The following is a 55,799-nucleotide window of genomic DNA, read 5'->3' as shown; positions in this document are numbered from 1 at the left end:
GCGGCTTCGGGGCGGCCGTGACGGCCTCGTCCGCGTCCATACGGTGGGGCGCGACAGTGGTCCAGCCCGAGTAGTGCAGTCCGCGGCCGCCGGGCCGCGCGCACCACGGCGCCCGCCATCCTTGGTCGAGGACATGGCGGGCGCCGTGCCGGGTTTCCGTACGCCGTTGTACGGGCCGTATGAGGGGTCCTCCGCACCGGGAGGGGTGTGCGCGGTGCCGCGCGGTGGTGCGCTCCCGGCCCGGAGCGTGCCCCGGGCCGGGCTGCGGGGTCAGACCGCCAGGGCGCGGTCGGTCGGCTTGACCGGGTACGGGAGGGTGCTGCTGCCGGTCAGGTAGCGGTCGACGCCGCGGGCGGCCGAGCGGCCCTCCGCGATGGCCCACACGATCAGGGACTGGCCGCGGCCGGCGTCGCCGGCGACGAAGACGCCGTCGACGTTGGTGGCGTAGGAGGCGTCGCGGGCGATGTTGCCGCGCTCGTCCAGGTCCAGGCCGAACTGCTCGACCAGGCCGTTGGCCCGGTCGGTGCCGGTGAAGCCCATCGCGAGGGTGACCAGCTGGGCCGGGATGGACCGCTCGGTTCCGGGCTTCTGGACCAGCTTGCCGCCCGTGAACTCGACCTCGACGAGGTGGAGCGCCTTGACGTTGCCGTCCTCATCGCCCTCGAAGCGGGTGGTGGAGACGGAGTAGACCCGCTCGCCGCCCTCCTCGTGGGCGGAGGTGACCTTGTACAGCATGGGGAAGGTCGGCCAGGGCTGGTTGGCGTTCCGCTCCTCGCCGGGCCGCGGCATGATCTCCAGCTGGGTGACGGACAGCGCGCCCTGGCGGTGGGCGGTGCCCACGCAGTCCGCGCCGGTGTCGCCGCCGCCGATCACGACGACGTGCTTGCCCTCGGCGGTGATGGGCGGGGCGACGAAGTCGCCCTCCTGCACCTTGTTCGCGAGCGGCAGGTACTCCATCGCGAAGTGGATGCCGCCCAGCTCGCGGCCGGGGACCGGCAGGTCGCGGGAGACGGTCGCGCCGGCGGCGATGACGACGGCGTCGAACCGCTTGCGCAGGTCGCCGGCGGTGATGTCGCGGCCGACCTCGACGCCGGTGCGGAACTTGGTGCCTTCCGCGCGCATCTGCTCGATGCGGCGGTTGATGTGCACCTTCTCCATCTTGAACTCGGGGATGCCGTAGCGCAGGAGGCCGCCGATGCGGTCGGCGCGCTCGTAGACGACGACGGTGTGGCCGGCCCGGGTCAGCTGCTGGGCGGCGGCCAGGCCGGCGGGCCCGGAGCCGATGACGGCTGCGGTCTTGCCGGAGAGGCGCTCGGGGACCTGCGGGGAGACGCTGCCGTTGTCCCACGCCTTGTCGATGATCGAGACCTCGACGTTCTTGATGGTGACGGCCGGCTGGTTGATGCCGAGGACGCACGCCGACTCGCAGGGGGCCGGGCAGAGGCGGCCGGTGAACTCCGGGAAGTTGTTCGTGGCGTGCAGCCGCTCCGACGCCGCCGACCAGTCCTCGCGGTAGGCGTAGTCGTTCCACTCGGGGATCAGGTTCCCGAGCGGGCAGCCGTTGTGGCAGAACGGGATGCCGCAGTCCATGCAGCGGCCGGCCTGCTTGCTGATGATCGGCAGGAGCGAGCCGGGGACGTAGACCTCGTTCCAGTCCTTGACGCGCTCGGCGACGGGACGGGAGCAGGCGGTCTTGCGCTCGGTGGTGAGGAAGCCCTTCGGGTCAGCCATGGGTCGCCGCCTCCATCATCTTCTCGGTGGTCTCGGACTCGGAGAGTCCGGCCCGCTCAGCGGCGTCCTTGGCGGCGAGCACTGCCTTGTACGTGGTCGGGATGATCTTGCTGAAGCGGTCCGCGGCGGCGGACCAGTCGGCGAGGAGCTTTGCGGCCACCGTCGAGCCGGTCTCCTCCTGGTGGCGGCGCACCACATCGTGCAGCCACTGCCGGTCCTCGTCCGAGAGTGCCTCGACGGCGCCCAGGTTGCCGGCGTTGACGTTGTCCCGGTCGAGGTCGACGACGTAGGCGACGCCGCCGGACATGCCCGCCGCGAAGTTGCGGCCGGTCTCGCCGAGGACGACCGCCGTGCCGCCGGTCATGTACTCGCAGCCGTGGTCGCCCACGCCCTCGGAGACGACGAGGGCGCCGGAGTTGCGGACGCAGAACCGCTCGCCGGTGCGGCCGCGCAGGAACATCTCGCCGCCGGTGGCGCCGTAGCCGATGGTGTTGCCGGCGATGGTCGAGTACTCGGCGAGGTGGTCGGCGCCGCGGTCGGGGCGGACCACGATGCGGCCGCCGGAGAGGCCCTTGCCGACGTAGTCGTTGGCGTCGCCCTCCAGGCGGAGCGTGACGCCCTTGGGGAGGAACGCGCCGAAGGACTGGCCGGCGGAGCCGGTGAAGGTCAGGTCGATGGTGTCGTCGGGCAGGCCCGCACCGCCGAACTTCTTCGTGACCTCGTGGCCGAGCATGGTGCCGACGGTCCGGTTGATGTTGCGGATGGCGACCTGGGCGCGGACCGGCTGGGCCTCCTCGGCCGTCGCCGCGTTCAGGGCGTCGGCGGCGAGCTCGATCAGCTCGTTGTCGAGGGCCTTCTCCAGGCCGTGGTCCTGCGCGATGAGGGCGTGGCGGACCGCGCCGTCGGGCAGGTCGGGCACGTGGAAGAGCGGGGCGAGGTCGAGGCCCTGCGCCTTCCAGTGGGTGACGGCCTGGTCGGTGTCGAGGAGCTCGGCGTGGCCGACGGCCTCCTCGATCGAGCGGAAGCCCAGCTCGGCGAGGAGCTCGCGGACTTCTTCGGCGATGAACTCGAAGAAGTTGACGACGAACTCGGCCTTGCCGGAGAAGCGGTCGCGCAGCACCGGGTTCTGGGTGGCGATGCCGACGGGGCAGGTGTCCAGGTGGCAGACGCGCATCATGACGCAGCCGGAGACGACGAGCGGCGCGGTCGCGAAGCCGAACTCCTCGGCGCCGAGCAGCGCGGCGATGACGACGTCGCGGCCGGTCTTGAGCTGGCCGTCGGTCTGGACGACGATCCGGTCGCGCAGCCCGTTGAGCAGCAGCGTCTGCTGGGTCTCGGCGAGGCCGAGCTCCCAGGGGCCGCCCGCGTGCTTGAGGGAGGTCAGCGGCGAGGCGCCGGTGCCGCCGTCGTGTCCGGAGATGAGGACGACGTCCGCGTGGGCCTTGGAGACGCCCGCGGCGACCGTGCCGACGCCGACCTCGGAGACCAGCTTCACGTGGATGCGGGCAGCCGGGTTGGCGTTCTTCAGGTCGTGGATGAGCTGGGCGAGGTCCTCGATGGAGTAGATGTCGTGGTGCGGCGGCGGGGAGATCAGGCCGACGCCCGGGGTGGAGTGGCGGGTCTTGGCGACCCACGGGTACACCTTGTGGCCGGGCAGCTGGCCACCCTCGCCGGGCTTGGCGCCCTGCGCCATCTTGATCTGGATGTCGTCGGCGTTGACGAGGTACTCGGAGGTGACGCCGAAGCGGCCGGAGGCGACCTGCTTGATCGCCGAGCGGCGCGCCGGGTCGTACAGGCGCTCGGGGTCCTCGCCGCCCTCGCCGGTGTTGGACTTGCCGCCGAGCTGGTTCATGGCGATGGCGAGGGTCTCGTGCGCCTCCTTGGAGATGGAGCCGTACGACATGGCGCCGGTGGAGAACCGCTTGACGATCTCGGAGACCGGCTCGACCTCGTCCAGCGGGACGGAGGGGCGGTCGCTCTTGAAGCCGAAGAGGCCGCGGAGCGTCATGAGGCGCTCGGACTGCTCGTTCACCCGGTCCGTGTACTGCTTGAAGATGTCGTACCGGCGGTTGCGGGTGGCGTGCTGGAGCCGGAAGACGGTCTCCGGGTCGAACAGGTGCGGCTCGCCCTCGCGGCGCCACTGGTACTCGCCGCCGATGTCCAGCGCGCGGTGCGCGGGCGCGGTGCCGGAGGCCGGGTAGGCCTTGGCGTGGCGGGCGGCGACCTCCTTGGCGATGACGTCGAGGCCGGCCCCGCCGATCTTGGTGGCGGTGCCCTGGAAGTACGTCGCGACGAACTCCTCGTCGAGGCCGACGGCCTCGAAGACCTGGGCGCCGCGGTAGGAGGCGACGGTGGAGATGCCCATCTTGGACATGACCTTCAGGACGCCCTTGCCGAGGGCGTAGATCAGGTTGCGGATGGCCTGCTCGGGCTCGATGCCGTCGATGAACGTGCCGGCGCGCAGCAGGTCCTCGACGGACTCCATGGCGAGGTACGGGTTGACGGCGGCGGCGCCGTAGCCGATGAGCAGGGCGACGTGGTGGACCTCGCGGACGTCGCCGGCCTCGACGAGCAGGCCGACCTGGGTGCGCTGCTTGGTGGCGATCAGGTGGTGGTGGACGGCGGCGGTCAGCAGCAGCGACGGGATCGGCGCGTGCTCGGCGTCCGAGTGGCGGTCCGACAGGACGATCAGGCGGGCGCCGTTCGCGATGGCCGCGTCGGCCTCGGAGCGGATCTCGGCGATGCGGGCGGCGAGCGCGTCGGCGCCGCCGGAGACCCGGTAGAGGCCGGAGAGGGTGGCCGCCTTCATGCCGGGCATGTCGCCGTCGGCGTTGATGTGGATGAGCTTGGCCAGCTCGTCGTTGTCGATGACCGGGAAGGGCAGGGTGACGCTGCGGCAGGACGCGGCGGTCGGCTCCAGCAGGTTGCCCTGCGGGCCCAGCGAGGACAGCAGCGAGGTGACGAGCTCCTCGCGGATGGCGTCCAGCGGCGGGTTGGTGACCTGGGCGAACAGCTGGGTGAAGTAGTCGAAGAGCAGCCGGGGCCGCTCGGAGAGCGCGGCGATCGGCGAGTCGGTGCCCATGGAGCCGATCGGCTCGGCGCCGGTGCGGGCCATCGGGGCGAGGATGACGCGCAGCTCTTCCTCGGTGTAGCCGAAGGTCTGCTGGCGGCGGGTGACCGAGGCGTGGGTGTGGACGATGTGCTCGCGCTCGGGGAGGTCGGTGAGCTCGATCTCGCCGGACTCCAGCCACTCCGCGTAGGGGGCGGCGGCGGCCAGGCCGGCCTTGATCTCGTCGTCCTCGATGATCCGGTTCTGGGCGGTGTCGACGAGGAACATCCTGCCCGGCTGGAGGCGGCCCTTGCGGACGACCTTCGCGGGGTCGATGTCGAGGACGCCGACCTCGGAGGAGAGCACGACGAGGCCGTCGTCGGTGACCCAGTAGCGGCCGGGGCGCAGGCCGTTGCGGTCGAGGACGGCGCCGACCTGGGTGCCGTCGGTGAAGGTGACGCAGGCCGGGCCGTCCCAGGGCTCCATCATCGTGGAGTGGTACTGGTAGAAGGCGCGGCGGGCCGGGTCCATGGAGGCGTGGTTCTCCCATGCCTCCGGGATCATCATCAGGACCGCGTGGGGCAGGGAGCGGCCGCCGAGGTGGAGGAGTTCCAGGACCTCGTCGAAGGACGCCGAGTCGGAGGCGTCCGGGGTGCAGATCGGGAAGATCCGGTCGAGGGCGCCCTGGCCGAAGGCGTCGGTGGCGAGCTGGGACTCGCGGGCGCGCATCCAGTTCCGGTTGCCCTTGACGGTGTTGATCTCGCCGTTGTGGGCGACGAACCGGTACGGGTGGGCCAGCGGCCACGACGGGAAGGTGTTGGTGGAGAACCGGGAGTGGACCAGGGCGAGCGCCGAGGCGAAGCGGCGGTCGGAGAGGTCCGGGAAGAACGGCTCCAGCTGGCCCGTGGTGAGCATGCCCTTGTAGACGATGGTCCGGGCGGACAGCGACGGGAAGTAGGTGCCCGCCTCGCGCTCGGCGCGCTTGCGCAGCACGAAGGCCTTGCGGTCCAGGGCGATGCCGGTGCTGCTGCCGTCGGCGACGAAGAGCTGGGAGAAGGCCGGCATGGTGGCGCGGGCGCCGTTGCCGAGGAGGTCGGGGGTGACGGGGACCTCGCGCCATCCGAGGACGGTCAGGCCCTCCTCGGCGGCGATGGCCTCGATCTGCTCCGCGGCGGCGGCCTGTGCGGTGCCGTCGGCGGGGAGGAAGGCGATGCCGACGGCGTACGCGCCGGCCTCGGGGAGCCGGAAGCCGGCCACCTCGCGCAGGAACGCGTCGGGGACCTGGCTGAGGATGCCGGCGCCGTCGCCGGAGTCGGGCTCGGAGCCGGTGGCGCCGCGGTGCTCGAGGTTCCGCAGTACGGTCAGCGCCTGCTCGACCAGCGCGTGGGTGGCCTCACCGGTGAGGTTCGCCACGAAACCGACGCCGCAGGCGTCCTTCTCGTTGCGCGGGTCGTACATGCCCTGGGGGGCAGGGCGACCGTCCATGGGCGACCAGGCGGTGCTGCTGGGGCCGGTCGCGGAGTGCGTGGATGCGGAACGCATCGGCTCTCCCGTCGTCGTCGTGGCATTGTGCATGGCCGAGGGACGACGTTGGCCCTCTGCGAAATTTCGTGCAGGTTACATGATGACCGCAATCTTGCGAACCGGATACGGCGTTTCACCATGCGGACACTGCACGAGGCGGGATACGGGGCTCCCCGCGCTGCTGCGAGGCGTGTGGAAGGGTGCCGGCGGGGGCGGGGCCCCGGCGCGGAAACGGGCATCGTTGCCCGGCGCGCCCCGGTGTGATGCCCGGCGGACACGGAATCGAAACCACCGGGTAATGAACTACTTATGTGGTGCGCTGCATAGTGTCTCATCGCGAGGGCGTTCAGCCTATGGCCCCGCCGATCCAGGTTCCCAGGATGTACGTCACACCGGCGGCCGCGCCACCCAGGAGCAGCTGCCGCAGGCCGCTGTACCACCAGGAGCGGGTGGTGACCTTGGAGACGACTGCGCCGCAGGCGAAGAGCCCGGCCAGGGCCAGCAGGACGGCGGGCCACAGGGCCGTCGCGCCGAGCAGGTAGGGCAGGACCGGCAGCAGGGCGCCGAGCGCGAACGAGCCGAAGGAGGAGGCGGCGGCGACCAGCGGCGAGGGCAGGTCGTCGGGGTCGATGCCGAGCTCCTCGCGGGCGTGGATCTCCAGCGCCTGCTCGGGGTCGCGGGAGAGCTGCATCGCGACCTCGCGGGCGAGGGCCGGCTCGACTCCGCGGGAGACGTACAGCTCGGCGAGCTCCTCCATCTCGTCGACCGGGTGCTTTCGCAACTGCTGCCGCTCGACGTCGAGTTCGGCGAGGACGAGTTCGCGCTGCGAGGCGACGGAGGTGTACTCGCCGGCGGCCATGGAGAACGCGCCGGCGGCGAGCCCGGCCAGTCCGGCGATCACGATGCCGGCGGGGGCGGCGGCGCCGCCGGCCACTCCGGTCATCAGTGCGAGGTTGGAGACGAGGCCGTCCATCGCGCCGAACACGGCCGGGCGCAGCCATCCGCCGTTGACGTCCCGGTGGGTGTGGTTGTCGCGGTGCGCGGTGTGCAGCGGCGCTTCGGTGTCGATGATGGACATGCGACTCTTCTCCCCTTTTGTACCCATGGGGGCCGTGAGACGGTCCGTTCCCCCCGAACATCTCGAAACTACGCACGATTCTGCCCGCCCGCCAGCAAGGAAGGCCGTACTTACCTGGGCATTTGAGAGTCGGCGACCGGGTGACGCCCCTGCCGGCGGGGTGTTTCGCGACAACCGGCATACCTCTCTTCATGGCACAAATCCCCCTAGGGGTTCGCGACGGCCCCCTCAAGTGGAGAGGCACGCCGTGGAGCCGGCTGCTGCACGCCCGCCGCAGGTCCTCCTCGACCGCTTCGCGGACCGGCTGCACGCCCGGTACGGTCGCTGCCACCGTGACGGGACCGGCTCCGACACCCCCGCCCGGCTCACCGCACAGGAGGCAGCACGCCCATGACGGCCATCACCGTTCTCGGCAGCACGAACATGGACCTCGTCGCCTACGTCCCCAAGGCCCCCCGGCTCGGGGAGACCGTCACCGGCCGGGAGTTCCGCACCGTCCCCGGCGGCAAGGGCGCCAACCAGGCCGTCGCCGCGGCCCGCCTCGGGGCGAGCGTGGCGATGGTCGGCGCGGTCGGCGCGGACGCGTTCGGCGTACGGCTGCGCTCCGCGCTCACCGCGGCCGGTGTCGACACCTGCGGCCTGCGCACCGTGGAGGGCGCCAGCGGGACGGCGCACATCACCGTGGACGACGAGGGCAGCAACAGCATCATCGTCGTCCCCGGCGCGAACGGGCTCGTCACGGGGCTGGAGTCCGGCGACGAGGAGCGGATCGCCGCGTCCGGGACGCTGCTGCTCCAGCTGGAGGTGCCGCTGTCCGCGGTGGCGGCCGCGGCCCGCGCGGCGCGGGCGCACGGGGTGCGGACGGTGCTGACGCCGGCGCCGGTGCAGCCGCTGCCCCCGGACCTGCCGGACGGGGTCGACCTGCTGGTCCCCAACGAGCACGAGGCGGCCGCCCTGACCGGGCTGACGGACCCCCGCCAGGCGGCGGCCGCGCTGCTGGACCGGTTCCCCGAGGTGGTCGTCACCCTCGGCGCGGCGGGCGCCCTGCACGCCGCGCGCGGGCAGGAGCCGTACGCGGTGCCCGCGCCGCGCGTCAGGGCGGTGGACACCACGGCCGCCGGGGACACCTTCGCCGGGGCGCTGGCGGTGGCCCTGGGCGAGGGGCGCCCGATGCGGGAGGCGATGGCCTGGGCGGCGGCGGCCGCGGCGCTGTCCGTGCAGCGGCCGGGCGCGCAGGACGCCATGCCGGACCGCGCCGAGGCCGACGCCGCCTTCTCGGCCTTCGCCGCCGGACCGCGGCCGTGAGCCCCTGACCGAACCCGGCCCGACCGAGGCCGAGAACCGCACGCTCCGGAAGGAGGCGGCCCTGTGATCCTGACCTGGCTCTACGCACCCGGCGACCACCAGGACACCGTGGCCAAGGCGCTGCACTGCGGCGCCGACGCCGTCATCGTCGACCTGGAGGACGCCGTACCGGCCTCCCGCAAGGAGTACGCCCGCGCGGCCACGGCGGAGCTGCTCGCGGAGCGGCCGCCGGTCCCGGTGTACGTACGCGTCAACGCCCCCGACTCCCCCTGGGCGGGCGCGGACCTGGCCGCCCTGGCCGGGCTGCGGGGCCTCGCCGGGGTGCGGCTGCCGAAGGTCACCGCGCCGGAGCAGGTCGTACAGGTCGCCGAGCGGACGGGCGGGGTGGCCCTGTACGCGCTGCTGGAGTCGGCGCTGGGCGTGGAGCGGGCGTACGAGATCGCCCGCGCGCACCCCGCCCTGCGCGGGCTCGCCCTGGGCGAGGCCGATCTGTGCGCCGATCTGGGGTGCGGGACCGAGGAGGGACTGGACTGGCCGCGGTCGCGGGTGGTGGTCGCCGCGCGGGCGGCCGGGCTGGCGCCGCCCGCCCAGTCGCCCTTCCCCGACATCCGGGACCTGGAGGCGCTCGCCGCCTCCTGCGCCCGCGGGCGGACGCTGGGCTTCCTCGGCCGGGCGGCGATCCACCCGCGCCAGCTCCCGGTGATCGAGCGGGCCTACCTGCCGGGCCCGGAGGAGGTCGGCGCCGCGCAGGAGGTCGTGACCGCGGCCCGCCGCAACCCGGGGGCGGCGGTCCTGCCCGACGGGCGGTTCGTGGACGCGGCGGTGCTGGCGGTCGCGGAGCGGGTCGTGGCGCTGTCGCGCCGCGAGACCCCGGTGCGCCTGCCGTCCTGAGCGGCGGCGCGGCGGGCGGCGGGAACGCCGCAGGGGCGCCGCGCGGCCTGCGCGGCGCCCCTGCGGGCGGCTCCTGCCGGTGCCGGGATCAGAGCTTGTCGGCCCCGGGCGCGTCGGCGGCGCCGCCGGCCTGGGCGGGGGCCTTCTCCGCCGCGGCCGGCTTGGCGAGGTCCGCCTTCGGCGCCGCCGCCGGCTCGGCGGCGGGAGCCGCGGCGCCCGCGTCCTCCGCCTCGCCGGGCTTCGCGCCGGCCTTCGCGTCGGCTGCCTCCGCGGCGTCCTTCGCGGCATCCTTCGCGTCTGCCGGCTTCGCGGCGGCCGCCGGGTCGGAGGCCGCGGGACCGCGGTCCGGCTCGACGACCTCCTCGCGGCCCGGCCGCAGCTTCGCGGAGACCGCGAGGTAGACGACGGCGAGGACGAACACGGTGATCGCGGTCCAGACGTTCAGCCGCAGGCCGAGGATGTGGTGGGCCTCGTCGACCCGCATGTACTCGATCCAGGCGCGGCCCGCGCAGTACGCGGCGACGTACAGGGCGAAGGCCCGGCCGTGGCCCAGCCTGAAGCGCCGGTCGGCCCAGATCACGAGTGCGGCGACGCCGAGGCACCACAGCGACTCGTACAGGAACGTCGGGTGGTAGGTGCCGCCGACCCGGTTCGGGCCGTCGCTGATCTCGACAGCCCACGGCAGGTCGGTGGCGCGCCCGTACAGCTCCTGGTTGAACCAGTTGCCCCAGCGGCCGACGGCCTGGGCGATGGCGATGCCGGGGGCGAGGGCGTCGGCCCAGGCGGGCAGCGGGATGCCCCGCAGGCGGCAGCCGATCCAGGCGCCGACCGCGCCGAACGCGATGGCGCCCCAGATGCCGAGGCCGCCCTCCCAGATCTTGAAGGCGTCGACCCAGTTGCGGCCTTCGCCGAAGTAGAGCTGGTAGTCGGTGATCACGTGGTAGAGGCGGCCGCCGACCAGGCCGAACGGAACCGCCCACACGGCGATGTCCGCGACGGTGCCCGGCTTTCCTCCGCGCGCGATCCAGCGCTTGTTGCCGAGCCAGACGGCGGCGAAGACGCCGATGATGATGCAGAACGCGTAGCCGCGCAGCGGGATCGGCCCGAGGTGGACCACACCGGTCGACGGACTGGGAATGTAGGCAAGTTCCATGGCAGGTCCGACGCTACCCTGCCGGGCGGTGCGCACGGCAACCCGCCCGGCGTTCCCGCCGCCAAATCGACACCTCGTGTCCGCCGGGCGGCGTCACTCCCGGGCAGCCCCCTGCGCGCCCGTGCCGCGGGCCGACGCCGAGGGCGACGCCGTACGCGAGGCGGACGGGGAGCCCTTCGCCTTGGAGGCCGGCGAAGCCGGCGCACCCGCCGCGGACGGCGATCCCGAGGCGGCCGGGGAGGTGCTCGCGGTGCCGCCGCCCTTCGCCGCGGCCTCGACGATCTCCTTCATCTTCTGCGGGGTGATCTGCTCGGCCAGCACGTCCTTGCCGTTCAGCAGCACCGTCGGGGTGCCGCGGAAGTCCCCGGCCCGGAAGGCCTCGAAGGACTTGCCGACCCAGCTCTCGTGCGTCCCGTCCTCCACGCACCGGCGGAACTCGGCGGTGTCGAGGCCGGGCACCTTGCCCGCCAGCTCCAGCAGCCTCGCGTTGTTGCCGTAGGCGTCGTCCGGCTCGGGCGGCTGGTTCTCGAACAGCACGTCGTGGTACTCGGTGAACTTCCCGGCGTCCTGGGCGCAGGCGGCCGCGTTGGCGCTCTTGAGCGAGCCGCTGCCGCCCATGTTCCCGTCGATCAGGGTGACCAGGTGGTAGTCGGTCTTGAGCAGGCCCTTGGCCTCCAGCTCGTGGACCGTGTCCTTGTACATGGTCTCGAAGTTCTTGCAGGCCGGGCAGCGGAAGTCCTCCCACACGACCAGCGTGGACGGGGCCTCGGCGCTGCCCGTCCGGATCGCGAGGGAGTCCTCGCCGGTGGCCCCGGAGGGCGCGATGACGGGGCCGCCGCCCGCGCTGTTCTTGCCGGTGTTGGCCGCGATCAGGCCGACGACGGCCGCCAGGCCGAGGACGCCGACGACGGCCGCCGCCACGACGAGCGTCCGCCGGCGCTTGTCCTTCTTCTTCTGCCGCTCGCGCTCGGCCTGGAGGCGCTCGCGGGCCGATCGGTTCTTCGCTTGGCGGTTCGCGCCGTCGTTCATCTCGCTCACGGTCGGGCAAACGAAGCAGGGAGGCACTCCCGCGCCCCCCTGCTCCCAGATCCACCCGATCGGGCTACAGAACCCTTTTCGGACGCGCTCCGCGTCAGCTCCTGCGTACGCCTTCCGCAAGTTCGCCCGCCAGCGCCCGCACGGCCGCGAGCCCGGCCGGCAGGTCCGGCGCGTCCAGCAGCAGCTTCACGAACGCCGAGCCGACGATCACCCCGTCGGCGAAGCCGGCGACCTCCTTCGCCTGCACGGCGTTGGAGACGCCGAGCCCGACGCAGACCGGCAGCTCCGTGGTGGCGCGGGTGCGGCGGACCAGCTCCTGCGCCTGGTTGCCGACGGACTCCCGGGTCCCGGTGACGCCCATGAGGGAGGCGGCGTAGACGAAGCCCGAGCCGGCCGCGGTGATCGTGGCGAGGCGGGCGTCCCTGCTGCTGGGGGCGACGACGAAGACGGTCGCGAGGCCGTGCTTGTCGGCGTGCTCCCGCCACAGGGCGGACTCCTGGACGGGCAGGTCGGGCAGGATGCAGCCGGCGCCGCCGGCCTCGGCCAGCTCGGCGGCGAACCGCTCCGGGCCGTAGCGGTCGATCGGGTTCCAGTACGTCATCACCAGCACCGGCGCGCCGGTCGCCTCGTGCGCCTCGCGGACCGTGCGCAGCACGTCGGCGATCCGGACGCCGCCGCGCAGCGCGATGTCGTCGGCGGTCTGGATGACGGCGCCGTCGAGGACGGGGTCGCTGTGCGGGAGGCCGACCTCGACGATGTCGGCGCCGCCGGCGATGACGGCCTTGACGGCCTCGATGCCGCCGTCGACGGTCGGGAAGCCGGCCGGGAGGTAGGCGACCAGGGCGGCGCGGTCCTCGGCCCTGGCCTTGGCGAGGGTGTCGCCCAGCAGCCGGATGTTGCCCTTGCTCACTTCGACTCCCCTTCGGCGTCGTACAGCCCGAAGTAGCGGGCGGCGGTGTCCATGTCCTTGTCGCCGCGGCCGGACAGGTTGACCACGACGAGCCCGTCGGGGCCGAGCTCGCGGCCGAGGTCGAGGGCGCCGGCGAGGGCGTGGGCCGACTCGATGGCCGGGATGATGCCCTCGGTGCGGGAGAGCAGGCGCAGGGCCTGCATGGCGGCGTCGTCGGTGACCGCGCGGTACTCGCCGCGGCCGGTGTCCTTGAGGAAGGAGTGCTCCGGGCCGATGCCGGGGTAGTCCAGGCCGGCGGAGATCGAGTACGGCTCGGTGATCTGGCCCTCGTCGTCCTGGAGGACGTAGGAGCGGGAGCCGTGCAGGATGCCGGGCTCGCCGGCGGTGAGGGTGGCGGCGTGCTCGCCGGTCTCGACGCCGTGGCCGGCGGGCTCGAACCCGACGAGGCGGACGCCGGTGTCGGGCAGGAAGGCGTGGAAGAGGCCGATGGCGTTGGAGCCGCCGCCGACGCAGGCGGCGACGGCGTCGGGCAGGCGGCCGGTGCGCTCCAGGATCTGGCGGCGGGCCTCGACGCCGATGACGCGGTGGAAGTCGCGGACCATGGCGGGGAAGGGGTGCGGGCCGGCGACGGTGCCGAAGAGGTAGTGGGTGCGGTCGACGTTGGCGACCCAGTCGCGGAACGCCTCGTTGATGGCGTCCTTGAGGGTGCGGGAGCCGGACTTGACGGCGATGACCTCGGCGCCCAGCATCCGCATGCGGGCGACGTTCAGGGCCTGCCGCTGGGTGTCGATCTCGCCCATGTAGATGGTGCAGTCGAGGCCGAAGAGGGCGCAGGCGGTGGCGGTGGCCACGCCGTGCTGGCCGGCGCCGGTCTCGGCGATGACGCGGGTCTTGCCCATGCGCTTGGTGAGGAGGGCCTGGCCCAGCACGTTGTTGATCTTGTGCGAGCCGGTGTGGTTGAGGTCCTCGCGCTTGAGGAAGATGCGGGCGCCGCCGGCGTGCCCGGCGAAGCGCGGCACCTCGGTCAGCGCGCTGGGGCGGCCGGTGTAGTTGACCATGAGGTCGTTGAGCTCGGCCGCAAAGGCGGGGTCGTTCTTGGCCTTCTCGTACTCGACGGCGACCTCGTCCACGGCGGCGACGAGGGCCTCCGGGATGAACTTGCCGCCGAAGTCGCCGAAGTAGCCCTCGGCGTCGGGGACGCGGCCTTCCGGGTCCGGGATGAAGAAGTCAGTGGCGCTGGACATGCCGGCAACTCCTGGGGTGTGCGGTGCGGCGGATGGTTGTCACCGTATGGCGCCGCCCGCCCGCGACGGGCACACCACACCCTTCGGGGGTGCGGGTGCGTGCGGTGCGGGTCCCGTGCGCGCGGAGGGCCGTCGGGGCCGCCGGGGCGCAGGGGTGTGCGGAGGGGGTCCGTGCGGCGGTTGCCGCACGGGTCGTCCCGTCCGTCCTACGGCGCTTCCCCGCGGCGCCATCGCATGCCGTTGACCTGTCCGGGCTCCGAGCCGATGACGTACCGCACCCGCCGCCCGTGGACGCGCCGGGCCGGGGCGCGGCAGCCGCGGGGGCGGCAGCCGCGCGCCAGGGGCGCGTGGGCCGTCGGCACGCCCGCGGCCGGGCGGCGGCCCGGGCGGGTGCTGACGGGGGTGCGGTCGGGGGTCACGGCTGCGGTCAGCTCCGCCCGTGGCGCAGGGCGGGGTGGGCTCCGGCGGCGACGAGGTCGGCCACGGCCGACTTCGGGTCGCGTCCGGTCACCAGGGACTCCCCCACGAGGACGGCGTCGGCGCCCTCGTTGGCGTAGGCGATGAGGTCGTGCGGTCCGCGGATGCCGGACTCGGCGACCTTGACGATGTGCGCCGGGATCTCGCCGACGACGCGCTCGAAGGTGGAGCGGTCGACGCTGAGGTCCTTGAGGTTGCGCGCGTTCACACCGATGATCTTCGCGCCGGCCGCGACCGCGCGCTCGATCTCCTCCTCGTCGTGGACCTCGACGAGCGGGGTGAGGCCGATGGACTCGGCCCGCTCGATGAGGGAGACGAGGGCCTCCTGCTCCAGGGCCGCGACGATCAGCAGGACGAGGTCGGCGCCGTAGGCGCGGGCCTCCCACAGCTGGTACGCCGTGACGATGAAGTCCTTGCGGAGGATCGGGATGTCCACGCGGGCGCGGACGGCCTCCAGGTCGGCCAGCGAGCCGCCGAAGCGGCGCTGCTCGGTGAGGACGGAGATGACCGCCGCACCGCCCGCCTCGTAGTCGGCGGCGAGTCCGGCCGGGTCGGCGATCGCGGCCAGCGCGCCCTTGGACGGGCTGGACCGCTTGACCTCGCAGATCACCTTGACGCCGTCGCCGCGCAGGGCCGCGACGCCGTCCTTCGCCTGGGGCGCCTTGGCGGCACGCTCCTTGAGCTCGTCGAGGCTCACGCGGGCCTGCCGTTCGGCAAGGTCTTCGCGGACCCCTTCGATGATCTCGTCGAGCACACTCACGCGAGCGGCCCCCTTCCGGGTCGATGACGGTCGGCCGCCGAGCAGTCACGTACGACTGCAAGGTCGGCAATCAAATGGTATCCGGCCACGGCGCACCGCTCCGCACGCGGCTGGGGGCGTCCCATTGGCTGGACATTCGGAATACGGCATTCATAAGGCCTCACGGGGCCAGTGCGGCGCCGAAGGGCAGATTCCGGACGACGGAGAAGACCAGGGCCGCCCCGCCGAGGGCCCACCAGTACGGGCCGCTGAGGGCGAAACGCGGGGTCGGAGCGCCCCGCCAGGCCCGCAGCAGCCACAGGGCGGCGAATCCGGCGAACGCGAAGTAGCCGATCACGGCCATCGCATTCGCCCCGAATGCGGCGGCGAGATCGCCGTGGGCGAACGCGTGGGCGCTGCGCAGTCCGCCGCATCCCGGACACAGGATTCCGCTCAGCCGGAAAAGCGGGCAGACCGGATAGTGGCCGGGCTCATTGGGGTCCACGGCGCCCACGTACGCAAATGCGGCGGCCGCCGCGAGCACCGTGAGGGCCGGGGCGGCGAGCCTGCGGGCCCGTGGGGCCGGCGCGGCTCCCGGGGCCCCGGGAGCGCCCGGCCCGGCCGGGGCGGGCAGGTCGGCGGGGCCGGCCGCCGCGGCGGGCGGCGGGGCCTGTCCGGCCGGGGGCCGGGGGGTGCGGGAGGCGTCCACGCGCTGATTCTCTCCGGTGACGGCAGAAGGCGCAGCCCGACCGGGCCGCGCCTTCTGCCGTCGGCGTCCGGCGGTCAGGCCTTGGCCGCGGCGATGGCCTTGGCGAGGTCATCGTGGGCGGGCTTGGGCGCGCCCATGCCGGCGGCCCTCATGCCGAGGCCCACGACGCCTCCGAGTGCGACGACGGCGAGGCCCGCCCAGAACCCGACCGGGTTCGCCAGCACCATGAAGGCGCCGGAGATGCAGAAACCGATGAAGGCGATGATGACACCGGTCCAGGCGGCCGGGGTGTGACCGTGGCTGCTGCCCGCCATGAGTTGCTCCTCGTTTTGCTCTGTCGCGCGTGCGGTGCCGCACGCTCGGTTGCCATTGTCCCGCACGGTCGGCGGGCCGTGCTCAGCGGGTGGGGTCCTCGCCGCGGTCCAGGGCCTTCCACAGGTCCTCGGGCCGGTCGGGGTCCGCGGCGGGGGGCCGGGCGGCCTGCGGGCCGCCGCCGCGCTCGTAGCGGCCGCCCATGGCCGGCCAGGCGCCGCCGAACCGCAGGGCGAGCAGCCCGGCGGCCAGGATCAGGGCGGCGCCGGCGGCCGTGGCGTACGGCCAGGCGGTCTGTGCGGCCGTCGCGACGTGCGCGGCGGAGTCCGCGGCCGTCCGCGCGGCCTGCTCGTCCAGGGCCCGGCGGCCGTCTCCGGCGAGGAGCGCGGCGAGGGCCGCGCCGAGGCCGCTGAGCGCCAGCAGCGCCGCGACCAGCTGCCGGCCCCGGCCGCGTACGGCGAAGACGGCGACGAGCGCGGCGAGGCCGACGACGGCCAGCGCGGCGGGCAGCCCGGTGACGTCGCCCCCGTCCGCGGTCAGGGGGACCGTGCCGCCGCCGACGGCCGCGGTGCCGCGGGCCCACACCCGGCCGGAGCCGAGGAGGACCACGCAGGCGCCGAGCGCGCCGAGCAGCAGGGCGGCGGCCACGCTGCGGCGGCTGCCGGTGTCGTTGGGGGAGGGGGGTGCGGCACTCACGCCCCCCACTATCCCCTACCGCCCCGCGGCGTCGGCCATGCGGTTCGCCGCGGCGACCGCGCGGAGCACCGCGGAGGCCTTGTTGCGGCACTCCAGGTCCTCCAGCTCGGGCACCGAGTCGGCGACCACGCCCGCGCCGGCCTGCACGTACGCGGTCCCGTCGCGGAGCAGGGCGGTGCGGATGGCGATGGCGGTGTCGGAGTCGCCGGCGAAGTCGAGGTAGCCGACGCAGCCGCCGTACAGGCCGCGGCGGGTGGGCTCCAGCTCCTCGATGATCTGCATGGCGCGCGGCTTGGGCGCCCCCGAGAGCGTGCCGGCGGGGAAGCAGGCGGTGAGCACGTCAAAGGCGGTCCTGCCCTCGGCGACGCGGCCGGTGACGGTGGAGACGATGTGCATGACGTGCGAGTACCGCTCGATGCTCATGAAGTCGACGACCTCGACGGAGCCGGGCTCGCACACCCGGCCCAGGTCGTTGCGGCCCAGGTCGACGAGCATCAGGTGCTCGGCGCGCTCCTTGGGGTCGGCGAGCAGCTCCTCGGCCAGCTCGTGGTCGCGCTGCGGGGTGGCGCCGCGGTGGCGGGTGCCCGCGATGGGGTGGACCATGGCCCGCCCGTCCTCGACCTTGACGAGGGCCTCGGGGCTGGAGCCGACGACGTCGAAGCCGTTCTCGAAGCGGAAGAGGTACATGTACGGAGACGGGTTGGTGGCGCGCAGCACCCGGTAGACGTCCAGGGCGGAGGCGTGGCAGGGCGTCTCGAACCGCTGCGAGGGCACGACCTGGAAGGCCTCGCCGGCCCGGATCCGCTCCTTGACGTCCTCGACGGCGGCCTGGTAGTCGGCGCCGCCCCACAGGGCGGAGAAGGCGGGCAGCTCGGCGGAGGGCAGCGGGGCGGGCGTGTAGGGGGCGGGCCGTGCGAGGTCGGCCTCCATGGCGTCGAGGCGGGCGACGGCGTCCGCGTGGGCCTCGTCGACGCCGGTGTCGAGGTCGTTGTGGTTGATGGCGTTGGCGATGAGCTGGACGCTGCCGTCCCAGTGGTCGAGGACCGCGAGGTCGGAGGTGAGCAGCATGGTCAGCTCGGGCAGCCGGAGGTCGTCGGTGCCGTGGTCGCCGATGCGTTCCAGGCGGCGGACGATGTCGTAGCCGAGGTAGCCGACCATGCCGCCGGTGAAGGGCGGCATTCCGGCGGCGAGGTCGCGGGGGGTGTGCAGGGCCTCCACGGTGGCGCGCAGGGCCTGCAGCGGGTCGCCGCCGGTGGGGACGCCGACGGGCGGGGTGCCGATCCAGTGGGCCTCGCCGTCGCGGACGGTGAGGGTGGCGTGGCTGCGGACGCCGACGAAGGAGTAGCGGGACCAGGAGCGGCCGTTCTCGGCGGACTCCAGCAGGAAGGTGCCCGGGCGCTCGGCGGCCAGCTTGCGGTAGAGGCCGACGGGCGTGTCGCCGTCGGCGAGCAGCTTGCGGCTCACCGGGATGACACGGCGGTCGGCGGCGAGCTTGCGGAACTGTTCGAGGTCCATGCGTGGGTTACCTAACCTGCCTGGTCGGCGTCGAGCGGGAGGACGTCGGCGTCGAAGCACGTGCGGGCCCCGGTGTGGCAGGCGGCGCCGACCTGGTCGACCTTGACCAGGAGGGTGTCGGCGTCGCAGTCGAGGGCGACGGACTTCACGTGCTGGACGTGCCCGGAGGTGTCCCCCTTGACCCAGTACTCCCGGCGGCTGCGGGACCAGTAGGTGCAGCGGCCGGTGGTCAGGGTGCGGTGGAGCGCCTCGTCGTCCATCCAGCCGAGCATGAGCACCTCGCCGGTGTCGTACTGCTGGGCGATGGCCGGGACGAGGCCGTCCGCGGAGCGCTTGAGCCGGGCCGCGATGGCGGGGTCGAGGGAGGAGCTGGTCATGCGGGCCATTGTGCCGCGCGGGGCGGGCGGTGGCGGATCACTGTCCGCCTGATGGGCGGGCACGCGGCGCGCAGCCGCCGTAGGCTTGCCCGCATGTCTACCCATGCGAAGCGTGAACGCCTGCTCCTGGCGGACCTGTTGGAGTCGGCGGGCCCGCACGCGCCGACGCTGTGCGAGGGCTGGCTGACCCGGGACCTCGCGGCGCACCTGGTCGTGCGGGAGCGCCGCCCGGACGCGGCGGGCGGCCTGCTGCTGAACGTGTTGAAGGACCGGCTGGACAAGGCGATGGCCGAGTACGCGGCGAAGCCGTACGAGGAGCTGCTGCAGCTGATCCGGACGGGCCCGCCGAAGCTGTCGGTGTACTCGCTGAAGCAGGTCGACGAGGCGGCGAACGCGGTGGAGTTCTACGTGCACGCGGAGGACGTGCGGCGGGCGCAGCCCGACTGGACGCCGCGGCAGCCGGACCCGGTGTTCTCCGACGCGCTGTGGTTCCGGCTGGAGAAGCTGGCGCGGCTGACGGGGCGCCGCTCGCCGGTGGGGCTGGTGCTGCGGCGGCCGGACGGCCGCACGGTGGTGGCGCACAAGGGGACGCCGGTGGTGACGGTGACGGGCGAGCCGGGCGAGCTGGTGCTGTTCTGCTTCGGGCGGCAGGCGTCGGCGTCCGTGGAGCTGGACGGCGACGAGCAGGCGGTCGCCCGCCTGACGGCGGCCCGTCTGGGCATCTGAACCGCAAGCCCCCGGCCCTGCCGGAGCGGGGCCGGGGCTTCCGGGCGCTGCCGCGGGTCAGCGGACCGGGTGGCCCGCCGCGCGAAGTGCGTCCTTGACCTGGGAGATCCGCAGGTCGCCGAAGTGGAACACCGAGGCGGCGAGGACCGCGTCGGCGCCGGCCTCGATGGCCGGCGAGAAGTGCTCCAGGCGGCCGGCGCCGCCGGAGGCGATCACCGGGACGGTGACGTGCTTGCGGACGGCGGCGATCATCTCGGTGTCGTAGCCGTCCTTGGTGCCGTCGGCGTCCATCGAGTTCAGCAGGATCTCGCCGGCGCCCAGCTCGGCGGCCCGGTGGGCCCACTCGACGGCGTCGATGCCGGTGCCGCGGCGGCCGCCGTGGGTGGTGACCTCGAAGGATCCGGTGTCGGTGCGGCGGGCGTCGACGGACAGGACGAGGACCTGCCGGCCGAACCGCTCGGCGATCTCGCGGATCAGGTCGGGCCGCTCGATGGCGGCGGTGTTGACGCCCACCTTGTCGGCGCCGGCCCGCAGCAGTCTGTCCACGTCGTCGGCGGTGCGGACGCCGCCGCCGACGGTGAGCGGGATGAAGACCTGCTCGGCGGTGCGGCGGACCACGTCGTAGGTGGTCTCGCGGTTGCCGGACGAGGCGGTGATGTCGAGGAAGGTCAGCTCGTCGGCGCCTTCGGCGTCGTACAGCCTGGCCATCTCGACGGGGTCGCCGGCGTCCCGCAGGTTCTGGAAGTTGACGCCCTTGACGACGCGGCCGCTGTCCACGTCCAGGCAGGGGATCACCCGTACGGCGAGTGACATCAGGACTCCCCTCGGTAGGCTTCGACCTCGACCTCGACGACCAGGCTCGGGTCGATGAAGCCGGAAACAATGATCATGGAGGCGGCGGGGCGGACGGAGTCGAAGAGCTCCTTGTGGGCCCGGCCCACCTCGTCGACGTCCCGCGCGTGGGTGAGGTACATGCGGGTGCGGACGACGTGCTCCACGCCCAGGCCTGCCTGGGCGAGCGCGTCGAAGGCGACGCGGAAGGCGTTGACCGTCTGCTCGTACGGCCCGCCGGCGACGACCTTGCCGTCTACGACGGAGGTGCAGCCGGAGACGAGCACGAGCCCGTTGGGCAGCTCGACGGCCCGGGAGTAGCCCACGGCCTCCTCCCAGGGGCCGCCCGAGGAGATGCGGCGGACGCCGCCGGTGGCGGTCATGCGCCGGCCACCACCCGCAGCGCCTCCTGGAGGGTGAAGGCCTTGGCGTAGAGGGCCTTGCCGACGATCGCGCCCTCGACGCCCAGCGGCACCAGCTCGGCGAGCGCCCGCAGGTCGTCCAGGCCGGCGATGCCGCCGGAGGCGACGACCGGCCGGTCGGTGGCGGCGCACACGTTCCGCAGGAGCTCCAGGTTGGGGCCGGTCAGCGTGCCGTCCTTGCCGATGTCGGTGACGACGTAGCGGGCGCAGCCCTCGGAGTCCAGGCGGGCGAGGGTCTCGTACAGGTCGCCGCCCTCGCTGGTCCAGCCGCGTCCCTTGAGGGTGGTGCCGCGGACGTCGAGGCCGACCGCGATGCGGTCGCCGTGCCCGGCGATGGCCTTGGCGGTCCACTCGGGGGCTTCGAGGGCGGCGGTGCCGAGGTTGACGCGGGTGCAGCCGGTGGCGAGCGCGGCGGCGAGGGTGGCGTCGTCGCGGATGCCGCCGGACAGCTCGACCTTGATGTCGAGGGCGCCGGTGATCTCGGCGACGAGGGCGCGGTTGTCGCCGGTGCCGAAGGCGGCGTCGAGGTCGACGAGGTGGAGCCACTCGGCGCCGGCGGCCTGCCAGGCGAGGGCCGCCTCCAGCGGGGAGCCGTAGGAGGTCTCGGTGCCGGACACGCCGTGCACCAGGCGTACGGCCTGGCCGTCGCGGACGTCGACGGCGGGGAGGAGTTCCAGCGTCGCGCGGGGCTCGGTCATCACAGGGTCTCGATCCAGTTGGTGAGGAGCTGGGCTCCGGCGTCGCCGGACTTCTCGGGGTGGAACTGGGTGGCCCACAGGGCGCCGTTCTCGACCGCCGCGACGAAGCGCTCGCCGTGGGTGGCCCAGGTGACCTTGGGGGCCCGGATCGCCGGGTTGGTGACCTCCAGGCTCCAGTCGTGGGCCGCGTAGGAGTGGACGAAGTAGAAGCGGGCGTCCGCGTCGAGCCCGGCGAAGGCCCGGCTGTCGGCGGGGGCCTCGACGGTGTTCCAGCCCATGTGGGGGACGACCGGGGCGCGGAGCGGGCCGACGGTGCCGGGCCACTCGTCGAGGCCCTCGGTCTCCACGCCGTGCTCGATGCCGCGCTCGAAGAGGATCTGCATGCCGACGCAGATGCCCATGACAGGGCGGCCGCCGGAGAGGCGGCGTCCGATGATCCAGTCGCCGCGGACGGACTTCAGGCCCTGCATGCAGGCGGAGAAGGCGCCGACGCCGGGGACGAGCAGGCCGTCGGCGTCCATGGCCTTGTCGTAGTCGCGGGTGATCTCGACGTCCGCGCCGACGCGCGCGAGGGCGCGCTCGGCGGAGCGGACGTTGCCGAAGCCGTAGTCGAGGACGGCGACCGTCTTGGTGGGTCGGGCAGCGCTCATTCCCAGATTCCTTGGATCCGCAGGACTCCGGCGGCGAGGCACATCGCGGAGCCGATGGCGAGCAGCAGGACGACCGACCTGGGCATCTGCTGCTTCTGGAAGGAGTACACGCCGCCGGCCAGGAACAGGCCGACGACGATCAGTACGGTGCTGAGGCCGGTCACGGCTAGAGGGCGCCCTTCGTCGAGGGCAGGATGCCGGCGGCGGCCGCGCGGGGGTCGAGCTCGCAGGCGTACCGCAGGGCCCGGGCGAGCGCCTTGAACTGGCACTCGACGATGTGGTGGGCGTTGCGGCCGTACGGGACGTGGACGTGCAGGGCGATCTGGGCCTGCGCGACGAAGGACTCCAGGATGTGCCGGGTCATCGTCGTGTCGTACGCGCCGATCATGGGGGCCATGTTCTCGGGCTCGGTGTGCACGAGGTAGGGGCGGCCCGACAGGTCCACGGTCACCTGTGCGAGGGACTCGTCCAGGGGGACGGTGCAGTTGCCGAAGCGGTAGATGCCGACCTTGTCGCCGAGGGCCTGCCTGAAGGCGGCGCCGAGGGCGAGGGCGGTGTCCTCGATGGTGTGGTGGCTGTCGATGTGCAGGTCGCCGTCGGTCTTGACCGTGAGGTCGAACATGCCGTGGCGGCCGAGCTGGTCGAGCATGTGGTCGTAGAAGCCGACGCCGGTGGACACGTCGACCTGGCCGGTCCCGTCGAGGTTTATCTCGACGACGACGGAGGTCTCCTTCGTGGTGCGCTCGACCCGTCCGATGCGGCTCATGCGTGCTGCTCCTTCTTCAGTGCGCGAACCGCTTCCAGGAACGCGTCGTTCTCGGCCGGGGTGCCCGCGGTGACCCGCAGCCATCCCGGTACGCCGTTGTCCCGGACCAGGACGCCCCGGTCGAGGATCTGCTGCCAGGCGGTGTGGGAGTCCTCGAACCTGCCGAACTGGATGAAGTTCGCGTCGGACTCGGTGACCTCGCAGCCGATCGCCCGCAGTTCGGCGACCAGCCGGTCCCGCTCGGCCTTGAGCTGCTCGACGTAGCCGAGCAGGGTGTCGGTGTGCTCCAGGGCCGCCAGCGCGGTGGCCTGGGTGACGGCCGACAGGTGGTACGGCAGGCGCACCAGCTGGACGGCGTCGACCACGGCCGGGTGCGCGGCGAGGTAGCCCAGGCGCAGTCCGGCGGCGCCGAACGCCTTGGACATGGTCCGGGAGACCACCAGGTGGGGGCGGCCCTCGATCAGCGGCAGCAGGGAGGGCCGGTGGCTGAACTCGACGTACGCCTCGTCGACGACGACCAGCGACGGCTTGGCGGCCTGGGCGGCGTCGTGGAGGGCGAGGACGGTCTCCGCCTCGACCGCGGTGCCGGTGGGGTTGTTGGGCGAGGTGATGAAGACGACGTCGGGGGCGTTCTCCGCGATGGCCCGGGCGGCGGCGTCCGGGTCGATGGTGAAGTCGTCCCGGCGCGGTCCGGAGATCCAGCCGGTCCCGGTGCCGCGGGCGATCAGGGCGTGCATGGAGTACGAGGGCTCGAAGCCGATCGCGGTGCGGCCGGGCCCGCCGAAGGTCTGCAGGAGCTGCTGGATGACCTCGTTGGAGCCGTTGGCGGCCCACACGTTCTCGCGGCCGACCGGGTGGCCGCCCGTACGGGTGAGGTAGGCGGCCAGGGCGGTCCGCAGCTCGACGGCGTCCCGGTCGGGGTAGCGGTTGAGGGTGCGGGCCGCGTCGGCGACGCGTTCGGCGATGCGCCGCACCAGCTCCTCGGGGAGCTCGTACGGGTTCTCGTTGGTGTTGAGCTGCACCGGGACGTCCAGCTGGGGCGCCCCGTAGGGGCTCTTGCCGCGCAGCTCGTCCCGGATGGGCAGGTCGTCGATGCCGAGGGATCTGTCGGTCACTGGCCGGGCACCTTCCATCCGAAGCGGGCCTTGAGGGCGGCGCCGTGCGCGGGCAGGTCCTCGGCCTCGGCGAGGGTGACCACGTGGTGGGCGACCTCGGCGAGGGCGTCGCGGGTGTAGTCGACGATGTGGATGCCGCGCAGGAAGGACTGCACGGACAGGCCGGAGGAGTGGCAGGCGCAGCCGCCGGTGGGCAGGACGTGGTTGGATCCGGCGCAGTAGTCGCCGAGGGAGACCGGCGCCCAGGGCCCGACGAAGATCGCGCCTGCGTTGCGGACGCGGTCCGCCCAGGCCGCGGCGTCGGCGGTCTGGATCTCCAGGTGCTCGGCGCCGTACGCGTCGACGACCTTCAGGCCGTCCTCCAGGCTGTCCACGAGGACGATCGCGGACTGCCTGCCGGCGAGGGCCGGGCGGATCCGGTCCTCGATGTGCTTGGTGGCGGCGACCTGCGGTTCGAGCTCCTTCTCGACGGCGGCCGCGAGGTCCTCGGAGTCGGTGACGAGGACGGCGGCGGCCAGCGGGTCGTGCTCGGCCTGGCTGATCAGGTCGGCGGCGACGTGCACCGGGTCGGCGGTGGCGTCGGCGAGGACGGCGATCTCCGTCGGGCCGGCCTCGGTGTCGATGCCGATCTTCCCGGTGAAGTAGCGCTTGGCGGCGGCGACCCAGATGTTGCCGGGGCCGGTGACCATGTTGACCGGCAGGCAGTCCTCGGTGCCGTACGCGAACATCGCGACGGCGACCGCGCCGCCGGCCGCGTACACCTCGTCCACGCCGAGCAGGGCGCAGGCGGCGAGGATGGTCGGGTGGGGCAGGCCGCCGAACTCCGCCTGCGGGGGCGAGGCCAGCGCGATCGAGCCGACGCCGGCCTCCTGCGCGGGGACGACGTTCATGACGACGGACGACGGGTACACCGAGCGGCCGCCCGGCGCGTACAGGCCGACGCGCTCGACGGGAACCCACTTCTCGGTCACGGTGCCGCCGGGGACGACCTGCGTGGTGTGCGCGCTGCGCCGCTGGCTGCGGTGCACGGTCCGGGCGCGGCGGATCGACTCCTCCAGCGCGGCGCGGACCTTCGGGTCGAGGCCCGCGAGCGCCTCGGTGAGCGCCTCGGCGGGGACCCTGACCTGTTCCAGCCGGACTCCGTCGAACTTCTGCGCGTACTCGATCAGCGCCGCCGTGCCGCGATGATGGACGTCCTCGCAGATGGGCCGCACCTTCTCCAGGGCGGCTTCCACGTCGAACTCGGCACGGGGCAGCAGGTCGCGCAGGGCCGCGCCCTCGGGGAGGGCGTCGCCGCGCAGGTCGATACGAGAGATCACCCCCCAATTCTCTCAGACGGCTTCACTCGACCGTCCGCCCGTATCACTGGCTGATACGTGTCCCGGCTGTCACCGGCTGCCCTTAGCGTTCGGCGGAGAGTGCACGATCAGCGGAGGGGGCCGCCATGACCGATGCGCAGTCCGCGGGCGGGGAGCCTGCGGACCTCACGGAGCCCGAGCGCCGGATGTGGCATGCCTTCCGGACGGGCGGGACGTGCGACCTGAGCGCCGACGCGGCCGGCGGGGACGACCCGCACGGGGACCTGGCGTGGGGGCCGGAGCGCAGCGTCCGCGCCGAGGTGGTGGCGCTGCTGCTGCTCCACGGGCCGCCGCCGGAGCCGGGCCGGGTGGCGTCGCTGAAGCTGCGCGGCGCGCGGGTCACGGGCCGCCTGGACCTGTCGGGCGGGACGGTCGAGCCGTACGTGGAGCTGCGCCGGTGCCGGTTCGACGGGGAGGTGCAGCTGTCGGAGACCCGGTTCGGGACGCTGCGGCTGGTGGACTGCGCGGTCCCCCGCCTGGACGCCTCCCGCCTGCACACCGAGGGCGACCTGCACCTGCCGCGCTGCCGGGTGGCGCGCGGGATCCGGCTGACCGACGCGCAGATCGGCACGGACCTGCTGGTCAGCCAGGCCGTCGTCCAGCGCGACGGCCGCGGGCGGGCCTTCGCGGCGGACGGGCTGTCGGTCGGGCAGGACTTCCAGGGCGAGCTGCTGGAGGCGTACGGGGAGGTGAGCCTGCGCGGGGCGAAGGTCGGGGTGTCGATGAACCTGCGCGGGGCGCTGCTGGCCAACCCGTACGGGCGGTGGGCGCTGAACGCGCCGCAGCTGACGGTGGAGCGGACGCTGTACCTGACCTCGATCGCGCTGGGCTGGGTGCCGGGCGGGCCGGGGTCCTCCACTCCCCCGTACGGCCTGGGGCAGACGCCGGCGCGGGGGCAGCGCTCCCGGCCCTTCGAGTGCCGGGGCGGGCTGCGCCTGGACGACGGCCGGTTCGGGGACGCGGTGGACTTCTACGGGGCGCGGTTCGCGCCGGAGGCGGGCCAGGAGGTGTCGCTGCGCCGGATCCAGACGCCGGAGCTGCGGTTCGTGGGCGAGCGGCCGGAGCGGGGGCGGGTGGTGCTGTCGGGGGCGAAGGTGGTGAAGCTGGTGGACGCCTGGACCAGCTGGCCGGGCGGGGGCGGGGTGGCGGTCGAGGGGTTCGCGTACGAGGCGCTGGCGCCGCGCGGGCACTTCCCGCTGGCGCGCCGGCTGGAGTGGCTGGCGGCGGCGACCCCGGAGTACTCGCCGGAGCCGTACGAGCGGCTGGCGGCGGTGCTGCGGGCGAGCGGCGAGGACGCGGACGCGCGGGAGGTGCTGCTGGCCAAGCAGCGCAGGCGGCGGGCGACGCTGCCGCCCGCGGTGCGGGCGTGGGGGCACCTCCAGGACTGGACGGTGGCGTACGGGTACCGGCCGGGCCGGGCGGCGCTGTGGATGGCGCTGCTGTGGGCGACGGGGACGGTGCTCTTCGCGGGGCACACCCCGCGGGCGGTCAAGGCGGACGAGCACCCGGAGTGGAACCCCGCCCTGTACGCCCTGGACCTGCTGCTGCCGGTCATCGACCTGGGCCAGGAGGGCCACTGGAGGATGGCCGGGGCCTGGCAGTGGGGGTCGGCGGCGATGGTCCTGCTGGGCTGGATCCTGGCGACGACGGTGGCGGCGGGGGCGTCGCGGCTGCTGCGGCGCGGCTGACGGCGGGCGGGCGGGGCGGGAGGCGGCCGGGCCGGGCCGCCCCGGCCCGGCCCGGCCCCGAACAACCGAGGTGACAGGCCCCGCCCCGCCCCCACTACCCTTGTCCGTCGTGACCACCGTTCGCCTCCCCCTCTTCCCCCTGAACACGGTGCTGTTCCCCGGACTGGTGCTTCCGCTGAACGTCTTCGAGGAGCGTTATCGCGCCATGATGCGGGAGCTCCTGAAGACGGGCGAGGACGAGCCGCGCCGTTTCGCCGTCGTCGCGATCCGCGACGGCCGCGAGGTCGCGCCGGCCGCTCCGGGCCTGCCGGACCCGACGTCGCTGCCCGAGCGCGGCCCGTCCGCGGGCTTCGGCCCGGACCCGCTCCAGGCGTTCCACCGGGTGGGCTGCATCGCGGACGCGGCGACGGTCCGGGAGCGGGAGGACGGCGGCTTCGAAGTCCTCGCGACCGGCACGACCCGGGTCCGCCTGCTGTCGGTGGACTCCTCCGGGCCGTTCCTGGTGGCGGAGCTGGAGGAGCTCGCGGAGGACCAGGGCGACGGCGCGGGCGCGCTGGCGGACGGGGTGCTGCGGGCGTTCCGGACCTACCAGAAGCGGCTGGCGGGGGCGCGGGAGCGGAGCCTGGCGACCGCGGCGGAGCTGCCGGACGAGCCGTCGGTGGTGTCGTACCTGGTGGCCGCGGCGGCCGTGCTGGACGTGCCGACGAAGCAGCGGCTGCTCCAGGCCCCGGACACGGCGACGCGCCTGGCGGAGGAGCTGCGGCTGCTGCGCGCGGAGTCGGCGCTCATCCGGCACCTGCCGTCGCTGCCGGCGGTGGACCTGACCCGGGCGCCGACCAGCCAGAACTGACCGCGCCGCCGCCCTGCGGCGCGACCTGACGACCGGGGGAGTCCTTCCGATGGCGAAGAAGAAGGCCGCGGCCGCGGCGACACCGGCGATCGCCGCCCTGGCGGCGGCGGGCGCGCCCTTCACCGTGCACGCCTACGAGCACGACCCGGCGCACCCCTCGTACGGGCAGGAGGCCGCCGAGGCGATGGGCGTGAGCCCGGACCGGGTGTTCAAGACGCTCGTGGCGGACGTGGACGGCGTCCTGACCGTGGCGGTGGTCCCGGTGTCCGGGAGCCTGGACCTCAAGGCGCTGGCCGCGGCGGTCGGCGGCAAGCGGGCGGCGATGGCGGACCCTGCGCTGGCGGAGCGGACGACCGGCTACGTGCTCGGCGGCATCTCGCCGCTGGGGCAGCGCAGGCGGCTGCGGACGGTGGTGGACGCCTCGGCGGACGCGCACTCCACGGTCTGCGTGTCGGCGGGCCGGCGCGGCCTGGAGGTCGAGCTGGCGCCCGGCACGCTGGCCGGGCTGACGCAGGCCGTCCTGGCGCCGATCGCCCGCGCCTGACCGGCCCGGCCGCCGGTCAGGCGTGCGGGGGCCCCGCGGCGGCGGGCCCGGCCGGCGGCTGCGGCCCGCCGTGGTCCTCGCGGGTGCGGGGCGCCTGGCCGCCCTGCGGTTCGGCGTGGGCGTACGGCGGCGGGTACACGGCCGCCCCGGCGGGCTCGGCGCCCGCCTCGTGCGGGTCCGGGTCCTGCGGCCCCCATACGGCGATGAGCCCCAGGTAGGCGGCGAGCGCGGCCATCGGCCAGGCCAGCAGCGCCCCGTGGGCGAGGAGCTGGAGCGGCGCGTCGAAGGGGACGCCCTTGCCGGCCGCCGCGGCGGAGGCGGCGATGTCGGCCGGGGGTCCCAGCCGGAGCCCCGCCCGCCAGCCGAGCAGGGAGGCGAAGCAGGAGCCGATTCCGAGGCCGATGGCCTGGGCGACGCCGCCGCGGCGCCGCCACAGGAAGACCAGGACCGCGCTCAGCACGCCGAGTCCGACGCCGAGCAGCAGGAAGGTGCCGTCGGCGCCCACGCGGGCTTCGCTCTCGGTGTTCCGCAGGAACACGGCCTCGCCGTTGGAGACGTACTGCGTCCGCGGCGCGAGCCAGGCCCACAGCACTCCGAGGAGGGCGCCGGCCGCACCGGTGGCCAGGGTGATGGCGGCCGCGTCCCGGACGTCCGCGAGGGCGGTGCCCGCAGCGGATCCGCCCGGCGTGCCGGGCGGCGACGGCGGTTCGGCGGGGGGCGGTGTGGTCACGGCTTCGGTCACCTCCACATCGTGCCAGGTGCGGCGGCCCGAGGCGGAACCGGAGTCAGCGGACGGCGGCCCGCCGGTACGCCCACGTCGCGGCGGACAGCGACAGGACGCCCACGGCCGCGCACACGCCGAGGTCGAGGCAGACGGCCGCCCAGTCCGGGTCCGGGGAGAACGTCCGGGCGAACGCCTCCACCCCGTACGTGGACGGCAGCAGGTCGCGCGCCCACACGATCACCTCGGGCATCCGTTCCGGCGGCAGCACCCCCAGCAGCAGCGCCGCCGACATGCCGAGCTGCCCGGCCAGCGTGGCGAGCTCCTGGCGCGGGGCGAGCAGGCCGAGGGCCGCGCCGAGTCCGGCGAGCGCCGCCCCGGCCAGCGGGACGACCGCGGCGAGGATCCACAGCCCGCTCATGGGCAGCCCGAACAGCAGGCAGCCGATGACGGCGGTCACGAGCGTGCCGGGGAGGGTGAAGGAGGCGTACGCGGCGGCCGCGCCCAGCACCACCGAGGCGGGCGGGACGGGCAGCGTGGCGTAGTGGTCGAGCCCGCCGCCGGCCCGCAGCTGGCCGAAGTACTGGGCCAGCAGGTTGAGCGCGACGAACGCGACGACCAGGACGGACGAGCCGGCCACGACGGCCCGCGCCTCCGAGCCGCCGTCGACGACGCCCCGCATCAGGACCATGATGCCGACTGACTGGAAGGTGGCGACGAACAGCAGCGGGATGCGCGCGACGCGGGCCCGCGACAGCTGCGCCCGGTACACGGCGGCCAGCGACGGCAGGAGCCGGGCCCGCGGGGCGGGCGTGCCGAGGGGGACGGAGGCGGCGGCGCTCACGACTTCACCAGGCCCTTCGCGGTACGCCCGCCCAGCGCGAGGTAGACGTCCTCCAGGCTCGGGGTCGCCAGCGTGAAGTCGTCGAGGGCGGCGAACGCGGGCCCGCCGGTGACGGCCGCGACCGCGGCGCGCGCCTCGTCCGGGGTGAGCCGCAGCACCCACCGGCGGCCGGACTCGGCGGCGGCGCCGGCCAGGGCGCTGATCGCGGGGATGCCGAGGGGCGGCGCGGTGCGCCACACGAGTTCGAGGCGGACCTCGTCGGAGACGCGGGCCTTCAGCGCGGCGGGCGTGTCGCAGGCGATGACCCTGCCCTGGTCGATGACGGCGACCCGGTCGAGGACGGTCTCGGCCTCGATGACGTTGTGGGTGACCAGGACGACGGTGGCGCCGTGCTCGGCGCGCCGCCGGTCCACGGCGGCCCAGACGGCGCGCCGGGCGACGGGGTCCATGCCGGTGGTGGGCTCGTCCAGGACGAGCACCGGGCGCTCGCCGACGAGGGCGGCGGCGAAGCAGGCGAGCCGCCGCTGGCCGCCGGAGAGCTTCTTCAGGGGGCGCCCGGCGATCGGGGTCAGCCCGAGCTCCTCCAGGACGGCGTCGCGGGCGGCGCGGGCGGCGCGCAGGTCGAGGCCGCGCAGCCGGGCGGTGGTCTCGGCGGCCAGGGAGACGGTGAGCTCGTCGAGGGCGGTGGACTCCTGGCCGAGGTAGGCGAGGAGGCGGGAGGCGAGTTCGGGGCGGCGGACGATGTCGTGTCCGAGCAGGGTGACGGAGCCGGAGTCCGGCCGCAGCAGCCCGGTGAGCTGGCGGACCAGGGTGGACTTGCCGGCGCCGTTGGGGCCGAGGAGCCCGAAGACCTCTCCGCGCCGCACGTCGAGGCAGATGCCGTCGGTGGCGCGGGTCTCGGGCAGGGCGGGTGCGCCGCGCCGGCCGCGGACCGCGGGGTACGTCTTGACCAGGTCACGCACCGCGCAGACCACGCCGTCGGCCGCTGCCGTGCCGCTGCCGCCCTGCGGTCTCGCTGGTGCTGTGCCCGTACTCACGAGGGAGCAGCCTACGCGGCTCCGGGCCCTACTCGGGCGCCGGGGTCGCCGGGGGGCCCGGCACGGCGGCCGGCGGGGCGGCGACGCGGTCGGCCGCGGCGCGCACGTCGATCTCCCTCCAGAAGCCCGCGCGGATGGCGTAGCGGTCGTGTTCGTCGATCTGGTCGTCCTTGTGGGCGAGCAGGCCGAAGCGGGCGGCGTAGCGCAGGAGCTCGCCGTCGATGCGGTGCGGGATCCGCGGGTACATGGTGGCGAGCCTGTGGAGGTGGGCGGCCTCGGGGAGGCGCTCCATCCAGCGCCGGGCGAAGACCTGTCCGACCTCGAAGGGGTCGCCGCCGACGGTGGTGATGTCCTCCTCCCGGTCGGCCCAGCGCTGCTCGGCGCTGGTGAGCTGGGCGAGGGTGGGCAGGGAGGCGGTCTCGGCGGGCTCGCCGAGCGGTCCGGCCCGGTCGATCCAGCCCCGGTCGGAGGACCAGCGCAGGGCGCTGGCCGGGGAGGGGGCGGCGGACGGGGAGCCCTGCTGGTGGCCGGGTGCGCGCAGGGCGCCGGCGAGGTCCTTCGGGGTGGGTACGGGCTTCCCGCCGGCGGCGGGCGCGGGTACGGGGGCGGCGGCGCCCTGGGGTTCGGCGGGGGCCTGGGCGGTGCCGGCGGGCCCGGTACCGGAGCTGCGGGCCGCCTCGGCGAGGGCGGCCTCGGGGAGCGGGGCGGAGAGGATGGCGGCGATCTCGGGCCGGGGGGCGGGCGGCGGGGAGCACAGCCCGGCGAGGTCCTTGGCGCGGACGGCCCGGGTGATCCAGGCCCGGTCGAGGACGCGGCGCTCGTCGGCCTCGGCGACGAGGTCCTCGGACTGGTTGTAGTCGCCGTCGGCGGCCTGGACGGCCCACAGGTGGACGGCGACGCCGTGCTCCTTGGCGGACATCAGGCCGGGCAGCAGGTCGCCGTCGCCGGTGACGAGGACGATGTCGGAGCAGGCCCGGTTGCGGGCGAGTTCGGTGAGCTCCGCGTGCATGGCGGCGTCGACGCCCTTCTGGGCCCAGCGGCCGTCGCTGCGGGTCAGGGCGCCCAGGCGGACGGTGACGCGGGGCATGACGCGCAGCCGCCGGTGCTCGGGCTGCGGCACCCGGTCGGGTGCGCCGTCGAACCAGTAGATGCGCAGCAGGGGCTGCCGGGTGTCGGCCTCGGCGCGTTCGCGCAGGGCCTGGATGAGGGCGGCGTGGTCGACGGTGATGCGGGAGCGGGAGGGCTCGCCCGCGAGAAGGCTGGCGGCGGCGCCCAGCAGATAGCCGGCGTCCACCAGGACGACGCAGCGGTCCACGCGTTCCACCTCTTCCGTGGGGGTCCTCGGGTTTTACCCGAGTCTGCCCGACGGCATGGGGCTTGACGGCCGGAACTCGATCATCGGCGTGGCGGATCCGGTGCGTCTGTACGGTTCTGCGACGAAAGATCCAAAATGCGCGGTCTGTGGCGCTGTGTGAGTGTGAATGCGGTCCTGGCCCCTAGACCCTCACGGAGGTTCCACCATGGCCAAGAACAAGAACCAGAAGACCCCCGCCAAGCAGCAGTCGCGATCGTCCGGTCCGGAGGCCTCGCGCAGCACGGCGGATTCGCCGGCCGAGGCGCACTCCTCCGCGCCGAGTCCGATGGACATGGCGCGCAAGGGCAAGCAGAGGCGCTTCGGCCACAACTGACGCCGCGCTGCGACGCGTACGCGCGAAGGGCGCGCCCGGACCTCCGGGCGCGCCCTTCGCGGCGTTCGGGCCCCGTGGGGTCATCCGGCGAGGCAGGAGGGTCCGAGGAGGACCTTCAGGTCGCCGAAGAGGGCCGGGTCGGGCTGGACCCGGTGCCGGTCCAGGCGCAGCACGGTGGTGCTGCGGGGGCCCTGGAGCTTGATCCGCACCTCGGTGTTGCCCTTGTGGTGCCGGAGGATCTCGCCCAGCCGGGTGACCATCGGAGGGGTGACCTTGACGGTGGGGATGGTCAGGACGACGGGGGCGTTGGTGCCGGCGGAGGACAGGTCGGGGACCATCAGCTCCATGGCGACGAGGCGGGGGACGTCCTCCCGCTTGTCGAGGCGGCCCTTGACGAAGACGACGGCGTCCTCGACGAGCTGGGTGGAGACCAGCTGGTAGGTGGCGGGGAAGAACATGCACTCGATGGAGCCGGCCAGGTCCTCGACGGTGGCGATGGCCCAGGCGTTGCCCTGCTTGGTCATCTTGCGCTGGAGGCCCGAGATGATGCCGCCGATGGTGACGACGGCGCCGTCGGCGTGCTCGCCGCCGGTCAGCTGGGAGATGCCGGCGTCCGTCTTGTCGGACAGGACGTGCTCCAGGCCGAAGAGCGGGTGGTCGGAGACGTAGAGGCCGAGCATCTCGCGCTCCTGGGCGAGCAGGTAGGACTTCTCCCACTCGACGTCGGAGAACTCGACGTCGAGGCCGAAGCCGGGCTGGCCGCTGTCCTCGTCGCCCATGCCGCCGAAGAGGTCGAACTGGCCCTCGGCCTCCTTGCGCTTGACCGCCACCACGTTGTCGATCATGGGTTCGTGCTGGGCGACGAGGCCCTTGCGGGTGTGGCCCATCTCGTCGAAGGCACCGGCCTTGATCAGCGACTCGACGGTCCGCTTGTTGCAGACGACGGCCTCGACCTTGTCGAGGAAGTCGGGGAAGGAGGAGAACTTCCCCTTCGACTTGCGGGTCTTGATGATCGAGTCGACGACGTTCTGGCCGACGTTGCGGACGGCGGTGAGGCCGAAGAGGATCACGTCGTCGCCCTGGGCGGCGAAGTTCGACTCGGACTCGTTCACGTTCGGCGGCAGCACCTTGATGCCCATGCGGCGGCACTCGTTCAGGTAGACGGCCGACTTGTCCTTGTCGTCCTTGACCGAGGTGAGCAGGCCCGCCATGTACTCGGCCGGGTGGTTGGCCTTGAGGTAGGCGGTCCAGTAGGAGACGAGGCCGTACGCGGCGGAGTGGGCCTTGTTGAAGGCGTAGCCGGCGAAGGGGACCAGGACGTCCCAGAGGGCCTGGATGGCCTCGTCGCTGTAGCCGTTCTTCCGGGCGCCGGCCTGGAAGATCGTGAAGTTCTTGGCCAGTTCCTCGGGCTTCTTCTTGCCCATGACGCGGCGGAGGATGTCGGCCTCGCCGAGCGAGTAGCCGGCGATGATCTGCGCGGCCTTCTGCACCTGCTCCTGGTAGACGATCAGGCCGTAGGTGACCGCGAGGACCTCTTCGAGCGGCTTCTCCAGCTCGGGGTGGATCGGGGTGATCTCCTGCTGGCCGTTCTTGCGCAGGGCGTAGTTGGTGTGCGAGTTCATGCCCATCGGGCCCGGGCGGTAGAGCGCGGACACGGCGGAGATGTCTTCGAAGTTGTCGGGCTTCATCAGGCGCAGCAGCGAGCGCATGGGGCCGCCGTCGAACTGGAAGACGCCGAGGGTGTCGCCGCGCTGGAGGAGCTCGAAGGTCTTGGGGTCGTCGAGCGGGAGGGCCAGGAGGTCGATGTCGATCCCCTTGTTGGCCTTCACCATCTTGACGGCGTCGTCCATGATCGTGAGGTTGCGCAGGCCGAGGAAGTCCATCTTCAGCAGGCCGAGCGCCTCGCAGCTCGGGTAGTCCCACTGGGTGATGGTGACGCCGTCCGTGTGCCGCACCCAGACGGGCACGTGGTCGGTGATCCGCTCGCTGGACATGATCACGCCGGCGGCGTGCACGCCCATCTGGCGGACCAGGCCCTCGACGCCGCGTGCGGTGTCGATGACCTTCTTCACGTCCGGCTCGTTCTCGTACATCGCGCGAACCTCGCCGGCCTCGGAGTACCGGGGGTGGGCGGGGTCGGTGATGCCGGAGAGCGGGATGCCCTTGCCGAGGACGTCGGCGGGCATGGCCTTGGTGATCCGGTCGCCCATGGCGTAGGGGTAGCCGAGGACGCGCGCGGAGTCCTTGATCGCGTTCTTGGCCTTGATGGTGCCGTAGGTGCCGATCATGGCGACCTTGTCCTGGCCGTACTTCTCGGTGACGTACCTGATCACCTCGACGCGCCTGCGCTCGTCGAAGTCGATGTCGACGTCGGGCATGGAGATGCGCTCGGGGTTGAGGAAGCGCTCGAAGATCAGGCCGTGCGGGATCGGGTCGAGGTCGGTGATGCCGAGCGCGTAGGCGACGATCGAGCCGGCCGCGGAGCCGCGGCCGGGGCCGACCGCGATGCCCTGGTTCTTGGCCCACATGATGAAGTCGGCGACCACGAGGAAGTAGCCGGGGAAGCCCATCGAGATGATCGTGTCCATCTCGTACTCGACCTGCTTCATGCGGTCCTCGGGGATGCCGCCGGGGAAGCGGCGGTGCATCCCGCGCATGGTCTCCTCGCGGAACCAGGTGACCTCGGTGTAGCCCTCCGGGATGTCGAACTTGGGCATGAGGTTCCGGAACTGGAACATGCCCTCGGTGTCGACCTGCTCGGCGACCAGCAGCGTGTTGGCGCAGCCCTCCTGCCAGGCGTCCGAGGAGTCGATGGCGTACATCTCGTCGGTGGACTTCAGGTAGTAGCCGGTGCCGTCGAACTTGAAGCGGTCGGGGTCGGAGAGGTTCTTGCCGGTCTGGATGCAGAGCAGGGCGTCGTGGGCGCCGGCCTCGTGCGCGTACGTGTAGTGGGAGTCGTTCGTCACCAGCGGCGGGATGCCGAGCTTCCGGCCGATCTCCAGCAGGCCGTCGCGGACCCGGCGCTCGATCTCGATGCCGTGGTCCATCAGCTCCAGGAAGTAGCGGCCCTCGCCGAAGATGTCCTTGTAGTCGGACGCGGCCTTGAGCGCCTCGTCGAACTGGCCGAGGCGGAGCCGGGTCTGCACCTCGCCCGAGGGGCAGCCGGTGGAGGCGATCAGGCCCTCGGACCACTGGGAGATGGTCTCCTTGTCCATGCGGGGCCACTTGGTCAGCCAGCCCTCGGCGTAGGCGTCGGAGGAGAGCCGGAAGAGGTTGTGCAGGCCGGTGCTGTTCGCCGCCCAGATCGTCTTGTGCGTGTAGCCGCCGGAGCCGGAGACGTCGTCCCGCTTCTGGTGGGGCTGGCCCCAGGTGATGCGGCGCTTGTTGCGCCGGGACTCGGGGGCGACGTACGCCTCGATGCCGATGATCGGGGTGATCCCGGCCTTCTGCGCGGAGTGGAAGAAGTCGTAGGCGCCGTGCAGGTTGCCGTGGTCGGACATGGCGATGTGCGTCATGCCCATTTCATTGCAGGCGTTGAACATGTCCTTGAGCCGCGCGGCACCGTCCAGCAGCGAGTACTGGGTGTGGACGTGCAGGTGCGTGAACGGCGTCTTGGCCACGGCGCTGTACTCCTGGGGGCTGGGGCTCGGGACAGGGGGGCAGCTTCGAATCCTACGTCGCGCGGGGGACACATTCCGGGCGGCGGGCGGTACGGTCGGGCGTTGCAGAACCAGGGGCTCCGCTCCCGCGTCCACCCGGTCGGAACCCGTACCAGCCCGTGCACCAGGAGGAACCCGCCATGGCGGTCCCCGAGACGACGAACGAACAGCGCGCCGAGCAGATACTCGACGTCTTCGGCACCGCCTTCGGCGAGCTCCTCGCGGCGGACCCCGCGGCCTTCCAGGTCAAGTTCCGCAGGATGGCCGCCTCCGCCTTCGCCTTCTACCGCGGCACGGCCTGCCTCTTCTACGCCGACCTGGAGCACGAGTGGGCCGGGCGGGCCGGCGGGGGCCGGCGCCCCTACCTCGACGACCGGACCGGCCGCGTCTGGATCCACGGCGACCTGCACGCCGAGAACTTCGGCACGTACATGGACGCGGGCGGCCGCCTGGTCTTCAACGTCAACGACTTCGACGAGGCCTACGTCGGCCCCTTCACCTGGGACCTGAAGCGGTTCGCGGCCTCCGTCGCCCTGATCGGCTACACCAAGGCCCTCAGCGACACCCAGATCAGCGACCTGGTCCGGGTGTACGCGGCCGCCTACCGGGAGCGGATCGGCGTCCTGGCCGCCGGCCCCGCCGACGGCGAGGCCCCCTCCTTCACCCTGGACACCTCGCGGGGCCCGCTGCTGGATGCCCTGCGCGCGGCCCGCTCCCGGACCCGCTTCGGCCTGCTGGAGTCGATGACGGAGATCCGCGACCACGAGCGGCGCTTCGCGCCCGGCGGCGGCACCGTCGAGCTGGACGCGGCGACCCGGTACAAGGTGCTGTCCGCGTTCGACGCCTACCTGGAGACCCTGCCCGACGAATCGCTGGTCCGCCCGGACTCCTACCGCGTGAAGGACGTCGTGGGCCGGCGGGGCGTGGGCATCGGCTCGGCCGGGCTGCCCTCGTACAACATCCTGCTGGAGGGGCACAGCGACGCCCTGGAGAACGACGTCGTGATCTACCTCAAGCAGGCGCAGACCCCGGCCGTCTCGCGGCACGTCACGGACCGGGCGGTCCGGGACTCCTTCCGGCACGAGGGCCACCGCACGGTGATCTCCCAGCGGGCCCTCCAGGCGCACGCCGACCCGTGGCTGGGCTGGACCGAGCTGGACGGGACCGGGCAGCTGGTGGCCGAGGTCTCCCCGTACGCGGTGGACCTGGACTGGTCCGGCCTGGACGACCCGGAGGAGATCACGGCCGTCGTCGCCGACCTGGGACGCGCGACGGCGACCATGCACGCCGCGGCGGACGAGGCGGGCAGCGGCCACACCCTCGTGCCGTTCTCCACGGAGCGGGCCATCGACAGCGCGATCACCGCCGACGAGGAGGGCTTCCCGGAGCTGCTCGTGGACTTCGCGCACGCCTACGGGGCCCGGGCCCGGGCCGACCACCAGATCTTCGTCGACCTCTTCCGCAACGGCCGGATCCGGCCGTAGCGGCTCCCCCGGCGCGAAGCCCGGGGCACGGATTCACAGGGAGTCGTGGCAGACTCGCCGCGATGGAGATGTCAGGGGCAGGACCGAGGGCGCTGCGCGTCGCGCTGTTCAGCGCGCTCGTCGTGCTGCTCTCGGCCGGCTCGCACGTCCTGATGTCCCGGGTGCCGCTGCCGCCGGTCCTCGCGGCCGGGGCCTTCGCGGCCGTCTTCGTGATCGCCTGGCCGCTGGCGGGCCGCGAGCGGGGCCTCGGCCCGATCGCCGCCCTGCTCGTCCCGCTGGAGCTGGCTGCCGACACCGTCTTCACCGCCGGACAGCACATCTGCTACGGGCCCGCCGGCGGACCGGTGTCCGGCCCGCTGCGCGCGCTCGGCCTGCACGGGCTGTGCGGCGGCGAGCCGCTCGGCGGACCGCTGGCCGAGGTCACCGACGCCGCCGGCGACCCCGCCGCGCTGCTGGCCTCGCCCGGCCCGTGGACCCCGTGGCTGCTGCTCGGCGCGCACGTCTGCGTCGGCCTGCTGGCCGCGGTCTGGCTGCGGCACGGCGAGCGGGCCCTGGCCCAGCTGCTGAGGGCGGCGGCCGCCTCGGCGTTCCGGCCGCTGCTGCTGGCCGCGGCCTCGGCGGCGGTGCGGGCCGGCCACCCCGGGCGCGGGCCGCGGCCCGACCGGGCGGACCGGGGCGCCCGTACCCGCTTCCCCGTCCACTCCGTGGGGCTCAGGGGGCCTCCCGTACGCGGCGCGCTCACGCGCGCCTGACCCGTACGGCACGTCCCCGTTTCCACGTCAGCACCACACCCACGGAGAACACCATGAGCGCACGCAACAGCCAGGCGAACAAGGCGGCGGCCCGCGAGCGGCTGCGCGCCGAGCGCGAGAAGCAGGCGAAGAAGGCGAAGGTCCGCCGCCAGGTGACGGTCGCCGGCGCCGTCGTCGCCGCCCTCGCGCTGGCCGGCGGCATCGGCTACGCGGTCGTCCAGGCCAACCAGCCCGACGAGTGGGAGAAGGCGGCGACGGCGCCGCTGACCGCCCCGAAGAACACCTCGGGCGACAACGGCACGACCGTCGTCCTCGGCAAGGCCGACGCGAAGAAGACGCTGGAGCTGTTCGAGGACGCCCGCTGCCCGGTCTGCTCGCAGTTCGAGCAGGGCGTCGGCCCGCAGATAAAGAAGGACCTGGACGCCGGCAAGTACAAGCTGCAGTTCGTCGGCGCGACCTTCCTGGACAAGGGCCTGGGCGGCAGCGGCTCGAAGAACGCGCTGAGCGCGCTCGGCGCCGCCCTGAACGTCGGCCCGGAGGCGTTCCTGGAGTACAAGACCGCCCTCTACGCCAAGGAGAACCACCCGGAGGAGCGGGACGACAAGTTCAGCGACGACGCCTACCTGCTGAAGATCGCCGACCAGGTCCCGGCGCTCAAGGGGAACGCCGAGTTCAAGAAGGCCGTCGAGGAGGGCACCTTCAACCGCTGGGCGGTCGAGCTGTCCAAGGAGTTCGACAAGGCCGGCGTGAAGGGCACCCCCGCGCTGAAGATGGACGGCAAGGAGATCGGCCTGAAGATGACGGCGGAGGAGTTCACGGCCGCCGTGGACAAGGCCATCGCCGGCTGATCCCCGGGCGTCCGCGCCGCGGCGCGGACGCTCACCCTCCCCTCCCAACGGGCGGGCGGACTCCTGGAGTTCGCCCGCCCGTTGCCGTCCGAGGTGTGTACTCGCGGTGATACCCGTCAGTAATATGATGATCCGTGACCAGTCATCTCACCTCCCACACCGCTGCGGCAACTCCCCGCCGCCGTACGGTCGTCAAGGCGGCGGCGGCCACGGCCGCACTCACGCCGCTCGCGGCGGCCCTGGGCGCCACGCCCGCCTCGGCCGCGTCCGCCGGCCCCGCCTTCCTCCACGGCGTCGCCTCCGGCGACCCCCTCCCCGACGGCGTCCTGCTGTGGACCCGCGTCACCCCCGTCCCCGAGGCGGTGCCCGGCTCCGGCCTCGGCCCGGCCGTCCCGGTGGCCTGGGAGGTCGCCGAGGACAGGGCGTTCGCCCGCGTCGTCGCGAGCGGCACCGTCACCGCGACGGCCGCCGCCGACCACACCGTCAAGGCAGACGTCCGCGGACTCGCCCCGCAGACGGCCTACTTCTACCGGTTCACGGCCGGCTCCGCGGTCTCCGCGGTCGGGCGCACCCTGACCGCCCCCCGCCACGACGCCCGCACGGACCGGGTCCGCTTCGGCGTGGCCTCCTGCTCCAACTGGGAGTCCGGGTACTTCTCCGCCTACCGCCACCTGGCCGCCCGCGCCGACCTGCACGCGGTCCTGCACCTGGGGGACTACGTCTACGAGTACGGGAGCGGCGCCTACCCCGAGGCCAAGTACACCGTCCGCCCCCACGAGCCGCGGCACGAGACCACCACGCTCGCCGACTACCGGATCCGGCACGGCCGGTACAAGACGGACGCCGACCTCCAGGCCCTGCACGCGGCGCATCCGGTCATCGCGATCTGGGACGACCACGAGATCGCCAACGACGCCTGGGCGGGCGGCGCGGAGAACCACACGCCGGGCACCGAGGGGGACTGGGCCGCCCGCGCGGCCGCCGCCAAGCAGGCGTACTTCGAGTGGATGCCGGTGCGCCCCTCCACCGCGGGCACCGTCTACCGGCGCCTGCGCTTCGGCTCCCTCGCCGACCTGCACCTGCTCGACCTGCGCAGCTTCCGCTCGCAGCCGGTCAAGGTGGGCAGCGGGGCGGTGGACGACCCCGAGCGCACCATCACGGGGCGGGCGCAGCTGGACTGGCTGAAGGCGGGCCTTGCATCGTCGGACGCCGCCTGGAAGCTCGTCGGCACCTCGGTCATGATCTCGCCGCTGGCGTTCGGCTCGCTGCCGGCGCACCTGCTCGCGCCGCTGGCCAAGCTCCTCGGCCTGCCGCAGGGCGGGATCGCGATCAGCACGGACCAGTGGGACGGGTACACCGACGACCGCAAGGAGCTGCTGGCGCACCTGAGGGACCGGAACATCCGGAACACGGTGTTCCTGACGGGCGACATCCACATGGCCTTCGCCAACGACGTCCCGGTGAACATGGCGACGTACCCCGGCTCGGGGACGGCTGCCACCGAGTTCGTCGTCACCTCGGTGACCTCGGACAACATCGACGACCTGCTGCACGTGCCGGCGCACACGGCCTCACTGGCGGCGGAGACCGCCATCCGGGCGGCGAACTGGCACGTCAAGTGGCTGGACATGGACTCGCACGGGTACGGCGTGCTGGACGTGACGGCCGAGCGCTCGCAGATGGACTACTACGTCGTGTCCGACAAGCGCCGGCAGGACGCGCGGGCGTCCTGGACCCGCTCGTACCGGACCCGGAGCGGCTCGCAGAAGGTGGAGCGGGCATGGAGCCCGGTGCACTGATCATTCGCTGACAAACCGTCAATTCTACGGCGCGAGGGGGGTGCTTGGTTCAGACCAGGCGCCCCTCACGGCCCACAAGCAACAAATCTTTTACACACAGGCCTTGTCACAGGCATGACATGGACACATAAGCTTCGCGCCAGCGTGAGGAAGTCCCTCACCCCCCACCACGCTCGCGAGGAGTACACGTGCGCGCCTCTGCCCGCATATCCCCCAAGCTCCGCCGCCGCCTGCTCGTTCCGGCCGCCCTGGCCGGAGCCCTGGCGTTCTCCCCCGTCTCCGCCCCCGCCACGCTGGCCGCCGCCCCCACCGGCGCCGAGCAGTGTGCCGAGGAGGGCGCCGGCGCCCCCGCCGGCGCCCGCGTCGCCCGGCCGCACGACAAGCACGCCGACGAACCCAACGAGGTGACGGAGGCCCAGGTCAAGTCCATGGACGCCGACCTGGCCAAGAAGCTCTCCCAGACGGGCCCGCAGCGCCAGATGCGCGCCGCCGAGGCGACCGCCGCCACGACCGTCCCGGTCTACTTCCACGTCATCCACAACGGCACCCAGGGCAAGCTGTCCGCCGCGGACATCAGCAACCAGCTCGCCGTCCTCAACGCCGCCTTCGGCGGCCAGGGCACCGGGAACGTCAACGCCGGCTACCAGTTCCAGCTGGTCTCCACCGACTACACCGACAACGCCGCCTGGTACGGCGTCTCCCACGGCTCGCAGGCCGAGAAGGACATGAAGAACGCCCTGCGCAAGGGCGGCTCGAACGCGCTCAACGTCTACACCGCCGACCTCGGCGGCGGCCTGCTCGGCTGGGCGACCTTCCCGAGCTCCTACGCCTCGCAGCCGAAGATGGACGGCGTCGTCCTGCTCAACTCCTCGCTGCCGGGCGGCTCCGCCGCGAACTACAACGAGGGCGACACCGCGACCCACGAGGTCGGCCACTGGATGGGCCTGTACCACACCTTCCAGGGCGGCTGCAACGGAAGCGGTGACTCCGTGGCCGACACCCCGGCCGAGAAGAGCGCCGCGTACGAGTGCCCGACCGGCCGCGACAGCTGCGCCAGGAAGGACGGCGCCGACCCGATCCACAACTTCATGGACTACACGTACGACTCCTGCATGTACCAGTTCACCGCCGGCCAGGTGGCCCGCATGAACAGCATGTGGACCGCATACCGCGCCTGACCCGTCCGACCGCGCGCGAGGGGCGGGGCACCGGTTCCCCCGGTGCCCCGCCCTCGCCGCCTCCCCCGCCCCTACAGGCTGTCCAGGAAGCCGGCCGCCGCCTTCCACGCCTGCTCCGCGGCCTCCGCGTCGTAGTCCTCCAGTCCCGGGTCGGTGAACAGGTGCCCGGCGCCCGGGTAGCGGTGCACCTCGACGTCCGCGCCGGCCCGCTGCATCCGCAGGTACCAGGCCGTCAGCCAGTCGTGCGGCTCGAACGGATCGGGGTCGGCCACGTGCAGCTGCACCGGCAGCCCGTCCACGGACGCGTCCTCCCCCAGGTCGGCCGTGCCGTGCAGGAGCAGCAGCCCGCGCGCCTTCTCGTCGGCCAGTGCCAGGTGCTGGGCGACCGACCCGCCGAAGGAGAAGCCCGCATAGACCAGCCCGCGGTCGGAGTACGGGGCGGCCGCCGCCACCGCGCGCCGCAGCAGCTCGTCCCGGCCCAGCTCGTCCCGGTGCGCCACGCCCTCCTCGACGGTCTCGAAGGTGCGCCCCTCGAACAGGTCCGGCACCTGCACCTCGTGGCCGGCCGCGCGCAGCCGCCCGGCCGCCTCGTGCACCGCGGGCCGCAGCCCGTACGTCGAATGGAAGAGCATGATGTCCATGTCTCCCATCGTGCCAGTTTCCGAGCGCGTGTTCCGGTTACCCGGAAGGCCATGGACACGGACACCCTTCTCCGGCCCCTCCTGTACGCCTGCGGCGCACTCGCCGCCACCCTGGCCGCCGGGTGGCTGCTCGACGTGCTGCTGCGCCGCGCCGCCGCCCGGCCCGGCGACACCCCGCTGTGGGTGATGCTGCGCCGCTGCCGCCGGCCGTTCCGCCTCGCGCTGTGCGCGCTCCTGCTGCGCGGCACCTACCGGCAGGCCGGGATCCTGCCCGACCACTCCCCCGCCGTGGGCCGCACCCTGACCCTCGTACTGATCGCCTCGACGGCCTGGCTGCTCACCGGCATCGCCACCGCCGTCGTGGACGCCGCGTACGCCCGCTACGCCGGCCGCACCTCCGACCAGGCCCGGGTCCGCCGGGTCCGCACACAGGTCACGCTGATCCAGCGGGTGGTGACGGCCGCCGTCGTGGTGGTCGCCGCGGCCGCCATGCTGCTGGCCTTCCCGGCCATGCGGGCCGTCGGCACCTCCGTCCTGGCCTCCGCGGGCCTCATCGGCATCGTCGCCGGCATCGCCGCCCAGTCCTCGCTGGGCAACCTGTTCGCCGGCCTCCAGATCGCCTTCGGCGACACCGTCCGCATCGGCGACACCGTCGTCGTGGACCGCGAGTGGGGCACCGTCGAGGAGATCACCCTCACCTTCCTGGTGGTCCGCACCTGGGACGAGCGGCGCATCACCATGCCCGTGTCGTACTTCACGGCCAAGCCGTACGAGAACTGGTCCCGCGGCGGCGCCGAGATGACCGGCACCGTCTTCTGGCACCTGGACCACAGCGCCCCCGTCGACGCCATGCGCCGCCAGCTCCGCCGGATCCTCGCCGAAGTCCCCGCATGGGACGGCCGGGCGTCCGACCTCGCCGTGACCGACACCACACCGCACACGATCGAGGTCCGCGCCGTGCTCACGGCGAAGGACGCCTCCGACGTGTGGACGGCCCGCTGCGCGGTCCGCGAGCGCATGCTGGCCTGGCTGGTGGAGCACCACCCGTACGCCCTGCCCCGCATCGCGACCACCGCCGCCGTCCCGCCGCCCGCCGACCGGACCGGCGGCGGCGCGGCCGCGGAGGGCGCCACCGCCGGCGCCCGCGCCTGACCCCGGCCGGCCCCCGGCCCGCTACGGCGCCCGCAGGCTGCGGACGTCGAGGTGGAGCAGCACCCGGTCGACGACCTCCGGGTCCGCGCCGGGCTCGCTGCGCGCCGCCAGCACCTCGTGCCGGGCGGCGGACAGCATCTCCCGCTGGATCCGCCGCAGGTCCCCCATCCGCTGCTCGCGCCGGGCGTACGCCTCGCGCCGCTCCTCGTCGACCATGTCGGGGCTGATGCGCGCCCCCAGCTCGTACGCCCGCCGGTACAGCTGCTCCACCAGGTCCTCCGGGAGGTCCTCGGCCTCCTCGATCTGCTGCAGCCGCCGCTTCGCCGCCTTCGCCGCGCGGACCGCCAGCTCCCGCTGCAGCTCCTGTCCCGGGCCGGGGTCGGCCTCGACGCCGAGCCTGCGCACGAGCCACGGCAGGGTCAGGCCCTGGCACACCAGCGTCACCTTGACCACGCAGAAGGCGATGAAGACGATCTCGTCGCGCGCCGGGAACGGCGCCCCGCCCGCCGCCGTCAGCGGGATCGCGAGGGCGAGCGCCACCGAGGCGACGCCGCGCATGCCCGCCCACCACATGACGACGCTCTCGCGCCAGCCGAGCGGGATCTCCTCGTCGACGTCGCGCCCGGTGTGCAGGCGCCCGGCGAGCCAGGCGGCGGGCAGCAGCCACAGCAGCCTGACCACGACGACCACGGCGAGCACGGCCCCGGCCAAGCGTCATCAGGACGGGCGCCGGGAGCCCCAGCCGGTCCCCGAGGGGCACCGAGACGACCGCCCCGAGCAGCAGCACGAACAGCAGGGCAAGCTGATCCACTCCCCCACCCTGCCGGCCCGCGGCCGGGGGGCCGGGGCCGGGGATTCAGGGCCTGGCGCCGCGGGCGTCCAGCGTGCGCCGCATCGCGCGGTGGGCGATGCCCGCCTCCTCGTACGCGGGGCCGTACGGCTCGTAGCCGAGCCGCTCGTAGAAGCCGAGGGCGTGGACCTGTGCGCCGAGAGTGACCGCGGTCAGCCCGAGCCGGGCGGCCTCCGCCTCGATCGCCCGGACCAGCGCCGCCCCGACGCCGAGGCCGCGGGCGGGCGCGGCGACGGCGAGGCGGCCGAGCGAGCCGGCTGCCGGGTCGCCGGTCTTGCCGAGGGCTGCCGGGCCGTGCAGCAGCCGGCCGGTGCCGAGCGGGGTCCCGTCGGCCGCGACGGCCAGGACGTGGACCGCGGCCGCGTCGTAGGCGTCGTACTCGACGGACTCCGGTACGGACTGCTCGACGACGAACACCTCCGTGCGCAGCGCGAAGCAGGCCTCCAGGTCCTCCGGCGAGGCGGCGCGCCGGACCGTGAACGGGGCGGGCGCCGCGGCGGGGTCCGGCACGCCCGTCACTCGCTCTCGGCGCGGATCACGTCCAGGGCGTGCTGGAGGTCCGCCGGGTAGCCGCTCTCGAACTCGACCCACTGCCCGTCGGCGGGGTGCTCGAAGCCGAGGCGCACGGCGTGCAGCCACTGGCGGGTCAGCTTCAGCCGCTTGGCGATGGTCGGGTCGGCCCCGTAGGTGAGGTCGCCGACGCAGGGGTGCCGGTGGGCGGACATGTGGACGCGGATCTGGTGGGTGCGCCCGGTCTCCAGCTTGATGTCGAGCAGGGAGGCGGCGCGGAAGGCCTCGATCAGGTCGTAGTGGGTGACCGACGGCTTGCCGTCCTGGGTCACGGCCCACTTGTAGTCGGCGCTGGGGTGCCGGCCGATCGGGGCGTCGATGGTGCCGCTCATCGGGTCGGGGTGGCCCTGGACGAGGGCGTGGTAGCGCTTGTCGACGACGCGCTCGCGGAACTGGTTCTTCAGCGAGGTGTAGGCGCGCTCGGACTTGGCGACGGCCATGAGGCCGGAGGTGCCGACGTCGAGGCGGTGCACGATGCCCTGGCGCTCGGCGGCGCCGGAGGTGGAGATGCGGTAGCCGGCGGCGGCGAGGCCGCCGATGACGGTGGTGCCGGTCCAGCCGGGGCTCGGGTGGGCGGCGACGCCGACCGGCTTCATGATGACCACGATGTCGTCGTCGTCGTGGATGATCTCCATGCCGGGGACGGGCTCGGCGACGACCTCGACGGGGCGCGGCGGGGCGGGCATCTCGACCTCGAGCCAGGCGCCGCCGTGGACGCGCTCGGACTTCCCGACGACGCTGCCGTCGACCGAGACCTTCCCCGCGGCGGCGAGCTCGGCGGCCTTCGTCCGGGAGAAGCCGAACATACGGGAGATGGCGGCGTCGACGCGCTCGCCTTCGAGGCCGTCGGGTACGGGCAGGGTGCGGATCTCGGGAATCGTGCTCACCCGTCGAGTATGCCGGACTCGGCGGGGCCCCGGTCCCGGCCCCGTCAGTCCTTGTGGACCGTACCGTCCGGGTCGAGTCCCCGGAAGGACAGCAGGACGATCAGGATGCCGCCGCAGACGATCGCCGTGTCGGCGAGGTTGAAGACGGCGAAGTGGGCGGGCGCGATGAAGTCGACGACGGCGCCGCGGAACACGCCCGGCGAGCGGAAGATCCGGTCGGTGAGGTTGCCCAGCGCCCCGCCGAGGAGCAGGCCGAGCGCGATCGCCCACGGCAGGCTGTACAGCTTGCGGGCCAGCCGGACGATCACGACGATCACCGAGGCGGCGATCACCGTGAAGAGGATCGTGAAGGCCTCGCCGAAGCCGAAGGCCGCGCCCGGGTTGCGGACGGCCTCGAACCGCAGCAGGTCGCCGATGATCCGGATGGGCGGCTGGTGCTCCAGCTCCGCCACGACGACCATCTTGGTGCCCAGGTCGAGCAGGTAGGCGATGGCCGCGACGACGAGCAGCGCCGCGATCCTCCGGCGCCCCCTGGGCGCCTCGGGCTCGGGCTGGGCTTCGTCCCCGACCTCCGGCGTACCGATGATGCGCTCCGCCTCTGCCACGTGAGTCCCTCGAACTAGCTCGAACCGGTTCCCGCCAGGTTCCGGGGACCCTGACGAGACACGAGGGTACGTCAGGGTCCGCCGCCCGCGCCGCCCGGGACGGCTCCCCGGGTGCGGGAGGGGCTCTCCGGTGGTGCGTCCGGCACTAGTGCCGCCGCTCCTGCTTCTGCTTGCAGTCCACGCAGAGGGTGGCGCGGGGGAAGGCCTGCATGCGGGCCTTGCCGATGGGCTTGCCGCAGCTCTCGCACAGGCCGTAGGTGCCGGCGTCGAGGCGCTCCAGGGCGCGCTCGGTCTGCTCCAGCATCTCGCGGGCGTTGGCGGCGAGCGCCATCTCCGACTCGCGGGTGATGTTCTTGGTGCCGGTGTCGGCCTGGTCGTCGCCGGCGCCGTCGCCGGAGTCCCGCATCAGGCCGGTGATCGCCTCGTCCGAGGCGTGCAGCTCGTCGCGCAGCCGTACGGCCTCGTCGGTCAGCCCGGTGCGGGCCTCGGCGACCTCGGCCGGTGTCCACGGGTCCTCGCCCGGCCGTACGGCGAGCTCGCCGGGGGCGGCGGGGGCCGCGGTGGCACCCGCCGGCATCCCGCCGCCGACGACGGCGTCGGCGGTCTTCCTGGCTGTGCCGGTGCTCTTCTTGGCAACCACTTTCCGGGCTCCCGTCTGTCGCGCGGCCTGGGCCGCCGCCTCGGCCCCGGCCGAGGCGGCCGCGGCCTTCCTCGCGGCCGCGGCCGTCCTGCGGGCCGCGGCCGGCTTGCGGGCGGCCTTGCCGACAACCTGCTCGGGAGGACTCCCGGCGGTCTTCTTCGCCACCATGGCCGCGGCCCCTTCACATACTGTGACCTTGCTCGCGCATCGTGCCGGAACGATAAGTCGGCTCCCGTCGCGCGGCAACGGGGCACGCGCCCGCCGAGCCGACCTGCATCCGTTGTGCCCAGCCGGGAGCCCGGTAATCCGCCCCGCCCGGCCCGCCGCCGCCCGCGCCGGCGCACCGGGCCGTTCGGGTCACGCGCCCTGCCGGGCCGGCCGGGCCGCGCGGACACCGCAAAACCGGTCCGCCCCGCGGCGCCCCGCCCCGTACACTGGCCCCAGCGAAAGGCATGGACGGGGACGAGTAGCGTCGGACGCAGCCGTGAGCGACCCGGGGACGGTGAGAGCCCGGGGGCGAGCGCGACGTGAAGGATCACCCCTGAGCCGCCGGAAGAAAGCCGCCACGGCTCCGCGCGCGGAGTCCCGTACGGCAAGTAGAACCGGCTTCGCACCTCAATGAGGGGGCCGCCGGACCCGTCCGGAGGCCAAGGAGGGTGGTACCGCGGGAGCACGTCCCCGCCGCGGGGGCGGCAGGCTCTCGTCCCTCCGGACGGAAGTGCAGACCGCCGGAGGAAGAGCCCAGCCCCATGACGACACCGCCCCAGTACCGCCCGGTACCCGCCCAGGTCGACCTGCCCGCCCTCGAACACGCCGTTCTCGACTTCTGGCGCGAGAACAAGACCTTCGCCAAGACCCTGGAGCAGTCCGAGGGCCGCCCGGAATGGGTCTTCTACGAGGGCCCGCCCACCGCGAACGGCATGCCCGGCGCCCACCACATCGAGGCCCGCGTCTTCAAGGACGTCTTCCCCCGCTTCCGCACCATGCGCGGCTACCACGTCGCCCGCAAGGCGGGCTGGGACTGCCACGGCCTGCCCGTCGAGCTCGCCGTCGAGAAGGAGCTCGGCTTCAACGGCAAGCAGGACATCGAGGCGTACGGCATCGCCGAGTTCAACGCGAAGTGCCGCGAGTCCGTGACCCGGCACACCGACGCGTTCGCCGAGCTGACGACCCGCATGGGCTACTGGGTCGACCTGGACGAGGCGTACCGGACCATGGACCCCGAGTACGTGGAGTCCGTGTGGTGGTCGCTGAAGGAGATCTTCAAGAAGGGGCTGCTGGTCCAGGACCACCGCGTCGCCCCCTGGTGCCCGCGCTGCGGCACCGGCCTGTCCGACCACGAGCTGGCCCAGGGCTACGAGACGGTCGTCGACCCCTCCGTCTTCGTCCGCTTCCCGCTGACTTCCGGCCCCCTCGCCGGCGAGGCCTCCCTCCTCGTGTGGACGACGACCCCCTGGACCCTGGTGTCCAACACCGCGGTGGCCGCCCACCCGGACGTGGAGTACGTCGTCGCGACCGACGGCACCGAGAAGCTGGTCGTCGCCCGCCCGCTGCTGGAGAAGGCCCTCGGCGAGGGCTGGGAGGCGACCGGGCAGTCCTTCACCGGCCGCGAGATGGAGCGCTGGGGCTACGAGCGCCCCTTCTCCCTCGTGGAGTTCCCCGAGCCGGCGCACTACGTCGTCAACGCCGAGTACGTCACGACCGAGGACGGCACGGGCCTGGTCCACCAGTCCCCCGCCTTCGGCGCCGACGACCTCGCGGTCTGCCGCGCGTACGGCCTGCCCGTCGTGAACCCGGTCCGCCCCGACGGCACCTTCGAGGAGGACGTCCCGCTGGTCGGCGGCGTCTTCTTCAAGAAGGCCGACGAGAAGCTGACCGCCGACCTCGACGCCCGCGGCCTGCTCTTCCGGCACATCGCCTACGAGCACAGCTACCCGCACTGCTGGCGCTGCCACACCGCGCTGCTGTACTACGCGCAGCCGTCCTGGTACATCCGCACCACCGCCGTCAAGGACGCGATGCTGCGGGAGAACGGGAGGACCAACTGGTTCCCCGAGTCGGTCAAGCAGGGCCGCTTCGGCGACTGGCTGAACAACAACATCGACTGGGCGCTGTCCCGCAACCGCTACTGGGGCACCCCGCTGCCGATCTGGCGCTGCGAGGACGGCCACCTGACGTGCGTCGGCTCGCGTGCCGAGCTGTCCGAGCTGTCGGGCGCCGACCACTCCGGCCTGGACCCGCACCGCCCGTACATCGACGACGTCACCTTCCCCTGCACCGCCGAGGGCTGCGCGCACACCGCGGTCCGCGTGCCGGAGGTGATCGACGCCTGGTACGACTCGGGCTCGATGCCGTTCGCGCAGTGGGGCTACCCGTACAAGAACAAGGAGGTCTTCGAGAAGCGCTACCCGGCGCAGTTCATCTCGGAGGCCATCGACCAGACCCGCGGCTGGTTCTACACGCTGATGGCGGTCGGCACCCTGGTCTTCGACAAGTCCTCGTACGAGAACGTGGTCTGCCTCGGCCACATCCTCGCCGAGGACGGCCGGAAGATGTCCAAGCACCTGGGCAACATCCTCCAGCCGATCCCGCTCATGGACCAGCACGGCGCCGACGCGGTGCGCTGGTTCATGGCGGCCGGCGGCTCCCCGTGGGCGGCCCGCCGCGTCGGCCACGGCACGATCCAGGAGGTCGTCCGCAAGACGCTCCTGACGTACTGGAACACCGTCGCCTTCCAGGCCCTGTACGCCCGCACCTCCAACTGGGCGCCCTCCGCGGCCGACCCGGCGCCGGCCGACCGCACGGTCCTGGACCGCTGGCTGCTGTCCGAGCTGAACACGCTGGTGGCCGAGACCACCGAGGCGATGGAGGCGTACGACACGCAGCGGGCGGGCAAGCTGCTGTCGGCCTTCGTGGACGACCTGTCGAACTGGTACGTGCGCCGCTCGCGCCGCCGGTTCTGGCAGGGCGACGCGGCGGCGCTGCGCACCCTCCACGAGGTCGTCGAGACGGTCACGCGCCTGATGGCCCCGCTGACGCCGTTCATCACGGAGCGGGTCTGGCAGGACATGGTCGTCCCGGTCGCCCCGGACGCCCCGGAGTCCGTCCACCTGTCGACCTGGCCGGTCGCCGACACGTCCGCGATCGACCCGGTGCTGTCGCGGCAGATGCAGCTGGTGCGCCGCCTGGTCGAGCTGGGCCGCGCCACGCGCGCCGAGTCGGGCGTCAAGACCCGCCAGCCGCTCTCGCGGGCCCTGGTGGCCGCGGCGGGCTTCGACGCGCTGTCGCCCGAACTCCAGGCGCAGATCACGGAGGAGCTGAACGTCTCCTCCCTCGCCTCGCTGTCCGAGGTCGGCGGCTCCCTGGTCGACACCACGGCGAAGGCCAACTTCCGGGCGCTCGGCAAGCGTTTCGGCAAGGGCGTCCAGGACGTGGCCAAGGCGGTCGCCGCGGCGGACGCGGCCGCGCTGTCGCTGGCGCTCCGCTCCGGCGAGGCCGCGGTCGAGGTGAACGGCGAGACGGTCGTCCTCACCCCGGAGGAGGTCATCATCACGGAGACCCCGCGCGAGGGCTGGTCGGTCGCCTCGGACTCGGGCGCGACGGTCGCCCTGGACCTGGAGATCACCCCGGAGCTGCGGCTCGCGGGCCTGGCCCGTGACGCGATCCGCCTGATCCAGGAGGCCCGCAAGAACTCCGGCCTGGACGTCGCGGACCGGATCGCGCTCCGCTGGACCGCGGCCGACCCGGAGGTCGTGACCGCGCTGACCGGCCACGCGGACCTCATCGCGGAGGAGGTCCTGGCCACGGACTTCGCCGAGGGCGAGGCCGACGGCACGTACGGGGAGGCGTTCACCGACGAGTCGCTGACGCTCTCCTTCCGCCTCCGCAAGGCGTAACGGCACCGGAAGCAGGCAGCGGCGCCCTCCCCGATCGGGGAGGGCGCCGTTCTTTCGTTCGAGGCACGCAGCGGGGCGGACCGGATTCGAACCGGCGTCCTCCCTCTTGCCGAGAAGGCGCGACGACCTCTGCGCTACCGCGCCGCTGCGCGCGGCCCACTGTAGCGGCGGGCGGGCGCGCGGAACGGGCCGGGCCCGGGTTCCGTGGGGAACCCGGGCCCGGCCCGTGCTGACTGCCTGCCGGCCGCTGGGCGGCGGGCCTACGTCAGTTGTCGTCCTCGTCGATGAGGAAGCCGCGCATCGGGGACGGCGCCTGCATGGGCGAGGGCCCTGCCGGCCGCACCGGAGCCATCGGCTGCGTCATGGCGGGGGACATCTGCTGCTGTCCGCCGTACGACGGGCCGCCCATCGGGGAGGGGCCGCCCATCGGGGACGGTCCGCCCATGCCCATGGCACCGGCCGGGGCCATCGACGGGGACGGCGACGCCGGCAGCGCGGGGCCCGCGGGGTTCCGCGGCGGGGCCAGGGAGTCGTCGGCCTGGGTCTCCAGCTGGCGCAGCTGGGACTCCAGGTAGGACTTCAGGCGCGTGCGGTACTCGCGCTCGAAGCCCCGCAGGTCCTCGACCTTGCGCTCCAGCGTGGCGCGGGCGGACTCCAGGGAGCCCATCGCGACGCGGTGCTTCTCCTGGGCGTCCCGCTCCAGCGCGTCGGCCTTGGCGCGGGCGTCGCGCTCCAGGCCCTCGGCACGGCTGCGCGCCTCGCCGACGATCTTGTTGGCCTCGGAGCGGGCCTCGGCGATGGCCTGGTCGGCGGTCTGCTGCGCCAGCGACAGGACGCGGGCGGCGCTGTCGCCGCCGGGGCCCTGCTGCGGGAGCTGCGGCTGCTGGCCCATGGGCTGCATCTGCTGGCCCATCGGCTGCATGGGCTGACCCATCGGCTGCATCTGCTGGCCCATGGGCTGCATCTGCTGGCCGAGCGGGTTCTGGCCGCCCATCGACTGCTGGCCCATCTGCTGCATCGGCTGGCCCATCGGCTGCATGGGGCCGCCCATCGGGCCGGGGCCGCCGGGGCCCTGCGGGCCGGGGCCGCCGGGACCGGCGGGAAGCTGCGGCTGGCCGCCCGGGAGCTGCGGCGGGCCCATCTGCGGCGGGCCCTGCTGGGCCGGCGGGCCGGATATGGCGGCGGGCACCGGGGCGCCGGGTCCGCGCTGGTCCTGGGGCTCCGGCTTGCGCATGCCCTGCTGCTGCTGGTTCTGCGCGGCGGCGCGCGTGGCCGCGGCCAGCTTGGCGCGCAGGTCCTCGTTCTCGCGCAGCAGGCGCGTCAGCTCGGCTTCGACCTCGTCGAGGAAGGCATCGACCTCGTCCTCGTCATAGCCTTCTCGGAGGCGGACGGTCGTGAACTGCTTGTTCCGCACGTCCTCGGGAGTCAGCGGCATGTCTTCTTCACCTCTACGTAGTCGTCGGCAGTCGGCAGGACCGTATCGGGACTGTCCCCGCGCTCGCGGGAAAGCTCATCGTTCACACGCTTCTCGCAGCGGTGCTCACGAAGCTGATGAGGATGTAAACGATGATCATCAGAACGAAGAAGGACAGGTCCAGTGCCACGCCCCCGAGACGCAACGGCGGAATGAACCGCCGGAGAAGCTTGAGCGGCGGATCGGTCACAGTGTAGGTCGCCTCCAGGACGACCACCATCGCCTTGCCGGGTGTCCATGAACGTGCGAACTGGAAGACGTAGTCCATCACCAGTCGGAAGATCAGCACGATGAGGAAGCACATCAGCGCGATGTAGACCACCTGTAGTGCGACACCCATCCCGTGCTTCCCTCTCCCCTGCTCTCGCCCTGCTCCCGGCCCCGTGTCTGACGGATCGGTCTAGCTTTGGTTGAAGAACCCGCCCTCCGCGATGCGGGCCTTGTCCTCCGCCGTGACATCGACGTTAGCAGGCGAGAGCAGGAACACCTTCTGCGTCACTCGTTCAATGCTGCCGTGCAATCCGAACACGAGACCGGCGGCAAAGTCGACAAGTCGCTTCGCGTCGGTGTCGTCCATCTCCGTGAGGTTCATGATCACCGGAGTGCCCTCACGGAAGTGTTCCCCGATGGTACGGGCCTCGTTGTAGGTCCGGGGGTGCAGCGTCGTGATGCGGTACGGCTCCCGCTCGGAGACGACCTTGGGCATGATCACGGGGGCGTTCTTCTCCAGGTTCGTGCGTTCAGGTGTGATGGATGCCACGGGGGCGATTCGCGCAGGACGTCCGCTTTCCACCGGGGACGGGACGGGTTCCCGTTGCGCCGGAGGCTGTACGGCTCGTACCGGTTCGTCCGTTACGGGCGGTTGGTGCGCGGGCTGCTGGCGCCGGCGGTCCCGCTCCGGTTCCGGCTCGGGTTCGAACTCGTCATCGGGGTCGTACCCCGGGTTGTCGTACCGGTCGTCCTCCACGAGGCCGAGGTAGACCGCCATCTTGCGCATCGCGCCGGCCATTCTCCGAGTCCTCCGCTCTGTGGTGGATCGCCCTGTCGCAGGTGTGTCGTCGTGTCACCAAGGTCACCAACTGCCCGCGATCCACGTGGCCTGCCCGCTCACCAGCGGGAATGACCATATTTTCTGCTGTGGTCCGACTTTCTTCGCGACGTTACCCGAGCCGGGGTCTCGCGCCGAGTACCGCGGTGCCGACGCGTACATGTGTCGCACCGGCCGCCACGGCCTCTTCCAGGTCCGCGCTCATCCCGGCCGACACCATCGTGGCAGCCGGATGGTCCGCGCGCAGGCGGGATGACAATTCCACCAGCCGCTCGAACGCGGCGCGTTCGCGTCCCGCGTAGGGCCCCGCCAGCGGGGCGACGGTCATCAGGCCGTCGAGCCGCAGCCCGGGCGCCGCGGCCACGAGGTCCGCCAGTTCGCCGAGCTGCTCCGGGGCGGCGCCGCCCCGGCCGCCGCGCTCGCCGGACTCCGCGTCGAGGGCGATCTGGACGAGGCAGCCGAGCTCCCGGCCGGCCTGTCCGGCCGCCGCCGACAGCGCCGTCACCAGCTTCGGACGGTCCACCGACTGCACGACATGGGCGTAACCGGCAACGGAACGGACCTTGTTCGTCTGCAACTGGCCCACGAAGTGCCAGGTGAGCGGCAGATCCGCACAGGCCGCCGCCTTGGGCGCGGCATCCTGGTCCCGGTTCTCCGCCACGTGGCGGACCCCGAGCTCCGCCAGCAGTCGTACGTCGCTCGCGGGGTACGTCTTGGTGACCACGATCAGGGTCACCTCCCCGCGGTCGCGGCCCGCGGCCGCGCACGCGGAGGAGATCCGCTCCTCCACGCGCGCGAGGTTCGCCGCGAGTTCCGCCTTACGATCCGTCATCACCTAGTCCAACCAGACATATCCGGCAAGCCGCCCGGTCACCCGGTCGCGGCGGTACGAGAAGTGGTCCCGCGACTCCAGTGTGCAGACCGGGGAGCGGTGGCGGTTCACCACCCCCGCCTCCGCGAGCTGGGCGTGCACGCCGGCAGCCACGTCGACGGCGGGAGTGCCCCAGCTCGTCTCGGACCGGGCGGCCGGGACCGCGGCCGCGACCTCGTCCCGCATCGCGGCCGGCACCTCGTAGCAGCGGCCGCACACCGCGGGGCCCGTGCGGGCGATGATCCGGCCGGGCTCCGCGCCCAGCGCGGCCATCGCCTCCAGCGCCGCGGGGACCACCCCGGCGACCAGGCCGGGGCGCCCGGCGTGGGCGGCGGCCGCGACCCCCGCGACGGGGTCGGCGAGCAGGACGGGGGTGCAGTCCGCGGTCAGCACCGCGAGGGCGAGGCCGCGGCGGCCGGTGACCACGGCGTCGACCTGCGGGACCTCGGCGCCGGCGGCCCAGGGGCCGGTGACGGTGGCCACGTCCCGGCCGTGGACCTGGTTCATCCAGACCACGGCCTCCGGTGCGAGGCCGAGGGACTTCGCCGCGCGTGCCCGGTTCGCGAGAACGGCGGCCGGGTCGTCTCCGACCGCGCCGCCGAGATTGAGCTCCTCGTACGGAACGGCGCTCACCCCGCCCCACCGGTCGGTGAAGGCGAAGTGGGCGCCGTTCTCGGTGTGCTGCCCCGGTGTCACTTCAAGAAGTCCGGGACGTCCAGCTCCTCGGCCGGGCTGTCCTGGTAGGGGCGGGCCGTCGGG

At 73.3% G+C, this 55,799-nt stretch carries 53 protein-coding genes and 1 pseudogene (2 of these 54 cut by a window edge); 15 read left to right on the top strand and 39 right to left on the bottom strand.

The annotated features are described in order from the left end of the window. A protein-coding gene (locus MUK52_RS23465) for a hypothetical protein (protein ID WP_284579784.1) crosses the window boundary here: on the top strand, window positions 1-74 show its 3' portion. It extends 352 nt beyond the left edge of the window; 74 of the gene's 426 nt are visible here — the last part of the coding sequence; its start codon lies beyond the left edge, outside the window; it ends in the stop codon at window positions 72-74. Between the two features lie 196 nt (window positions 75-270). On the opposite strand, the gene MUK52_RS23460 is transcribed toward MUK52_RS23465, so the two are convergent. The 3 genes from MUK52_RS23460 to MUK52_RS23450 form a co-directional block, all read right to left on the bottom strand. Further along, the gene (locus MUK52_RS23460) at window positions 271-1,731 is read right to left on the bottom strand and encodes a glutamate synthase subunit beta (protein ID WP_284579781.1); all 1,461 of its coding nucleotides are present in this window, start codon (window positions 1,729-1,731) and stop codon (window positions 271-273) included. Further along, window positions 1,724-6,265 carry a glutamate synthase large subunit gene (gene gltB / locus MUK52_RS23455; RefSeq protein WP_284581758.1) on the bottom strand — a complete coding sequence of 1,514 codons (4,542 nt, stop codon included), beginning with the start codon at window positions 6,263-6,265 and terminating at the stop codon, window positions 1,724-1,726. Before gltB ends, MUK52_RS23460 begins: the two co-directional genes overlap by 8 nt. A 385-nt stretch (window positions 6,266-6,650) precedes the next feature. After that, entirely contained in the window at window positions 6,651-7,382 is a 732-nt protein-coding gene (locus MUK52_RS23450) for a VIT1/CCC1 transporter family protein (RefSeq protein WP_114057152.1), read from the bottom strand. Between the two features lie 390 nt (window positions 7,383-7,772). Here MUK52_RS23450 and rbsK point away from each other — a divergent pair, with 390 nt between their 5' ends. Together rbsK and MUK52_RS23440 are read left to right on the top strand one after the other, a co-directional pair. After that, a complete protein-coding gene (gene rbsK / locus MUK52_RS23445) occupies window positions 7,773-8,687 on the top strand; it encodes a ribokinase (protein WP_284579779.1) in 915 nt (304 codons plus the stop codon). A gap of 63 nt (window positions 8,688-8,750) precedes the next feature. After that, window positions 8,751-9,578: an HpcH/HpaI aldolase/citrate lyase family protein gene (locus MUK52_RS23440; RefSeq protein WP_284579778.1), complete on the top strand. Its 828-nt coding sequence runs from the start codon at window positions 8,751-8,753 to the stop codon at window positions 9,576-9,578. Between the two features lie 88 nt (window positions 9,579-9,666). Here the strand turns inward: MUK52_RS23440 and lgt are convergent, their stop codons facing one another. From lgt to hisI, 11 genes are all read right to left on the bottom strand, one after another. Then, a complete protein-coding gene (lgt, locus tag MUK52_RS23435; protein ID WP_284579777.1) occupies window positions 9,667-10,731 on the bottom strand; it encodes a prolipoprotein diacylglyceryl transferase in 1,065 nt (354 codons plus the stop codon). A gap of 93 nt (window positions 10,732-10,824) precedes the next feature. Further along, window positions 10,825-11,760, bottom strand: a complete 936-nt coding sequence (locus tag MUK52_RS23430) for a DsbA family protein (RefSeq protein WP_284579776.1) — start codon at window positions 11,758-11,760, stop codon at window positions 10,825-10,827. Between the two features lie 103 nt (window positions 11,761-11,863). Continuing rightward, entirely contained in the window at window positions 11,864-12,679 is an 816-nt protein-coding gene (trpA, locus tag MUK52_RS23425; protein WP_284579775.1) for a tryptophan synthase subunit alpha, read from the bottom strand. After that, window positions 12,676-13,923, bottom strand: a complete 1,248-nt coding sequence (gene trpB, locus MUK52_RS23420; RefSeq protein ID WP_114057158.1) for a tryptophan synthase subunit beta — start codon at window positions 13,921-13,923, stop codon at window positions 12,676-12,678. Before trpB ends, trpA begins: the two co-directional genes overlap by 4 nt. 206 nt (window positions 13,924-14,129) lie before the next feature. Beyond that, window positions 14,130-14,354, bottom strand: coding sequence for a tryptophan biosynthesis modulator TrpM (gene trpM, locus MUK52_RS33315; protein ID WP_373298970.1), 225 nt, complete (start codon window positions 14,352-14,354; stop codon window positions 14,130-14,132). Then, a complete protein-coding gene (gene trpC, locus MUK52_RS23415) occupies window positions 14,351-15,160 on the bottom strand; it encodes an indole-3-glycerol phosphate synthase TrpC (RefSeq protein ID WP_114057160.1) in 810 nt (269 codons plus the stop codon). Before trpC ends, trpM begins: the two co-directional genes overlap by 4 nt. A gap of 160 nt (window positions 15,161-15,320) precedes the next feature. Next, on the bottom strand, window positions 15,321-15,848 hold the full coding sequence (locus MUK52_RS23410) for a DUF2752 domain-containing protein (RefSeq protein WP_114057161.1): 528 nt from the start codon (window positions 15,846-15,848) through the stop codon (window positions 15,321-15,323). Between the two features lie 74 nt (window positions 15,849-15,922). Further along, window positions 15,923-16,162: an HGxxPAAW family protein gene (locus tag MUK52_RS23405; protein WP_114057162.1), complete on the bottom strand. Its 240-nt coding sequence runs from the start codon at window positions 16,160-16,162 to the stop codon at window positions 15,923-15,925. Between the two features lie 82 nt (window positions 16,163-16,244). Beyond that, window positions 16,245-16,865, bottom strand: a complete 621-nt coding sequence (locus tag MUK52_RS23400; RefSeq protein ID WP_114057163.1) for a TIGR02234 family membrane protein — start codon at window positions 16,863-16,865, stop codon at window positions 16,245-16,247. 6 nt (window positions 16,866-16,871) lie between these two features. Then, the gene (locus tag MUK52_RS23395; RefSeq protein WP_114057164.1) at window positions 16,872-18,371 is read right to left on the bottom strand and encodes an anthranilate synthase component I; all 1,500 of its coding nucleotides are present in this window, start codon (window positions 18,369-18,371) and stop codon (window positions 16,872-16,874) included. An 11-nt stretch (window positions 18,372-18,382) separates the two neighbouring features. Continuing rightward, the gene (gene hisI, locus MUK52_RS23390; protein ID WP_428985452.1) at window positions 18,383-18,757 is read right to left on the bottom strand and encodes a phosphoribosyl-AMP cyclohydrolase; all 375 of its coding nucleotides are present in this window, start codon (window positions 18,755-18,757) and stop codon (window positions 18,383-18,385) included. Window positions 18,758-18,841: 84 nt separating this feature from the next. Here hisI and MUK52_RS23385 point away from each other — a divergent pair, with 84 nt between their 5' ends. After that, window positions 18,842-19,474: a TIGR03085 family metal-binding protein gene (locus MUK52_RS23385; protein ID WP_114057165.1), complete on the top strand. Its 633-nt coding sequence runs from the start codon at window positions 18,842-18,844 to the stop codon at window positions 19,472-19,474. A gap of 57 nt (window positions 19,475-19,531) precedes the next feature. Here the strand turns inward: MUK52_RS23385 and hisF are convergent, their stop codons facing one another. From hisF to hisD, 8 genes are read right to left on the bottom strand one after another with little or no spacing between them, the layout of a single operon-like run. Next, window positions 19,532-20,287, bottom strand: a complete 756-nt coding sequence (gene hisF, locus MUK52_RS23380) for an imidazole glycerol phosphate synthase subunit HisF (protein WP_284579769.1) — start codon at window positions 20,285-20,287, stop codon at window positions 19,532-19,534. Beyond that, window positions 20,287-20,688, bottom strand: a complete 402-nt coding sequence (locus MUK52_RS23375) for a RidA family protein (protein WP_114057167.1) — start codon at window positions 20,686-20,688, stop codon at window positions 20,287-20,289. Before MUK52_RS23375 ends, hisF begins: the two co-directional genes overlap by 1 nt. Continuing rightward, a complete protein-coding gene (gene priA, locus MUK52_RS23370) occupies window positions 20,685-21,425 on the bottom strand; it encodes a bifunctional 1-(5-phosphoribosyl)-5-((5-phosphoribosylamino)methylideneamino)imidazole-4-carboxamide isomerase/phosphoribosylanthranilate isomerase PriA (RefSeq protein WP_114057168.1) in 741 nt (246 codons plus the stop codon). The genes MUK52_RS23375 and priA overlap by 4 nt, the downstream gene beginning before the upstream one ends. Continuing rightward, window positions 21,425-22,075 carry an imidazole glycerol phosphate synthase subunit HisH gene (gene hisH / locus MUK52_RS23365; protein ID WP_114057169.1) on the bottom strand — a complete coding sequence of 217 codons (651 nt, stop codon included), beginning with the start codon at window positions 22,073-22,075 and terminating at the stop codon, window positions 21,425-21,427. The genes priA and hisH overlap by 1 nt, the downstream gene beginning before the upstream one ends. After that, window positions 22,072-22,239: a CG2302 family histidine operon protein gene (locus MUK52_RS23360; protein ID WP_174250446.1), complete on the bottom strand. Its 168-nt coding sequence runs from the start codon at window positions 22,237-22,239 to the stop codon at window positions 22,072-22,074. The genes hisH and MUK52_RS23360 overlap by 4 nt, the downstream gene beginning before the upstream one ends. Window positions 22,240-22,241: 2 nt before the next feature. Continuing rightward, window positions 22,242-22,841, bottom strand: coding sequence for an imidazoleglycerol-phosphate dehydratase HisB (hisB, locus tag MUK52_RS23355; protein ID WP_114057170.1), 600 nt, complete (start codon window positions 22,839-22,841; stop codon window positions 22,242-22,244). Further along, the gene (locus tag MUK52_RS23350) at window positions 22,838-23,974 is read right to left on the bottom strand and encodes a histidinol-phosphate transaminase (RefSeq protein WP_502963590.1); all 1,137 of its coding nucleotides are present in this window, start codon (window positions 23,972-23,974) and stop codon (window positions 22,838-22,840) included. Before MUK52_RS23350 ends, hisB begins: the two co-directional genes overlap by 4 nt. Next, window positions 23,953-25,275, bottom strand: a complete 1,323-nt coding sequence (hisD, locus tag MUK52_RS23345) for a histidinol dehydrogenase (RefSeq protein WP_114057172.1) — start codon at window positions 25,273-25,275, stop codon at window positions 23,953-23,955. Before hisD ends, MUK52_RS23350 begins: the two co-directional genes overlap by 22 nt. Before the next feature lie 125 nt (window positions 25,276-25,400). On the opposite strand from hisD, the gene MUK52_RS23340 reads away from it, so the two are divergent. The 3 genes from MUK52_RS23340 (at window position 25,401) to ybaK (ending at window position 28,396) form a co-directional block, all read left to right on the top strand. Continuing rightward, window positions 25,401-27,002, top strand: coding sequence for an oxidoreductase (locus MUK52_RS23340; RefSeq protein ID WP_284579759.1), 1,602 nt, complete (start codon window positions 25,401-25,403; stop codon window positions 27,000-27,002). Between the two features lie 109 nt (window positions 27,003-27,111). Next, the gene (locus tag MUK52_RS23335; protein ID WP_174250447.1) at window positions 27,112-27,852 is read left to right on the top strand and encodes an LON peptidase substrate-binding domain-containing protein; all 741 of its coding nucleotides are present in this window, start codon (window positions 27,112-27,114) and stop codon (window positions 27,850-27,852) included. Window positions 27,853-27,901: 49 nt separating this feature from the next. Continuing rightward, window positions 27,902-28,396: a Cys-tRNA(Pro) deacylase gene (gene ybaK / locus MUK52_RS23330; protein ID WP_114057175.1), complete on the top strand. Its 495-nt coding sequence runs from the start codon at window positions 27,902-27,904 to the stop codon at window positions 28,394-28,396. A 16-nt stretch (window positions 28,397-28,412) separates the two neighbouring features. On the opposite strand, the gene MUK52_RS23325 is transcribed toward ybaK, so the two are convergent. The 4 genes from MUK52_RS23325 to MUK52_RS23310 are packed head-to-tail and all read right to left on the bottom strand — an operon-like array spanning window position 28,413 to window position 32,322. Next, window positions 28,413-29,138: a hypothetical protein gene (locus MUK52_RS23325; RefSeq protein WP_284579754.1), complete on the bottom strand. Its 726-nt coding sequence runs from the start codon at window positions 29,136-29,138 to the stop codon at window positions 28,413-28,415. Between the two features lie 43 nt (window positions 29,139-29,181). After that, window positions 29,182-29,961, bottom strand: coding sequence for an ABC transporter permease (locus tag MUK52_RS23320; RefSeq protein WP_114057176.1), 780 nt, complete (start codon window positions 29,959-29,961; stop codon window positions 29,182-29,184). Then, on the bottom strand, window positions 29,958-30,998 hold the full coding sequence (locus MUK52_RS23315) for an ABC transporter ATP-binding protein (protein ID WP_428985453.1): 1,041 nt from the start codon (window positions 30,996-30,998) through the stop codon (window positions 29,958-29,960). Before MUK52_RS23315 ends, MUK52_RS23320 begins: the two co-directional genes overlap by 4 nt. Window positions 30,999-31,026: 28 nt before the next feature. After that, on the bottom strand, window positions 31,027-32,322 hold the full coding sequence (locus tag MUK52_RS23310; protein ID WP_284579751.1) for an NYN domain-containing protein: 1,296 nt from the start codon (window positions 32,320-32,322) through the stop codon (window positions 31,027-31,029). Between the two features lie 196 nt (window positions 32,323-32,518). On the opposite strand from MUK52_RS23310, the gene MUK52_RS23305 reads away from it, so the two are divergent. After that, on the top strand, window positions 32,519-32,686 hold the full coding sequence (locus MUK52_RS23305) for a hypothetical protein (protein WP_174250448.1): 168 nt from the start codon (window positions 32,519-32,521) through the stop codon (window positions 32,684-32,686). An 80-nt stretch (window positions 32,687-32,766) separates the two neighbouring features. Here MUK52_RS23305 and dnaE read toward each other — a convergent pair whose 3' ends face one another. Further along, on the bottom strand, window positions 32,767-36,306 hold the full coding sequence (dnaE, locus tag MUK52_RS23300; RefSeq protein WP_114057179.1) for a DNA polymerase III subunit alpha: 3,540 nt from the start codon (window positions 36,304-36,306) through the stop codon (window positions 32,767-32,769). Between the two features lie 179 nt (window positions 36,307-36,485). Between dnaE and MUK52_RS23295 the strand changes: the two genes are divergently transcribed. The 5 genes from MUK52_RS23295 to MUK52_RS23275 all read left to right on the top strand — a co-directional run bounded on the left by MUK52_RS23295 (window position 36,486) and on the right by MUK52_RS23275 (window position 42,406). Next, window positions 36,486-37,829, top strand: coding sequence for a DUF2252 domain-containing protein (locus MUK52_RS23295; RefSeq protein WP_114057180.1), 1,344 nt, complete (start codon window positions 36,486-36,488; stop codon window positions 37,827-37,829). A gap of 62 nt (window positions 37,830-37,891) precedes the next feature. After that, window positions 37,892-38,581, top strand: coding sequence for a hypothetical protein (locus tag MUK52_RS23290; RefSeq protein WP_284579744.1), 690 nt, complete (start codon window positions 37,892-37,894; stop codon window positions 38,579-38,581). Window positions 38,582-38,634: 53 nt separating this feature from the next. Next, window positions 38,635-39,429 (top strand): thioredoxin domain-containing protein, encoded by a 795-nt coding sequence (locus tag MUK52_RS23285; RefSeq protein WP_114057182.1) that lies wholly within the window; start codon window positions 38,635-38,637, stop codon window positions 39,427-39,429. 134 nt (window positions 39,430-39,563) lie between these two features. Beyond that, window positions 39,564-41,228, top strand: a complete 1,665-nt coding sequence (locus tag MUK52_RS23280; protein WP_114057183.1) for an alkaline phosphatase D family protein — start codon at window positions 39,564-39,566, stop codon at window positions 41,226-41,228. Window positions 41,229-41,416: 188 nt separating this feature from the next. After that, window positions 41,417-42,406, top strand: coding sequence for a zinc metalloprotease (locus tag MUK52_RS23275; RefSeq protein ID WP_284579741.1), 990 nt, complete (start codon window positions 41,417-41,419; stop codon window positions 42,404-42,406). 71 nt (window positions 42,407-42,477) lie between these two features. Here MUK52_RS23275 and MUK52_RS23270 read toward each other — a convergent pair whose 3' ends face one another. Beyond that, window positions 42,478-43,056, bottom strand: coding sequence for a dienelactone hydrolase family protein (locus MUK52_RS23270; protein ID WP_114057184.1), 579 nt, complete (start codon window positions 43,054-43,056; stop codon window positions 42,478-42,480). A gap of 42 nt (window positions 43,057-43,098) precedes the next feature. On the opposite strand from MUK52_RS23270, the gene MUK52_RS23265 reads away from it, so the two are divergent. Then, window positions 43,099-44,199, top strand: coding sequence for a mechanosensitive ion channel family protein (locus MUK52_RS23265; RefSeq protein WP_284579739.1), 1,101 nt, complete (start codon window positions 43,099-43,101; stop codon window positions 44,197-44,199). A gap of 21 nt (window positions 44,200-44,220) precedes the next feature. On the opposite strand, the pseudogene MUK52_RS23260 reads toward MUK52_RS23265, so the two are convergent. From MUK52_RS23260 to MUK52_RS23240, 5 genes and pseudogenes are all read right to left on the bottom strand, one after another. Next, window positions 44,221-44,901: pseudogene (locus MUK52_RS23260) on the bottom strand (cation:proton antiporter domain-containing protein); the annotation flags it as partial. Window positions 44,902-45,055: 154 nt separating this feature from the next. Then, the gene (locus tag MUK52_RS23255) at window positions 45,056-45,559 is read right to left on the bottom strand and encodes a GNAT family N-acetyltransferase (RefSeq protein ID WP_284579737.1); all 504 of its coding nucleotides are present in this window, start codon (window positions 45,557-45,559) and stop codon (window positions 45,056-45,058) included. Between the two features lie 5 nt (window positions 45,560-45,564). Continuing rightward, window positions 45,565-46,506, bottom strand: a complete 942-nt coding sequence (locus MUK52_RS23250) for an RluA family pseudouridine synthase (protein ID WP_114057185.1) — start codon at window positions 46,504-46,506, stop codon at window positions 45,565-45,567. A gap of 44 nt (window positions 46,507-46,550) precedes the next feature. Continuing rightward, on the bottom strand, window positions 46,551-47,111 hold the full coding sequence (lspA, locus tag MUK52_RS23245) for a signal peptidase II (RefSeq protein WP_114057186.1): 561 nt from the start codon (window positions 47,109-47,111) through the stop codon (window positions 46,551-46,553). A gap of 145 nt (window positions 47,112-47,256) precedes the next feature. Further along, window positions 47,257-47,919, bottom strand: coding sequence for a TraR/DksA family transcriptional regulator (locus MUK52_RS23240; protein ID WP_428985454.1), 663 nt, complete (start codon window positions 47,917-47,919; stop codon window positions 47,257-47,259). 581 nt (window positions 47,920-48,500) lie between these two features. On the opposite strand from MUK52_RS23240, the gene ileS reads away from it, so the two are divergent. Next, the gene (ileS, locus tag MUK52_RS23235; protein WP_114057188.1) at window positions 48,501-51,647 is read left to right on the top strand and encodes an isoleucine--tRNA ligase; all 3,147 of its coding nucleotides are present in this window, start codon (window positions 48,501-48,503) and stop codon (window positions 51,645-51,647) included. A 265-nt stretch (window positions 51,648-51,912) separates the two neighbouring features. Here ileS and MUK52_RS23230 read toward each other — a convergent pair whose 3' ends face one another. The 6 genes from MUK52_RS23230 to ftsZ form a co-directional block, all read right to left on the bottom strand. Continuing rightward, on the bottom strand, window positions 51,913-53,082 hold the full coding sequence (locus tag MUK52_RS23230; RefSeq protein ID WP_114057189.1) for a DivIVA domain-containing protein: 1,170 nt from the start codon (window positions 53,080-53,082) through the stop codon (window positions 51,913-51,915). 82 nt (window positions 53,083-53,164) lie between these two features. Next, on the bottom strand, window positions 53,165-53,461 hold the full coding sequence (locus tag MUK52_RS23225) for a YggT family protein (protein ID WP_030155988.1): 297 nt from the start codon (window positions 53,459-53,461) through the stop codon (window positions 53,165-53,167). Between the two features lie 60 nt (window positions 53,462-53,521). Then, a complete protein-coding gene (locus MUK52_RS23220; RefSeq protein ID WP_125546003.1) occupies window positions 53,522-54,130 on the bottom strand; it encodes a cell division protein SepF in 609 nt (202 codons plus the stop codon). A 151-nt stretch (window positions 54,131-54,281) separates the two neighbouring features. Continuing rightward, entirely contained in the window at window positions 54,282-55,001 is a 720-nt protein-coding gene (locus MUK52_RS23215) for a YggS family pyridoxal phosphate-dependent enzyme (RefSeq protein WP_114058864.1), read from the bottom strand. Window positions 55,002-55,004: 3 nt separating this feature from the next. Then, complete coding sequence (pgeF, locus tag MUK52_RS23210; protein WP_284579713.1) at window positions 55,005-55,736, bottom strand: peptidoglycan editing factor PgeF; 732 nt, start codon at window positions 55,734-55,736, stop codon at window positions 55,005-55,007. Further along, window positions 55,733-55,799, bottom strand: the 3' end of a protein-coding gene (gene ftsZ, locus MUK52_RS23205; protein WP_114057192.1) for a cell division protein FtsZ. It continues 1,142 nt past the right edge of the window; only the last 67 of its 1,209 coding nucleotides appear in the window; its start codon lies off the right edge, out of view — the gene reads right to left on this strand; the stop codon is at window positions 55,733-55,735. Before ftsZ ends, pgeF begins: the two co-directional genes overlap by 4 nt.

This window comes from Streptomyces sp. 2P-4, from assembly GCF_030167965.1.
In the GTDB taxonomy this organism is placed as follows: Bacteria; Actinomycetota; Actinomycetes; order Streptomycetales; family Streptomycetaceae; genus Streptomyces; species Streptomyces globosus_A.
Note: the sequence above shows the minus strand (reverse complement) of the source record. Positions and strands in the feature narration are given on the sequence as shown.

What these genes read in the sequence shown, in the direction of transcription:
- MUK52_RS23395 (WP_114057164.1), bottom strand. Translation starts at nt 18,371, where the DNA reads ATGGACCTCGAACAGTTCCGCAAGCTCGCCGCCGACCGCCGTGTCATC.
- rbsK (WP_284579779.1), top strand. Translation starts at nt 7,773, where the DNA reads ATGACGGCCATCACCGTTCTCGGCAGCACGAACATGGACCTCGTCGCC.
- ybaK (WP_114057175.1), top strand. Translation starts at nt 27,902, where the DNA reads ATGGCGAAGAAGAAGGCCGCGGCCGCGGCGACACCGGCGATCGCCGCC.
- ileS (WP_114057188.1), top strand. Translation starts at nt 48,501, where the DNA reads ATGACGACACCGCCCCAGTACCGCCCGGTACCCGCCCAGGTCGACCTG.
- MUK52_RS23375 (WP_114057167.1), bottom strand. Translation starts at nt 20,688, where the DNA reads ATGACCGCCACCGGCGGCGTCCGCCGCATCTCCTCGGGCGGCCCCTGG.
- MUK52_RS23295 (WP_114057180.1), top strand. Translation starts at nt 36,486, where the DNA reads ATGGCGGTCCCCGAGACGACGAACGAACAGCGCGCCGAGCAGATACTC.
- MUK52_RS23350 (WP_502963590.1), bottom strand. Translation starts at nt 23,974, where the DNA reads ATGGAAGGTGCCCGGCCAGTGACCGACAGATCCCTCGGCATCGACGAC.
- MUK52_RS23270 (WP_114057184.1), bottom strand. Translation starts at nt 43,056, where the DNA reads ATGGGAGACATGGACATCATGCTCTTCCATTCGACGTACGGGCTGCGG.
- MUK52_RS23240 (WP_428985454.1), bottom strand. Translation starts at nt 47,919, where the DNA reads ATGGTGGCGAAGAAGACCGCCGGGAGTCCTCCCGAGCAGGTTGTCGGC.
- hisH (WP_114057169.1), bottom strand. Translation starts at nt 22,075, where the DNA reads ATGAGCGCTGCCCGACCCACCAAGACGGTCGCCGTCCTCGACTACGGC.
- MUK52_RS23265 (WP_284579739.1), top strand. Translation starts at nt 43,099, where the DNA reads ATGGACACGGACACCCTTCTCCGGCCCCTCCTGTACGCCTGCGGCGCA.
- hisB (WP_114057170.1), bottom strand. Translation starts at nt 22,841, where the DNA reads ATGAGCCGCATCGGACGGGTCGAGCGCACCACGAAGGAGACCTCCGTC.
- MUK52_RS23285 (WP_114057182.1), top strand. Translation starts at nt 38,635, where the DNA reads ATGAGCGCACGCAACAGCCAGGCGAACAAGGCGGCGGCCCGCGAGCGG.
- MUK52_RS23450 (WP_114057152.1), bottom strand. Translation starts at nt 7,382, where the DNA reads ATGTCCATCATCGACACCGAAGCGCCGCTGCACACCGCGCACCGCGAC.
- MUK52_RS23225 (WP_030155988.1), bottom strand. Translation starts at nt 53,461, where the DNA reads ATGGGTGTCGCACTACAGGTGGTCTACATCGCGCTGATGTGCTTCCTC.
- priA (WP_114057168.1), bottom strand. Translation starts at nt 21,425, where the DNA reads ATGACCGAGCCCCGCGCGACGCTGGAACTCCTCCCCGCCGTCGACGTC.
- trpB (WP_114057158.1), bottom strand. Translation starts at nt 13,923, where the DNA reads ATGTCCAGCGCCACTGACTTCTTCATCCCGGACCCGGAAGGCCGCGTC.
- MUK52_RS23385 (WP_114057165.1), top strand. Translation starts at nt 18,842, where the DNA reads ATGTCTACCCATGCGAAGCGTGAACGCCTGCTCCTGGCGGACCTGTTG.
- MUK52_RS23215 (WP_114058864.1), bottom strand. Translation starts at nt 55,001, where the DNA reads ATGACGGATCGTAAGGCGGAACTCGCGGCGAACCTCGCGCGCGTGGAG.
- MUK52_RS23305 (WP_174250448.1), top strand. Translation starts at nt 32,519, where the DNA reads ATGGCCAAGAACAAGAACCAGAAGACCCCCGCCAAGCAGCAGTCGCGA.
- MUK52_RS23405 (WP_114057162.1), bottom strand. Translation starts at nt 16,162, where the DNA reads ATGGCGGGCAGCAGCCACGGTCACACCCCGGCCGCCTGGACCGGTGTC.
- MUK52_RS23230 (WP_114057189.1), bottom strand. Translation starts at nt 53,082, where the DNA reads ATGCCGCTGACTCCCGAGGACGTGCGGAACAAGCAGTTCACGACCGTC.
- gltB (WP_284581758.1), bottom strand. Translation starts at nt 6,265, where the DNA reads ATGGACGGTCGCCCTGCCCCCCAGGGCATGTACGACCCGCGCAACGAG.
- MUK52_RS23430 (WP_284579776.1), bottom strand. Translation starts at nt 11,760, where the DNA reads ATGAACGACGGCGCGAACCGCCAAGCGAAGAACCGATCGGCCCGCGAG.
- hisF (WP_284579769.1), bottom strand. Translation starts at nt 20,287, where the DNA reads ATGTCACTCGCCGTACGGGTGATCCCCTGCCTGGACGTGGACAGCGGC.
- MUK52_RS23340 (WP_284579759.1), top strand. Translation starts at nt 25,401, where the DNA reads ATGACCGATGCGCAGTCCGCGGGCGGGGAGCCTGCGGACCTCACGGAG.
- MUK52_RS23220 (WP_125546003.1), bottom strand. Translation starts at nt 54,130, where the DNA reads ATGGCCGGCGCGATGCGCAAGATGGCGGTCTACCTCGGCCTCGTGGAG.
- MUK52_RS23290 (WP_284579744.1), top strand. Translation starts at nt 37,892, where the DNA reads ATGGAGATGTCAGGGGCAGGACCGAGGGCGCTGCGCGTCGCGCTGTTC.
- lgt (WP_284579777.1), bottom strand. Translation starts at nt 10,731, where the DNA reads ATGGAACTTGCCTACATTCCCAGTCCGTCGACCGGTGTGGTCCACCTC.
- hisI (WP_428985452.1), bottom strand. Translation starts at nt 18,757, where the DNA reads ATGGCCCGCATGACCAGCTCCTCCCTCGACCCCGCCATCGCGGCCCGG.
- MUK52_RS23460 (WP_284579781.1), bottom strand. Translation starts at nt 1,731, where the DNA reads ATGGCTGACCCGAAGGGCTTCCTCACCACCGAGCGCAAGACCGCCTGC.